This window comes from Sphingomonas sp. Leaf339 (assembly GCF_001426195.1).
Lineage (GTDB): Bacteria > Pseudomonadota > Alphaproteobacteria > Sphingomonadales > Sphingomonadaceae > Sphingomonas.
Genome location: NZ_LMRS01000061.1, coordinates 1 through 56,808, shown reverse-complemented (window position 1 = coordinate 56,808; position 56,808 = coordinate 1). Strand labels below are relative to the sequence as shown.

The window sequence follows — 56,808 nt, the reverse complement described above, 5'->3', positions numbered from 1 at the left end:
GCGATGCTACGCGGCGTCCGATCCATCGAGCGGCCAGCCCAGTCTGTGCGAAACTGCCCCGGTGCCAGCGTCGTAACTTTTATACCGAACGCAGCCACCTCCTTGCCGAGCGCCTCAGAAATGCCCTCCAGCGCGAACTTGCTGCCGCAATAGAAGCTGATCCCTGGCATGGTGATGAACCCGCCCATAGAGGTTACGTTGACGATATGCCCGCGGCGGCGCTTACGCATACCGGGCAACACGGCCTGCATCATCGCAACCGGACCGAACACATTCGCGGCGAACTGCCGCTGGAGATCATCCATCGACGATTCCTCGAGCACACCTTCATGGCCGTAACCAGCGTTGTTCACCAAGACATCGATAGGACCGTCATCGCGCTCGGCTGCGGTTATCGCCAGAGGAATGGAAGCGAAGTCAGTCACGTCGAGCAGCATCGGGCTCGCGCGGTCCGGTGCGAGTGAAGCGAATGCGTCCGCATCTTCCTGGCGCCGCACCGTCCCGATGACCCGGTGACCGGCCTTCAAGGCGCCCTCAGCAAATGCTCGGCCAAGCCCAGAGCTGACGCCGCTGATCAGAAAAACTTTTTGGCGATCGTCTGTCACGCGTACACTCCTGCAGGACAAGCTGTCTATATCATGATATAGATGTGCAATGAGTGAACACAAGATGGAAGCAGGTATGAAGCGTCGGGGGGAACCGGTGCGCCAGCGTGTGCTCGATGCGGCAGAGCGTCTCCTGCGTGATGGCAAGGCAGAGTTCTCGATGCGTGATCTTGCCTCGGAAGCCGGGGTCAGCTTCGCGACACCCTTCAATCAGTTCGGCAGCAAGCCGGCGATCATGCACGCGCTGTCGGCGCGCCGCATAGACGCGATGCTGACGCGCTTAAGTGAAACGCCGCAGCCGCAGCACGCCGCCGACCGTGTAGCGCTGGCTATCGACATCGCAGTCGCGGTCATGCTCGACGAGCCGATCGTGAACCGCGCGGTCATGGCCTGGATAGGGACCGGGAGCGCGGCGTCGGGCGAAGTGAGATCAAATTCCACCGCCTTATGGGCACACGCCCTCGGCGACGGAATCGGACTATCTTCGCCCCGCCGGGATGAGGCATGCCGCATTCTGCCTTCGCAACTCGCGCTCGCTTTCCGGGGCGCGCTGTCCTTCTGGACCGCCGGCGAGCTTGCCGATGAGGAACTCGGCCAGGCTGCGCGGCAGATCGCCGGCACGCTTCTTCGAGCATATTCTTTCGACTAGGGGGCGGGAGCTGGAGCTCTTGAAGCCAGCGTTCAACAACGAAGTCTGTTTCTTGTGCGGAGCCGCCGTTCGCGCGGCGCATGCCGATCGAGCGGCCCAGCCAGCTGCCCACAAAGCTGAACGGAGAGAGTTCAATCCTGTAAGTTTACGATCATTGTTGATCGGTCCAGATGCGTGCCGATGGCACATGCAACTTTAATCGTGATGTGCAGCGGCGGCACCTATTTCGATCGCGACCATTACGTCGACGCTCACCTACCCTTGGCGCTTGCCTGCTGGCAGCGGCACGGGCTGAAGAGCGCCTCCGCCTTCTTCCCACGTGACGCCAACGCTGCGGATGTTTCCGTGGGTATCTACCGGTTCCGCGACGAGGACGCGCTGCACGCCGCACTCGCATCAGCCGAAGCGGATGCCGTGATGGCCGACGTTCCCCGCTTCACGGATGCAACCGTGTCCCGGATCGTGGGCACGCCGTTCTAATCGTACCGAGCCTCGCTTGGGCGGAGCTGACGGCGAAGGGCACTGACCGACCCACTTCCTTTCAAAAATACAGGGCAAGCGCGATGACGTTTTCTGATCTCAAGGTATTCGTCGTCGGCGGCAGCCGCGGCATCGGCGCCGCGATCGTGCGGCGTTTCGCCGCCGCCGGCGCAACGGTGATGTTCACCTATGCCGCTTCGGCCGCGGCGGCGGACCAGCTCGCCGCCGAGACCGGTGCGCAAGCGCTCCAGGCGGATGCGGGGACGCGCGACGAGCTGATCACGGCGATACGTGACGCCGGCCCGATCGACATCTTCGTCTATAATGCCGGTCTGCTGGTGTTCGGCGATCCGCTGACGCTCGATGCCGACGAGGTTGACCGCATGATCGACGTCAATGTGCGGGGAGCCTATTTTGGCAGCGTCGAGGCGTCCCGCCTGATGCCCGACGGTGGGCGCATCCTCGTCATCGGATCCGACACTGCCGACAGCATGCCGTTCCCGGGCCTCGCGGCGTACGTGCTGACCAAGGCGGCGGTGCAGGGCATGGCGCGCGGTCTGGCCCGCGACCTGGGTCCACGCGACATCACGATCAACGTGATTCAGCCAGGCCCTACCGATACCGACATGAACCCGGCCGACGGTCCGCGCGCGGCCGGCATGCTCGAGCCGATGGCCATCAAGCGCTACGGCACCGCCGACGAGGTCGCGAGCCTGACGCTCTATCTCGCCGGACCGCAGGCACGCGGGATAACGGGTGCAATGCACACGATTGACGGCGGCTTCGCCGCCTGATTTCCGGCATTCACCCAGCCAGCCAAGCAGAAAATGGCGACATGGACGATCCGGTCGAAATCGTCAGCGTCGATGCCATCTGTCAGGTCACGACCGAAACTCGCTTCGAAAAAAGTTCGACATCGAGTGACCGACAACGCTTAGCGCGCGAATAAGAGATCATGCGCTCGGACTTCCTCTCGAGATTGATCTCAAGGCCCTCGCCGAGCACGGCGCCGGTCAGCCGTGAGCGTCCGTCCCGAACCGCGCCGGACGCCTGGAGCAGCCTGATGGTGGCGGCGCAGAACGGACACGGCGGCGCCTATCGGCGGCTCCTTGGCGAGATGTCGGAGTGGCTCACGCGCTACTTTCAGCGGCGCCTGCCACCAGGCGACGTGGACGACGCCGTCCAGGAGACGCTGTTCGCAGTCCATCGGCGACGCCACACCTATGATCCTCAGTACCCCCTGGGGCCCTGGCTGGCGGCCATCGCCAAGAACAAATGGGTCGACCAGCTGCGCAGTCTGGCGCGTCGCCCAAGGGACGAGCTGCCCGACGAGATCGCCGTCAGCGACCACGAGGCCTCGGTGGTCAGCAGCTCGGTTCTGGCCAGCCTGCTCGACGAGCTCCGCCCCGCGCAGGCCCAGGCGATCCTGCTGGTCAAGGTGCGGGGCTACAGCGTGGAGGAGGCGTCAGGCGAGATCGGCCTTTCCGTCTCCGCCGTGAAGATGAACATCCACCGCGGGCTGGCGCGCCTGACGGCCATCATTGAGAAGACTCCCGATGTCGAGTGAATCCCTGATCGTTGATCTATCATCCGACCTCGTGCCCGTGCAGCGCCGCAGCATGGTGCGTGAAGGCGGGCTCGTCCTCGCGCTCGGCGCGGTGGAACTCGCGCTGTTCCTGGGCCTGGGCGCGATGCGGCCGGACATGAGCCACATGGCCGGTTCGCCCTATCTGCTGTGGCGGGTGGGAAGCCTCGGCCTGCTCGCCGTGGTCGCCTGCGTGCTGGCGATCCGCTCCTTTTCCCCGACGGCGCGGCCGCGCCAGGGGCTGATGCTCGCCTGCGTCCTGGCGATCGCAGCCATCGTGGTAGGCGCCTTCGTCACGCCCGACGGCGCGGGCGAGCGGGGGCTGCTGGATCGCATCGATCCGGCCAGTGGCATGCTGTGCGCCGCGTCTATTTTCGTGCTCTCGCTGCCGATTGTGGCGCTGCTAGGCGCTCTGATGCGGAGGGCCGCGCCGACCCAGCCCCGGCTCAGCGCGCTCGCCTCCGGCATCGCCGCCGGCGCCTGCGGAGCCTTCGTGTTCGCCTTCTGCTGCCCCTTCAACGACCCGCTCTACGTGGTAGTTTGGTATTCCGTCGGGTGCGCCGCCGTGGCGGCCGCTGCCCGATGGCGCCTGCCGCGACGCTTCCGACTTTGAACTGATCCGACGCGGCAGATCACGAGCCGCACAATCCCTAACCAGCGATCACCAACCCACCCGGATTTCGGGACGGGAGACGTGTGCCTGCATCACAGAAAGGAACCATGCCATGAAGACCATCACCGCCGCTAAGTCCCCGGATCGCGACTGGCTCAAGACCTACTACTATCTGCGCTTCGCGGTCTCCGCGATCTGGGTCGCGCTCGCCTTCACGGTCGCGAAGGCCATGCCGCCGCTGGCTGCGGTGATGCTCGTCGCCTATCCCGCATGGGACGCGCTGGCGAACTATCTCGACGCCAGCCGGAGCGGCGGCCTGACGCGCAACAAGAGCCAGATGCTCAACTTCGTCGTCAGCGTCGTGACCGCCGTCGCCGTCGCCGCGACCTTGCCGCACGGCATGCATCCCGTCCTCCAGATCTTCGGCGTGTGGGCCGTACTCTCCGGCCTCTTTCAACTCCTCACCGGAGTAAGCCGCTGGAAGTCCTATGGCGCGCAGTGGGCGATGATCCTGAGCGGCGCCCAGTCGGGTCTCGCCGGAGCGCACATGCTCAGCAAGGCCGCCGGCGCGGCGCCGGTCAGCATCGCCGACATCGCGCCCTACGCCGCCTTCGGCGCCTTCTACTTCCTCATCTCGGCGGTCTTGCTGACCATCAGCGACGCGCGCCGACGCTCGAACGCGGTCGCGGCCTGACGCGCACGCCAACACCTTTGGCGCCGGACCTGTCTGCGCCGCTCCACGAAAGGATTGAACCATGTCCATCGACGTCAAATACCGCACCGCCGCCACCGCGAACGGGGGCCGCGATGGACGCACCCGCACCGAGGACGGGAAGCTCGACCTCCAGCTGTCCACGCCGAAGGCGCTCGGCGGCGCCGGTGGCGAGGGGACCAACCCGGAACAGCTGTTCGCGTCGGGTTACGCCGCGTGCTTCCTCAGCGCGATGAAGTTCGCCGCGCACGAGCTGAACCTCCAGGTCCCGACGGGTGCGGCGGTGACGGCGACCGTCGGGATCGGCATGCGCAGCGAAGGCGGCTTCGGTCTGGATGTCGAGCTTGCCGTGGCGCTGCCGGGCGTAGAACGCAACGACGCCCAACGTCTGGTTGAGGCTGCTCACCAGACCTGCCCCTACTCCAATGCGACGCGAGGCAAAATCGACGTTCGCCTCAGCATCGTCTGACCTTGATGGGTCTGGCCATGTCCGAACCCGTCCCCTTTCCGAGCGGCGCTTCGCGCCTTGGCAAACATCGAAAGGTAGCCTTCGCATGCGCAGCTTCGACGCAATCATCATCGGCGCCGGCCAGGCGGGTCCGGCGCTCGCCGGCCGGCTGAACGATGCCGGCCTGTCGGTCGCCATCATCGAGCGCCATCATGTTGGCGGCACATGCGTCAACACCGGGTGCAGGCCTACCAAGACGCTCGTGGCGAGCGCCTATGCCATCCACACCGCGCGGCGTGGCGCAGACTACGGCTTCAGTGTCGCAGGGCCAGTTGACGTCGACATGAAGGCAGTCGCAGACCGGGCGGACAGGATCATCCGGGATGGACGGGCGGGTAACGAAAGCTGGCTGTTCGGCATGGCCAACGTCGAGCTCATCCGGGGGCATGCGCGCTTTGAGAGTTCCGGCGTCGTCACCGTTGATGGGGAACGACTGACCGCACCGCGCATCTTCATCAACGTCGGCGGCAGGGCTGTGGTGCCGGAAATGCCGGGCGCGGACCAGGTGCCGCTCCTCACCAATACCGACATCGTCGCGCTCGACGCGCTTCCCCGGCATCTCGTGGTGATCGGCGGAAGCTACATCGGGCTGGAGTTCGCCCAGATGTATCGGCGCTTCGGCGCCGAGATCACAATTGTGGAGCGGATGGACCGGCTCATCGCGCGGGAGGACCCCGACGTGTCGGACGCCGTCCGACAAATCCTAGAGGCCGAGGGCATCACGATCCGGACGGGTGCGGACTGCATCGCCTTCGCGCGCAGCGGCGCGGACGTCGAGGTGCGTGTGGACTGCGCTGAGGACGCGCAGCCGGTCGTCGCCAGCCACGTCCTGATGGCGGTCGGGCGGCGGCCGAACACCGACGACCTCGGGCTGGAGGTCGCCGGCGTGGCAGTGGATGCACGCGGCTATATCACCGTGGACGACAGGCTGGAGACCAGCGTCCCGGGCATCTGGGCGCTGGGCGACTGCAACGGTCGCGGCGCCTTCACGCACACTGCCTATAACGATTTCGAGATCGTCGCCGCGAACCTCTTGGACGGGGAGGACCGCCGGGTCAGCCAGCGTCTGCCTGGCTACGCGCTCTACATCGATCCTCCGCTCGCACGGGTGGGCATGACCGATGCCGAGGCGGCCAGGACCGGACGACGGCTGCTCCATTCCAAGCGGCCGATGTCCCGCGTCGGTCGCGCAGTGGAGAAGGGCGAGACGCAGGGGTTCATGAAGGTCGTGGCCGACGCCGAGACCCGCCGCATTCTCGGCGCAGCGATACTGGGAACGAGCGGCGACGAGGCGATCCACGGCGTCCTCGACATGATGAATGCCGACCAACCGATCGAGCAGCTTCGCTGGGCGGTGCCCATCCATCCCACAGTGTCAGAACTGATCCCGACATTGCTGCTCGATCTTCAACCTGGGAATGGAGAGGCGTGATGCGAATGATCGGTCTGATTGGAGGCATGAGCTGGGAAAGCTCGGCGGAATATTATCGCCTCCTCAACGAAGGCGTTCGCATCCGTTTGGGTGCAACCGCTTCGGCCCGTTGCCTTTTATGGTCGTTCGATTTTGCGGAAATCGAGGCGCTGCAACATGCCGGCGACTGGAGCCGCCTCACCGAGCGGATGGTGGACGCCGCACGGCGGCTGGAGGCAGCCGGAGCGGACCTGCTTCTGATCTGCACGAACACCATGCACAGGATGGCGCACGACGTGCAAAGCTCCGTTAGCATTCCGCTGATCCACATCGCCGATCCCACCGCGGAGCGGATCGTGGCCGCCGGGCTCCAGAAGGTCGGGCTGCTCGGCACGGCATTCACCATGGAGCAGGATTTCTACAAAGGGCGCCTGACCGAACGCTACGGTTTGGAGGTGATAGTTCCCGAGGAGCAGGACCGCGCGACCGTGCACCGGATCATCTATGATGAATTGGTCACAGGACGGATAGAGTCCTCGTCGCGAGAGGCCTACCGGGCGGTGATCAGGCGTCTTGTCGGTGCCGGTGCCCAGGCGGTGATCCTTGGCTGTACCGAAATCATGCTGCTTATCGGCCAAGAAGACAGCCCCGTGCCGATATTCGACACCACGGACATTCATGCGGCAGCGGCGCTCGATCATGCGCTGGGCACCGTCAAGGGCATCGATAAAGCGCGGCGGACTGCGGAGTGAGCAACGAAGCGATCATCGAGACTGAACCGCGCCGGGAAGCATCGTCGAAGGCGACCCGCTTCATCTTAGCATCGGGACTGGCGTCGCTCCTCATCGGCGCTGCGGAGCCCGAAACGCGGGTCGCCGTGACGCTGCAGCCCGACCTCGCCGAGGACGCGAGCGGCCGGCTGCTGGTGTTCGCCGCACGGGCGACGAGCGAGAATATGACAAGCGACGCTGTCGACCTTGAGCGTGGAGAGGACGTATCGGTCGCGGCGCGCGACGTGGCGAGTTTTGGAACCAGTCGCTCCGCGACGATCAATACACGGACAGCGGCCTTCCCCGCCAGCTTCGCAACGCTGGCGCCGGGCACCTACCGCGTGCAGGCGGTGCTCGATCGCAACGGCGACTACAACTTTACCGGTCGGGGACCTGGGGACCTCGCATCCAAGGTCGTCACAGTACACTTCCCGCTATCATCGATGCCGACCCTCCAACTCGAGCATGCGGTGCCGCCGGAGACCGACCAGTTCGACACGACCGGGCTGCCTCTCGTCGCGGCGGAGCAGATCGCCGCATCCCGACCGCATCTTCACGATGAGCGAATGCCATCCAAAGTGCTGACGCGCTTTCACGGCGCGAACCAGGCGGTGGCCGCATGGGTGCTGACCCCGCCGGGCTATAACGCCATGTCGCGCACGACCTATCCCACCGTCTACACGGCCACTGCGTTCGGCACGGGACACAAGCTGGCCGGCCAGCAGCTTTCGCGCATGTGGCACCTGATGAAAACCGGCGTCATGCCGCCGATGATCTGGGTCGCCCTTGATCACTCGTCTCGGAACGGCACGACTGAATTCGCCGACGGCGTGAACAACGGCCCTTTGGGCGAGGCGCTGGTCGAGGAGGTTATTCCCGCCCTCGAAGCCAAATACAGAATGGATGCCAAACCGTCCGGCCGTTTTCTGACGGGGCACAGCTCGGGCGGCTGGTTCGCGCTCTGGGCTATCGTCCGCTACCCGCAACTCTTCGGCGGCAGCTGGGCGACGGCGCCCGACCCGGTCGATTTCCACGACTTTCTCGGCGTCGATCTCTATGCAGCCGGCGCGAACATGTATCGTGCCCCTGACGGCAAGCCGCGCCCGCTCGAACGCGATCACGACAAGGTGCTCGGCACTATCGAGGAAGCTGCCCGGCTGGAAGGCGTTCTCGGTCACAGCGGCGGGCAGCTCCGCTCGTTCGAATGGGTCTTTTCTCCTCGCCAGCGCGACGGCGAGCCCGCCTTCCTGTTCGACCGGGAAACTGGCGCTGTCGATCCTGCCGTCGCGGCCTATTGGCGTGAGCGCTACGACATCGGGCACCGGATCGAAGCCGACTGGCCGCGGCTGGGCAGGTATGTCGATGGCAAGGTCCATGTCGTGGTTGGAACCGCCGATTCCTACTACCTCGACGGTCCGGTGCGTCAGCTCGATGCCGCGTTTCGCAAAGTCGGCGGTCACGCCGACTTTCGCTACGTGCCAGGCGCGACGCACAGCATGCCGATGCTCTACACGACAGACGGCGACCGCAACGCATTGTGGAAGGAGATGTCGCACGCGATATATGCGATGGCCAGACCCGGCCAAATGTGGGGTGCACCTTCTCGCGCCGTTTTTACCCCGCCACCGCCCGCGCGAGCGCGCCAGCACTGATCTTGCAGTTTATCCGGAAGCCTTGAGTCACTGCTGGGCCGCACATCATGCGGTCGCGTTTACGAGATGGTCCGTTACCGTCGAGATGAATGCGCGAAGACGCTGAAGACGCCGTAGGTCCCGGTGGTATCCCATCCAGATGTCTCGCGCTGGAGGTTGCGTCGGCACTTCCAGTGTGCGGATCCCCGGGATCTGATTGCCGACTACGCGGGGCAGGACAGCGATGCCAATGCCTTGCCGGCACATGCGCCCCTGGACGTTGCGGTTGTTCGATCGCACGACCGGTCTTGCGTTCGGGAAGCTCTCGATGAGCCACGCGATGTCGGGAAAATGACCCGTGGATGTGTCGTGGGTGATCAGCCGGGATCCGGTCCCGTCGCCATATTTGGGATCAGCTGCTTCCTCGGCGATGTAGGCGCCATATTCGAGCCTGAAGAGCCGCCGCTGAACGACATCGGCAGTGTCGAACGGAACAATACGAAAGGCGACGTCGGCCTCCCGTTGGGCAAGGTTGAACAGGCGCGTGCCGGTCAGTATCTCGACGTCGACATTGGGATAGGCCTTTGAGAAGTCCGCCAGGATGGGGGGCAGGACATAGGCCCCGAACCAGTCCGCCGACGAAATGCGCAGACTGCCCTTGAGATCCTGCTCCTGCCCTGCAAGCCGACGCTCCATGGCCAGCGCGCCTTCTTCCATCTGCTCGGCCAGCGCGATGACACCCTGGCCCTCATCGGTCAGGACAAGACCGTCCGCTGTACGCTGAAAGAGCGTGTGACCGATTGCCTGCTCCAGTGCGCGGAGGCGCCTGCCGACGGTCGGATGGCTTGTCTGAAGAGTGCGCGCGGCGCCACCGAGCGTACCAGCTCGCGCGACAGCGAGAAAAACCCTGACGTCACTCCAATCCATCGCCGCCACCCGCACAAAACTGAACGCGTAGAATACAGCTACGTCAGTTCAAGAACAAATCTAAACACCTAGATCTTCTCCATCATCTGGAGGTTCATAGTCATGAAAACCTGGCTCATCACAGGCTGCTCGAGCGGCTTCGGCCAACGGCTTGCGCTCGCGACGGCACGCCGGGGCGATCGGGTCGTCGCGACGGCCCGCAACGTCAAGGCGATCGAGGAGATGGCGGAGCCATTCGACGATCGCATGATCACCTTGCAACTCGACGTAACTGATGCGGGGGCGGCCAGGGCGGCGGTCGCAAAGGCTGTCGATGCCTTTGGCGGGATCGACGTCCTCGTGAACAGTGCCGGCTACGCACTGTTCGGTGCGATCGAGGAAGGCAGGCCCGAGGAATATCGGCCGATGTTCGAGGTGAACGTCTTCGGTCTGATTGAAACCACCAGAGCCGCGCTTCCGGCTTTGCGACGTTCGGGCGGAACGATCGTCAACATGTCGTCCGGTGCCGGCATCGAGGGCCGCGGCGGCGGAGGTTATTATCACGCCGCCAAGTTCGCCGTGGAAGGGATTTCCGAAGCGCTCGCCGGCGAGCTAAAGCCGTTCGGCATTCGCGTGCTGATCGTCGAGCCTGGGCCGTTCCGGACCGATTTCCTGGGCCGTTCGATCACGATGGCGGCTAACGAAATGCCGGAATACGCGGCAACCTCGCGCAGGAACTATCGCGACACCAACGACGGCAATCAGGCGGGCGATCCCGACAAAGCGGTGGCGGTGATCCTCGAGGCAGTCGACGCCGAAGACGCCCCACTTCATCTCCCGCTCGGCCCGGCGGCGCACACAATCGCCGAGCGCAAGCTGGCAGCGTTCCGCAGCGACATCGACGCCTGGCGCGATATCACGATCGCCACCGATTTCGACCGGGGCTGAGCGCTGGCCGCCAGTTTTGATGAACGTCAGTAACGAACGGGAGAGCAATCATGATCGCGACTTTGCACGGGTTTACCCAGCAACTGGTGCAGGTGAACGGCATCAAGATCAACGCCGTCACAGGCGGCGCAGGGCCGCCAATCCTGCTGCTTCACGGCTGGCCTGAAACGTGGTGGGAATGGCACAAGGTGATGCCGCTGCTGGCCGAGCATTTCAGCGTGGTCGCCATCGATCTGCGCGGCGCGGGTTTCTCCGACTGCCCGCAGGGCGGCTATGACAAGGCGACAATGGCGCGCGACGCGCATGATGTGATGGTTGCCCTCGGCCACTTCCGCTACGCCGTGTGTGGACATGACATCGGCGGAATGGTCGCCTTGCCACAGGCCGCCCTTCATCGCGAGGCGGTCACCCACCTTACTGTCCTCGACGTCCCACTACCGGGCTGGAGCGAGTGGGAGGCGACCACCGCAAGGCTCTGGCACTTTGGCTTTCACGCAAGCCGGGATTTGCCCGAGCGCCTGATCCACGGCCGCGAATATGACTATTTATCGACCTTCATGGCCGAGCGTTTCTACGACCACAGCACTTTCAATCCAGCGGACATCGATATCTACGCCAAGGCGATGGCGCTTCCTGGCCGCACGCGTGGCGGCATGGAATGGTACCGCACCCTCGCCGCCGATCATGCGGCTGCGCTCGAGTACAAGAAGCAGTCGCTTGAAATACCGGTGCTTGGCCTGGGTGGAGACCAGCGGTTCGGTGCGCAGATGGTGCCGATGCTTAAGGAATTCGCGACCAATGTGACCGGCGGCTCGATCGCGCGGTGCAGCCATTATGTCGCGGATGAGCGGCCGGATGAAGTAGCAGCCGCCCTGATCGACTTCCTCTCGGCCCGGTGAAATCTGGCAACCGTTTCGTCATTAGAAAGGAGAATGGACATGACCGCACCCGTCATTCGCGGTGTCAATCATATCGGCATCACGGTGCCCGACATCGAAGCCGCTAAATCGTTCCTGGTAGACGCCTTTGGTGGGCAGGTGATCTATCAATCTTTCGGACCACAGGATCCGCCTCGGCAAGGACCCGGCTTCGAGCAGGCCGTTGGCGCCTTTCCTGGAACGGTCGTGCGTGCGCAAGCAATGGTCAAGATCGGAACCGGACCAGATATCGAGCTCTTCGAAATGTACGGCCCCGAGCAGGCCCAGCCAATCCGAGCGAGCGACTTCGGCATTACACACTTCGCTCTCTACACCGACGACATCGACGCATCAGTCGAGCGTTTCGAGAAGGCAGGAGGCACACCCCTCACCGCGCCACGCGCTATCCCGTATGCAACCGAGAAAGGTCCTGGGAACAAGGTCTGCTACTGCCGCATGCCGTGGGGCACGACCATGGAATTCATCACCACGCCGGCTCGCATGGACTATCATGACCAGACGGATCTGCGCAGGTGGCAGGACGACGACTGAACAGCCCGCAAAGAAGCGGGCTCTTTTGAACGCCGGATACTCACCCTCAGGCTGGATGAGAGACCGGGCGACCCTCTCAATCAAACGATTTTGATACAGCGCACCGGCGGCTTTCGACCCTTACGATACTTAAAGCTGTCTGCAGAGAAATCCCAAGGTCAGTCGCCCCGGCCCCGCAGTGGCTAGAAGAACGAACGGCCGGTATCGGGAGAGCGCTGCGTCAAGCTTAACGTCGGGAATTGGGTCGGAAGCCGTCCGGCAGCTTCCGATCGAGAGGACCCACTTCCAGACGTTCAGGCCGGCCTTCCCGTTTCCCAACTCCAGACACTCGTTCATACCCTTGGGTCTTCGAAGGTTGACGGTTACGTCCCCCACCAAAGCGAGCCGTGGTCCTGATCATCAACTGCCCTCAATCTTTTCAAAGCATGCTTGCGATCAGACGCGCATCGCCGTCACGAAGGCCTGGAAGGCGGCAGTGGGTTGGCGGCGGCTGGGATAGTAGAGGTGGTTCGGGGGCAGCGTCGGTGCCCAGCCGGCCAGCACTTCGACCAGCGTACCGTCGGCCAATTGCAGCGCGGCATGTGGTAGCGGCAGGCAAGTCAGCCCCAACCCTGCCACTGCGGCGTTGCGCATCACGTCGATATCGTTGGTGATGAAGTCGCCACGGACCGACCGTTCCACCGTCCGGCCATCCCGCTCGAACTCCCACCGGTGGACGACACCAGAGGACGTGTATCGGTAACACAGGCACCGATGCGCGACGATATCGTCGGGCCCGATGGGAGCGGGATGATCGGCGAGGTAGGCCGGGGCGGCGACGAAGACGAGCGGCACCGGGGCGCTGATCCGCACCGATATCATGTCGGCCTGCAGCGTCTGGGCATGCCGGACCCCGCAATCGAAACGGTCCGCGACGATGTCGACGAACCCGTCGTCGACCACCAATTCGACAGCGATGTCGGGATAGGCGCGCGCAAAGTCGGCCAGCCGCGGCAGGATGGCGTAGATCGCCGCGACCCGGTGCGCGCTGACCCGGATCCGCCCCGCCGGGCGTTCGCGGGCATTGTCGAGATCGGCCAGCGCGCCGGCGACCGAAGCGATCGCCGGTCTCAACCGCGCGAGCAGTTCCTCGCCTGCCGGCGTCGGCGCCAGCGACCGGGTGGTACGGTCGAGCAGTCGAACGCCCAATTTCGTCTCCAGCGATCGCATCGCATGGCTGAGCGCAGAGGCGGACAATCCAAGCCGCGTTGCCGCTCGCGCAAAGCTGCCAGCCTCGACGATCGTTTCGAACACCGCGAGACCGGACCAGAGATCACGATCCATTCCTGAACATCCTTCAGCAACCCATGCGCCGCAGATGATCTAATCCTCGGGCGGTCGGGCGTCCATCTGGAGACGACACACTGCAGGATGCCATCATGAACCTCGACACCTATCGCCCGCTCGGCCGCTCCGGCCTTCTCGTCAGCCCGCTGGCGCTCGGCACGATGACCTTCGGTACGCCGCGATGGGGGGTGGACGAGAGCGGCAGTCGCGCGGTGTTCGATCGCTACACCGATCTGGGCGGCAATTTTATCGACACCGCTGACGTCTATGCAGGCGGGCGATCGGAAGAGATGGTCGGCAGTTTCGTCGCCGCGCAATCGTCGCGCGATCGGATCGTCATTGCGACGAAATCGGGGTTTGCGACCGGCCGCGGCTATCACGCAGGCGGCAATGGCACGCGCCACATCCTAGCGTCCGTCGAAGGATCGCTCCGCCGCCTCCGGACGGACTTTATCGACCTGTACTGGGTGCATGTCTGGGACGGCGTCACGCCGCCCGAGGAACTGCTGCGGACGATGACCGCGCTCGTCGCAGCGGGCAAGATCCGCTACTGGGGCATATCCAACACACCCGCCTGGTATGTCGCCGAACTCGCGACGCTGGCGCGGGTCCAGGGCGATCCGGCGCCGATCGGCCTGCAATATTTCTATTCGCTGGTCGAACGCGGGGTCGAAGCCGAGCACCTGCCGCTCGCGCGATCGGCGGGCATGGGTCTCGTGCCCTGGAGTCCCCTCGCCTATGGCCTGCTCACCGGCAAATACGACCGCGCGACCGTCGAGGCGGGCCCGAAGCGCGCGGGTGGCGTCCCCAACCAGGCCGGGCACGACGACACGGCGCGGCCCGTCGACGACAAGCGGCTCGATGGCGACAATCCGTTCGGCGACACGCTGTTCACCGAGCGCAACTGGAAAATCCTCGACGAACTGAAGCGCGTCGCAGCGGAGATTAACGAGACGTCGGCGCGCGTCGCGCTGTCCTGGGTGGTCGGGCAGCCCGGCGTCGCATCGACGCTGATGGGCGTGAGCCGGGCGGAGCAGGTAACCGACAATGTCGCCGCGCTCGGCCTCACCCTGCCACCCGAGCACTTTGCTTCGCTCGATGCGGTGAGCGGTGGCAACCTGCCGTTTCTCTACGGACTGTTCGCCCCTATCGTGCGCAATCAGGTCGTCTTCGGCGGCGGCGACGTTCGAAGCTGAACCATCATCCCGGAGCCGGCGGCCTGAAACGAGAATCTAAGTGTTGTCGGCTCCAATCGACAAACTCCGCGTTTGAAGATGTCCGGTCGGCCACAAGTTCGTTTGCTGCCCGCCGACACGGGGGTAGTCATGCGGATCGGAATCATCGGCGCGGGAATGGCGGGCCTGTCCTGCGCGCAGGCGCTTCGCCACCAGGGTCACGGTGTCATCGTGTTCGACAAGGGGCGCGGGCCGGGTGGCCGCATGTCGACCCGCCGTATCGACACCCCGCTGGGTGAAGCCGGGTTTGATCACGGCGCGCAATATCTGACGGCACGCGACCCCGCGTTCGTCGCGCAGGTCGAGCATTGGGCGCAAGACGGCCACGTCGCGCGCTGGTCTCCGGCTGGCCCAGATGCGTGGGTCGGGACGCCGGCGATGAACGCGCCGATCCGCGCGATGGCGAGCGACGGCGACGTCCGCTGGAACACGGCCATCGACACCCTGACTTATGACGGCGGATGGCGGTTCGGTAACGAGTGGTTCGACGCGGCGATCGTCGCGGTGCCCGCCGAACAGGTCGCCTCCTTGGTTGCCGCCCACGATGTCGCGCTGGCCGATGCAGCCCGTTCCGCGGTGTCTGATCCGTGCTGGACCGTCATGGCAGCATTCGACGGCCCCGTACCGATCGATCGCGATCGGCTCACGGATCTCGGCATCATCGGATCCGCCGTCCGCAACTCGGCCAAGCCAGCGCGGACCGGACCGGAGGCCTGGGTGCTTCAGGCCAGCGCCGATTGGTCGTGCGCGCATCTCGAAGACGCTCCGGACACGGTCCAACGCGCACTTCTCGCGGCGTTCGCGGACCACATCGGCGCCGGGTCGCATGCCGTCATCGCGACCAGCGTCCATCGCTGGCGGTATGCGAAAGTCGACGCGTCGAACTACGGTGCGATCTGGAACGCGAATATCCGCCTAGGCGCCTGCGGCGACTGGCTTCTAGGACCACGGATCGAGGCAGCTTGGCTCTCGGGGAAGGAACTCGCAGCGCTAGTAGGATCGCCAAATTGGACTGTCTCCGAACAGAATTTCTGATCCTGAGATCCAGAAGCGGACGCTCAGCCTACTAAAAGTGCTATTCGAAACGGGCGTCCATTCAGGTGTTATTGCGGAGCAGTGTTACGCTCCGCAGCATCGTTCGACCTCATCGAACCGGAGCGTGAGTCCTCTGCTGGGCAAATGGATAGTTAGTCTCTGCCGTTCGTCTTCGTTGAAACGTGCCGCCTTATTTAACAGGTCACGGATGGCCGCGCGACCGACGACCCTGTCGCCGCCAAGCCAGCCACTGCCAAGCGCAATCTCAGGTGCTAGGATAAGGAGGCCATAAGCGTCAGGTGCGAGATGATCGACTATGACGACGGTGTCCTTTTTTCCGTGATCGCGGCTTGCCTTTATACCGAGGGTCTATGCTTGGCGACCGCCGGGCCGCTTGACCCAGAACCCGACGCTAAGCCGGCTCAAACGCCTTCCAGGCTTCGGTCGTTCGTTCAGGTTGCCAGCGCTCCCTTTTGCCGCTCGATGGTGCTACTACTGAGGAAGCTGGCGGGGGCGTCTTATGCGAAAGTGGATCTGGGGCGGCATCGTAATAGTCATCGTCGGGCTCGGCATCGCGTCGTGGCCGTACGCCCGCTTCGCTTATCTTTGGCACTTCTACGGTCCGTCCGCGCTTGAGCGCATGGCGGTGAGCGCTCCGACCGAGACTCTCCGCTACGGCCCCGCACCGAAGCAATATGCCGATCTGCGCGTGCCGCCCGGTAAAGGGCCCTTCCCGATCGCCGTGATCATCCACGGTGGTTGCTGGGACGTCAGCTTCGGCAGTAGCGGGACGATCGCACCCATTGCCGATTCACTGACCAGGCGAGGCATCGCCACCCTGAACGTGCAGTACCGCGTCGTCGGCGATGCCGGTGGTGGATGGCCCGGAACGATGCGCGACGTGGGCACCGCGATCGATGCGCTGAGGCAGCTTGCTCGGCGTTACCCGCTCGACCTGAACCGACTGGTGGTCGCCGGGCACTCGGCAGGTGCGCAACTCGCACTCTGGAGCGCGACGCGCGATCGGCTATCGCCTGGTAGCCAGGTAGCGTTGCCCGATCCGTTGCTGCCAAAGGCGGTAGTGGCGATCGACGGGCCGGGTGCGCTGGCCGAATTCATTGGCCATGATGCGGACGCCTGCGGCAAACCCGTGATCGTGCCCTTTATGGGCGGAACACCGGCTCAGGTGCCGCAACGCTACCGTGACGCTTCTCCTCAGGATCACCTGCCGCTGCACGTCCCCCAGTACCTCGCACAGGCGGCGTTCGCCGATCTCATGCAGCCTTATATCGACAAGGCGCGTCGATCAGGCGATCCGGTCACTGCTTACCGGCCGGCTAAAACCGGTCACTTCAGCATCATCAATCCAACTTTGCCGCAGGGCCAGGGAACGGTAGCGCTGATAACGGACGCGGTCCGGAAGCTACCAGAATAGGTTGGCCAGCGCGTGCCGGATAGAGGGTTGACCCGCCTGAGCCGACCATTCGGCAAGTAAGTTGCGTCAGCTAATGCAGTGTGACAGCCTCCGTTTGCCATTGAAGGGGCAACGCCGTTGGCTACCTTGCGCGATGCAGATGCACTGCCAAACTCCAGGCTTAACGCCGGGTGGGTCGATAAGGCTTTGCGCTGGTCTGCCAGAAGCCTAGTCGCCATCGTCTGGATCAGCTCGGGCATCTTCGCAGCGTTTATTTTGGCGCTGTACGTCGGTGGCGCGGTGGCCGGGACGTATCAGGATTGGAATGACGGCTTTCCGGGTCTGTACGCTCAAGGTTCGCTGTCTGCGAACGTCGGCATTGGCCTACACTTCGGCTTTGGCGCCGTGCTGCTTCTATTGGGACCGATTCAACTGATGGCTGGGGTTCGACAGCGCCACCCCGTCCTGCACCGCTGGACTGGCAGAGTATACGCGACGGCGGCCTTCGTGACAGGCATCGGAGGCCTGGTTTACATCGTGTTCCGCGGGACCGTTGGCGGACCGGTAATGAGTACCGGCTTTGCACTATACGGCGCGTTGATGGCGGTCGCCGCCGAAGAGACTGTCCGGCATGCTATGGCACGACGTCTCGTTCAGCATCGGGCTTGGGCCATCCGGCTGTTCGCGCTAGCAATCGGCTCCTGGCTTTACCGGATGGACTATGGCTTCTGGCGCCTGCTAGCCGGCGGCGTTGGACATACGAAGACATTCGATGGCTGGTTCGACATGATCATGGTCTTCTGGTTCTACCTGCCAAACTTGGCTGTAGCAGAGTTCTTCATCCAGGGGCGGCAACGCAACGCCTCCGCGTCGACCAAAATCGTAGCGACTTTGGTGTTAAGCACAGTGGCGGCCTGCCTTCTGCTCGCGACGACAATGATCACCTTTCTCGGATGGGGTCCTGCTATCCTTTGGCGCCTTGGCATACTGGAAGGTTAAATACGCGCGCTCGTAAGCTAACGATCAAGCTTCGTGCTGGTAGACCCACAAGCAGACGTTCCCGGTGACCCTTCGCCTTTCCGACTTCAAACGTTCGTTCAGGTTGCTGCAAATAGCGCAACAGGGGAGTGGAACCCGCATTCTCGCCGACTGAGGGGACGTCGAGTTTGAAACTGCCTTTCGGCTGAGCATTTTCTATGTATCGAGCACCGTCCAAGACGTACGATCAATTTACCTTGCCTACGAAGCTGGCGACATCCTCGAGCACCGGTGCCCTGCTCCTAAATGGGCGCGCTAGCGCCAGGAGCAGGCTAACATGGCCCATCTTCGGATAGGACCGGAGGTCCACCGAAACGCCACCCGCACGCAATCTTGCGCCGAGCGCTTCACTGTTACGCGGGCGGACAATGGTGTCGTCCGCTCCAACGAGCAGCAACGCTGGTGGATCTCCGGTCCCGGCCCACGTGACGGGCTGCGTGTCCTTGGGCCGGGGCCATCCACCGAACGCGGCACGGCTGGCGTCGACATCGAAAGGAGCAAAGTCATAGGGGCCAGCCATTCCTATGAAGCCTCTGACCGCCTGCCGATCGTCCTTCAGCCAACGATCGTCTACCGCTAGCATGGCGGCGATATAGGCGCCCGCCGAATGACCCATCAGTATGAGCCGAGCCGGGTCCCCGCCGAACTCTGCAGCATGTGCCTCGGTCCAGCGTACGGCTGCTGCGCCATCCTCCACGAAGGATGGATAGCGAACCGTAGGCACGAGCCTATAGTCGGGGATAACGACAACGAACCCCTTTGCCGCCAACGCTCTGCCGACGAAGGCATAACCTGAGCGCGATCCGCTGTTCCAGCTTCCGCCATAGAAGAACACCACCACCGGTCGCCGGCCGATTGGTTGCGGCCGCGGTGCATAAACGTCCAGCCTCTGACGTGGATCGTTACCGTATGCTACGGCGGTTGCGACCCTTCCCGCACCTCGATCTTTAGGCACCAGCGTGTCGAACACGCCTAACGGCGAGCAGCCAGCGGCGAAGAGGCTAGCCAGGACCGTGAGGCGAGCGCGAAGGGTCGTGGTCATGCTGTTCAACGTCCTCTTTCCGTCTCTGCAATGATGCGATCGATCATCAACATGGGTGGACGCATGTTCGACCTTGTGGATCGCTCTTGTCTCCACTCCGGGGCGCCGGCGCGGACGGTACATCGCCATGGTCCACGGCATGACCAGCGAACCCGCAGACTTTGCATCGAAACCGCTGCACCCGCCGTATCTCGATCATGAACCCTGAGCCCGACCTCTCCTCAGATACTGCAGCTTCGGTCGAAGCGGGCTCGGAAGGTCGCTACCGGCGCATCCTTGATATGACGGCTGCACTCAGGGCAATGTTCGGTGATGCAGCTTTAGCTATTGCCGATGGTCAACCCGGCGCCTTCGACGTCGGCGGGAGGAGTGGTATCCGGTGGCAGGACCTGGCGAACGAATTACGCGCCGCCAAGCTGCCTCACACAATAGCCATCCCGCCGACGCCGTGACGCGTCACCGGGCGAGCGGTTACATGGGCGGCGTGATCCCGTCCTTGCCAATCGCGACGAACTTGGCTCCCGGCGCGCTCGCGTCGGTGACGACGAAAACCTTCTGACCTTTCGCCAGCACTGACCGCTGCGTCGGCTCGAAGCGGACCACCGGCGTGCCGGCCGGCACGAGAACCTTGGTCTTTCCGCCCTTGTAGGAGACGGTCAGCGTCGTCTCGCCGGACTTGCCGGCACCCTCTGTCACCGTGCCGTTAGTCATGGCACTCTGTTGCTCCACGGTGCCGTTGGTCATGGCGCTTTGCTGCTCAACCGTGCCATTGGTCATGGCGCTTGATCCGCTCGCATCGCCACCAGCCGCGGCGACGACGCCGGGAACGTCCCAGTCATAATGACCCTCGCCTGTCCCGCGCATCGATTCCGGGAAGATGACCAGTTCGACTGCGCGCACTGTGTCTCCGGCCCCTGTCGTTGCCGTGCCGATGAAATCGCCGTCCTTCAGCGTGGCCAGACTGGAACCGACCACCCATGCGAAGCCGGTCTTGGTGTCGAGCGGCACGGACACAGCACGACCATCATAGGTCTGCACCGCAAGAGCATTTGGACCAACGGATTGCACGACGCCGCGGACGCGGGTCGCGGTCGTTGCCGGACCCGACGCCGCTGTCCCATTTGCCTCGTTCGAGCTTGGGCCACTGCATCCACCCAAGGCGACGATTGCGCTACCGAGCAGCGCGAAGCTCTTCATGGTCATTGTGTCGCATCCCTGGATTGCGCGAAGCAGGATATCCGCGCCAAGATGTCCTGCACCGTCGTGCGCCATTTGTCTTCAGGCAACGCCGAAGCTTGGTTACTATTGCTTCGCCCGCCTGGCCGCACGCCTTTCTGCTACCCTCAGGCGACGTCGATGACGAACGAGGCGTGACTGCACGTCTGTCTCGGCTATGGGACACTTACAGGCGCCTTGCATCAGGCAGCCTTCTGTCAGGAGAGAGACCATGCTGTTTCATACGATGGTGGGTTCCAACGATATCGAGCGCTCCAAGCGCTTCTACGACGAAGTGCTGAGCGTCCTCGGGGTGAGCGAGGCCACCCTCAATATCGCAGGCAGCGGCCATACGCGCCTGTTCTACCGCAACGAGAACGGCACCAACTTCATCGTCACCGAGCCTATCAACGATGAGCCCGCGACCGTGGCGAACGGCAGCACCGTTGCATTCTCCTGCAATTCGCCCGAGCAGGTGAAGGAGTTCCATGACGTCGCCATCGCAAACGGCGGCACGTCCGTTGAAGCGCCACCGGGACCGCGAATGAGCCCATCCATGGGGGCCATTGAACTAGCCTATTTCCGCGATCCCGATGGCAACAAACTCTGTGGGATTCATTTTCCCGCATGAGCGGCTCTGGGTCGAACTCGCTATTATCGTGGCTGGCGAGCTCAACCCAGACATTCGCGGTCCGTTTCGAACTTCTCCGCTTAGGTCGGACTTTGCTCGCGCTCGGAGCCGCCGCGGAGCGGTGTTACGTTCCGAAGTATCGTTCGATCTCATCCAACCGGAGCGTGATCGCTCTGCTGGGCAAATGGATAGTTAGTCTCTGCCGTTCATCGTTCGTGAAACGAGCGGCTTTGATCAACAGGTCACGGATAGCTGCCCGACCGACGACCCTGTCGCCTCCCAGCCAGCCACTGCCAAGCGCGACCTCAGGTGCCAGGATGAGGAGGCCATAAGCGTCGGATGCCAAATGCTCGGTTATGACGATGGTGCCCTTCTGCCGTGATTGCGGCTTGGCTTTAAACTGAGGATCTCGGCTTCGCGATTGGCAGGCATTTGGACCCATTTCTAGTCATTCGGCGAGCCCTTCCCGCTTCCCAACTTCGGCCATTCCTTCATCTGGTCGGGGCCGCGTTCAAGACCCTGATTGGCTACCGGGCACCTAAATGGGGAGGACTGCGGACGGTCAGCTTTAGGCGGGCCAGCGTCGGTACCCGAGATTGCTTTGGGCTTAGCCTGAACCCGCTTCGCCAGGTAATTCACGGCCGTGGAATGCCACGCGCAGCCTTTCGGAGCAGGGTCGATGAGCGCCGCATTCGTGGGAAACGTCGCGCCGCCTTTTACCGGCGGCGCGACAGGATCATTGGGGCAGTCGCCAGTTGAACTCGTCGCCCGCTGCCTCGGCGGTCTTCACCAGGTGGCTGACGTAATCCTGGAAAAGCGGCACCGTGAACGTGACGATGACCGGATCAACGTCAGGTTCCTTGAAGGTCAGCACGACGAAACGCATGCCGGTTTCGTCGATCATCAGTCCGGCTTCCATCGCACCCGGACCGCTCGGGCTGATAACTACTTCTGCCATGTCGGATCAGCTGGGGTGCGCGGCGCTATCGGCGGCGTCCTCGGTATCTTCTGTAGGCGTGATCTCGTCGGCGCTGGTGGCAGCGGTCACACCGCCGTCTTCCTCGGCAAGCCGCATCTGCTCGTAAGCGACTTCGAGATCGGCGACGCCCGAACCGGTTGGCTGGATCGGCAGATCGCCGAAGTTGTCAGGTTCGTGGGCCGTATCGTTCGTATCGGGCATGTCGCTCTCCTGGCGCGATTGGCGGGGACCGGAATAACGCCCGGCAGCCTCTTTCGCCTCTCGGTTTCAACGCATGTTCTCAGATCGGAAAATTCCTGTGAGCATCAGCCGGAAGATCATCACCGCCACCGAGCCCTGGCATAACTGGGGACCGATCTGCGTCGAGCGCATGGATTAGATCGATCTTGGCCATGCCGGCGAAGGCGAGGTGTGGTTCTTTGAACTTCAATGGCTCGTGTTGCATCTCGGCTTTCAGATCGGCCGCACGCACAAGCGCAATCTCGCTTCTGGAGAGACCGCATGATGGGCCTGTTCGACACTGACTGGCTTCGGTCCTATCCGCTCGATCGCATCAAGCGGGTACCCCCGCCTACCCTTCCCTGATTATCAGCCAGTGCATTAGCTTTGACAAAACCCCTGGCTACGTTTTGCCAAGTATAGAGATGCCAGCTTAAAACGCTGCTTTACGCTTTTCACAACATTTGAACATCGTTGCTCGACCAAGTCCAACGGCAAGCCAAATCCTGACCAACGTGGTTAATGTGCCGTCACCGTACAGCGGCGTTCTGTCTTATCCGCTACAGCTGCTCTTTCTCGGATTGAGACACGATTAACCGCTTCCGGATCGAACCGGCCCGCTTGTTGTTCGTTATGAAAGCAAGAACCACGATGCAAGATGGCGCAGCCGACATTTCAGGCTGACGTCCAGGGTATGGTGAGCCGGACGGTCGTAAACGCCGTCTTTAGCCAGGGAGGATGGGATGCTTCCAGAAGGTGAAAAAGGCGGGGCGCTATCGACAGGGGCCGTCCCGCATACCCGGCGGCGACTGGCGATGGCAGCGGCCGCGGCATTGCTTACACTGCCCGCGCTGATGCTGGCGGTGCACGGTACCGCTCTAGAAAGTGCAGTGGCGGTCGCGATTGCCGATCCGGCATCGATCCTTGCCGCTCGCTCGCCGGGCGCGCGCGCCTCCGGAGCGCTGACCCAAACGAAGCAGCGCTACGTGAAGGTGGGGGTTAAGCGTACCCCCGGCCCGACCGAACGGGTGCTGGGGCAAGCGCGTACCCGACCGCCCGGGGAGCTGCCACTGGGCGATGCCGCCGGACCGCCGGTCTTTGCGCTGCTCGATATCCCCCAGGGCGCTTTTGGCAACGTCGGTGACGGGTTGCTGCCGGGCGGGCCGGGCTTGGTAGCGTTCGGGGGCCCTCCGGTCACGGGCATCGGTGTGATTGGCGGAGGTGGTGGCGGCAACGGCGGTGTTGGTACGACGCCGATCACGCCAGTTGTGCCCCCGGTTAGTGCTGTACCAGAGCCATCCACCTGGCTGATGACGATCATGGGCTTTTTTACCATGGGCACCGGCCTTCGCCGTCGCCGTCTGACGGGCGCGACAGCGGCGGGCCGGCACCCGGTAGCTTGAGCCATGGCGTTGCGTGGCAGAACTTTGCAAGGTGTGGCGATCGCGATCGCTGGCGTCTCCGCGATCACGGTAGGCGCGGCAGTAAGCGGCGGCGGCGACCGAGGTACGCGTGATCAGCATGCATCGATATCCCAACCCGCGATCGTGGCAGACGGGACGCGAATCCGCTTCCCCACTCGGCCGCTCGCCATGCCTGATGGCGGCACGCGACCGGTCCGCAGCCTGCTCAACACGCGCGGGCCAATGCGGTTCGGCGATTTCCGCTGGAACGAGGATGGCGTGCCTATTGGCACGACCTGGATCCGCGTCGACCTGTCGAAGCAGCTAATCTCGGTGTTCCGCGGTGAACATGAGATTGGCACAGCGATTGTTCTTTACGGCACCGACGGCAAGCCGACGCCGACCGGCACCTTCCCAATCCTCGCTCGCGCAACTCATCACCGCTCGTCCCTCTATGATGCTGAAATGCCCTACATGCTGCGACTGACCCGTGACGGCGTGGCGATCCATGCCAGCGCTGTCCGCGCCGGTGCCGCTACACATGGCTGCATTGGCGTCCCGCAGGCGTTCGCCCGCCATCTCTATGCATCAGTCCGGCGTGGCGATCCGGTGTCCATTCTGCCCGCGGCTTAACCAGCCGGTTTAATCCGGTTTTTACCTGCGCGGTGCCATGCCGTTTCCCGAACGGCGGGAGCGCGGGCGGTGGCGGGCAGGCGATCGGTGTCAAGGTTAGCGATATCGTGGCTGGAGCGGGTTGCTGTTCTGGCACTGGCGCCCCTCATCGTGGGGTCGACTGGCCTTACCTCTAACGCCGACGCCCGGCTGCTCGCAATCCACAACCGCGAACGCGCAACACTTGGCATTCCGCCTCTACGCTGGGACCCGGAATTGGCGGCTGGCGCACGGCAGTGGGCGGATCGACTGGCAACGACCGGCACATTTCAGCACGCGGCCGAAAACATCGCCCAGCCAGAGGGCGAGAACCTGTGGGCGGGCACCCGCGGTGCTTTCGCAATCGAAGCGATGATCGATGCCTGGTTGCGCGAGGGGCGCTATTTCAAGCCCGGCATATTTCCTAATAATAGCTCCACCGGACGTGTAGCCGACGTCGATCATTACACCCAGATTATGTGGCGCGACACCCGTGCAGTTGGCTGTGCGATCGCGCGTGGCGCGCGGGAGGACGTACTGGTGTGCCGGTACAGCCAAGCCGGCAATTATATTGGCGAAAAGCCCTTTTAAAGATGTCGCTTTTGCTGATTCCAGAAAGTGTTTTGACGGATGTCGTAAGTGTTACGCGAACCCCTCGCCACAGGTAGACCATCTCGCCGCTCAGCTTCACGTATATTTCGTCCAATGCCAGCGCCAGTGGCGGAAGCCACGCATCCGACTCACCCGTTTGCGGCGCACCTCGCCGGCGAACATCGGCCCGAATCTGTTCCACCACGTCCGCACCGTCTCACGGCAGATATCGATCCCCCGCTTGAACAAGAGGTCCTCTACATTCCGTAGGGGCCGGGGAAAGCGGACGTCTATCAGAACCACCGGCCGGATCACCTCAGGCGACGAGTTGAAGTACCGAAACGGGCTGGCTGGCTTTCGCGGACCGGGCAGCTGCCCTGCCTACCTGGCTTTATTACAATTCCGTGCATTAAGCCTGACAGAGTCACCAAACGAATTGATCCAGATTGAGATGATCACGAAGGCTGGAACATTGCCAACTCGGGCCGGTTCGACTTTTAGCTGTGGGCAGTACACGCCGCAGCGTTCTCAGGAGAATGTCATGATCAAGCGTCTTTCGTTCGCAGTCATGATCGCTCTACCCGCCGTCGCAGCAGTTGCGCAGGCCCCGATGCCCGCGCCGACCTATGTGATGAAGGCGGGTGCCGGCGATCAGTATGAAATCCAGTCCAGCCGTCTGCTGCTCACATCGACAAAGAACACAAAGCTGCGGTCATTTGCCACTATGATGGTCGCTGACCACACCAAATCGACTGCTGATGTAAAGGCGGCAGCGATACGCGCTGGCCTGCACCCTGCGCCGCCTAAGCTCGACGTGATGGGTGCCAAGAACGTCGCGGCCCTGCGCATGACCACCGGGACGGCGCGTGACAGGTTGTACGTCGAACAACAGAAGGCGGCGCATCAGCGCGCGCTGGTGCTGCACCAAGCCTATGCGCAATCCGGAACGGTGACGCCGCTCAAAACGACCGCAGCCTCGATCGCGCCGGTCGTGGAGACACACATCAGCGAACTTTCCACGATGTAACCGACGCGCAACGGACGGCGACGGCACATGCGCGCCGGCCTGCGTTACGACCGAGGCTTTGGCGCCGTACGTAACCGGCAGGAGATCCCACATGACCGATGATACCAAGACACATGGCGACGATGCACCGCCAAGCACATGGAAACACGGCGATCCGCTTGCCGCGAGTGATATCCCCGAGCGCGAGGGCGATTCAATCGTTGGGCGTGCGGTCACCATTAACAGGCCCCTTGCCGAGGTTTTCTCGTATTTTCGTGACTTCACGAACCTGCCGACGTTCATGGAGAATGTCGTCAGGATCGATGTGATCGACGCCACGCGGTCGCATTGGGTGGTGAGCGCCCCGGCGGGAAAGACCGTGGAATGGGATGCCGTCATCACCGACGAAGAGGCGGATCGCGTGATCGCATGGAGATCCGAACCCGGCGCCGATGTCGTCAACAGCGGCCGCGTGGAGTTCCGGGACGCCGGCGCGCGTGGTACCGTCGTTACGGCGACGATCGCCTACGATCCGCCTGCCGGCATGGTCGGCAAGCTGATCGCCAAGATGTTCCAGCGCGAACCTGCGATCCAGGCACGTCGCGACTTACGTCGCTTCAAGCAGCTGATGGAAACCGGCGAGATCGCGACTGCTGCGATGAACCGCAAGCAACGCGAAGAGGAGATGGCTTGATGCGCGCTTTGGCATGGCATGGTAAGCACGACGTTCGCGTCGATACCGTCGACGATCCCGAAATCGTCAATCCGCGCGACTGCATCATCAAGGTCACAGCGACCGCAATCTGCGGCTCCGACCTGCATCTATACGACGGCTACATCCCGACGATGCAGGCGGGCGACATCCTCGGCCATGAATTCATGGGCGAAGTAGTCGAGGTCGGTGCCAAGTCGACGTTGCAAAAGGGCCAGAAGGTCGTCGTGCCGTTCACGATCGCGTGCGGCAGCTGCTATCATTGCGGCAAGCATCAATATTCGGCGTGCGACAACGGCTTGCCCGCCGACAACCAAGATATCGCGCAGGAGCTCTACGGCCAGCCCATGTCGGGCTTGTTCGGCTATAGCCACATGACCGGCGGTTATGCGGGCGGCCAGGCCGAATATGTCCGTGTGCCGTTCAGCGACGTCGGGCCGATCGTCATTCCCGACGGCGTCGACGACGAGAAGGTGCTGTTCCTCTCGGATATCCTGCCTACCGGTTGGATGGCGGCGGAGAACGCGCAGATCGAGCCTGGCGACACGGTCGCGGTTTGGGGTTGCGGCCCGGTTGGGCTGTTCGCGGTGCAATCGGCGTTCCTGATGGGTGCCGAACGGGTCATCGCGATAGACCATTTCCCGCACCGTCTCGAACTGGCGAAGAAATTCGGCGCGGAGACGATCAATTACGAGGAGAGCGCGGTCTACGAGGCGTTGATGGTGATGACCGGCGGGATCGGTCCCGATGCGGTGATCGACAGCGTCGGGCTGGAGGCACACGGCTTCTTCGTCGACAACGTGCTCGACCAGATCAAGGCGTCGACCTTCCTGGGCACCGACCGCGCGCATTCGATCCGACAGGCGATCATCGCTTGTCGCAAGGGCGGGCGCGTATCGATGCCGGCGGTCTATGGCGGGTTCATCGACAAGTTCCCCCTCGGTGCGCTGATGGAAAAGGGGCTGACGCTCAAGACCGGCCAGACGCACGTCCAGCATTACATGCCCGCGCTGCTCAACGCGATCATGGAGGGCAAAATCGATACGACTTTCCTGATCTCGCACCGCATGGACCTGGAGGACGCCCCCAAGGGCTACGACATGTTCAAGAACAACCAGAACGAAGTGACGAAGGTCGTGCTCAAGCCCGGCTTTAATTGAGAGGATCTGAAACAATGGCCAATAAATTCGCAATCATCACCGGTGCCTCGACGGGCATCGGCTTCGAACTTTCCACGCTGGCCGCGAAGGACGGCTACGATATTCTCGTCGTTGCCAACGAACCGCTGATCCAGGCTGCCGCCGCTGACTTCAAGCAGTTCGGCACCGACGTCGCCGCGGTCGAGGCGGACCTGTCGACGATCGAGGGCGTCGATGCGCTGCTTGCCGCGACCAGCGGGCGGAAAGTGGACGTGCTGTGCGCCAATGCCGGCCACGGTCTCGGCCATGGCTTTCTCGATCAGGCAGTCGACGACTGGCGCAACGTGATCGACACCAACATCACGGGCACACTGTACCTTCTTCAGAAGGTTATGCCGGCGATGGTCGCACGTAACGACGGCAAGGTGCTCGTGACCGGGTCGGTCGCCGGTTATATCCCCGGTGCATTCCAGGCGGTCTACAACGGCTCGAAGGCGTTTATCGACAGCTTTACCGAGGCGCTTCGCAACGAAATCAAGGACGCCGACGGTGTCACGTTGACGACGTTGATGCCGGGGCCGGTCGACACCGAATTCTTCGATCGCGCAGACATGAACGACACGTCGGTCGGCACCGATCCGAACAAGCGCGACCCGGCGGACGTCGCCAAGGACGGCTGGAATGCGCTCATGAGCGGCAAGGCCTCGGTTTTCTCCGGGTTCATGACAAAGGTCCAGGGCGTGCTGGCCAACGTTATTCCCGGTTCGGTGCTCGCCGAACAGCATCGCAAGATGGCCGAACCAGGCAGCGCCAAGGACTAATCAGCCCAATTTTGTCGGTATCGCGCAATCAGAACGTGTCTCGCCTTCTAGGCCGGCACGTTCTTTACGCGATCATCCCATGGTCGTAGGCGATCGTTATGCTGCTCCGGCGGAATTGACCCATTTCCGGTCATTCGCGACGTTTTTACCGCGCGCCAACTGCGGCCATTCGTACATCTCGATCTTGATTAATCGTCCAAGCTTAGTTGTGAAGGCAAGTCGGCGAAGATAGGGGCTGTCTAGCCAACGACTGGAGTCACCCGGGTGCGGTAGTATGTCGATCCGATGGGATCAGAGGCCGAGTAGGCGTCGATACTCCGCCTCGGCGAACCCGTAGGTGTCGCCAGCGAGCAGCAGCAGCCGCTCCCTATCACGCACGATCACGCGCCCGCGTACGGAGCGGACAGCCTCATCCTCTTCGAGCTTATGAAGAGCATCGGTCACGCTGCTGCGACGGACGCCGAGCATGAGCCTGAACTCCTCGTGCGTCATGCAGATGTCGTCCTCCCGCACACGATCGTGGTAGAGCAGGATCCAGCGCGCCATCCGCCGCTCGATCGAATGCGCGAGCGACGAGACGATCGTCCTGGACATCTGGGTCATGACCACGTCGACGAAACGGAGCAGAACGGTTCGGATCGTCGGACGGTCGGCCAGTATCTCGTCTAACGCCGCAGCCGACAGCCTCATCGCCATGCCGTGTTCAGCCCTCATCACCACGTCATGCGACCAGCGCTCGTTGCCGAGCAGCAACTGCCACCCGATGAACCCCTCACTCCCGACCAGCGCGACCGCGTAGCGGCGATCGCCCTCGAGCGAGTCGAGTATCGCAGCGATTCCGGTCAACGGGAAGCAGATGCTGTCTGCCGCATCACCGGCGCGCGCGATCATGTCGCCGTTGCGGAACGGCACCAGTTCGAGATGCGGCGCAAGGGCGGCGCGGTCAGCGTCGTTCAAAAGACGTAGCAGCGCATTCGCCTCACACGGCAGCCCATTTGACCTGCGCGCCCCATCCGCCGTCAAAGCCTCATCATCCATGCCGCCGCTCATACTCCCGAACCTCGTTGCTCAAACGCTTGCGTCTACTTTCGTACCGAAACGCTGAAGGTCATCCAATGGTTGGGCAACGGATAGTTACAGGAGGGATTTTTGCGCAGAACCATTTCAATGCTAATCGCCGCGTCGACCGCGATCGCAGGCGTTCCAGCTTTGGCCCAGTCAGCCCGCTCGATCACGGCACCTGCTCCGCCACCGCCTCCCGCGACATCCGTGCAGCCCCCGAAAGCCGCGCCCGACATGCAGTCGGTCCTCGACGCCCTCGCGTCGCTCGGCGGAAAGCCGATCGAGACGCTCACGCCTGCGGAAGCTCGCATGCAGCCCTCGGCCGCAGACGGCGCCAAGGCAGCGATGCAGAAGAAGGGCATGTCGACCGCGCCTGATCCTGCGGTCACGACACAGGACCTGCCGTACGGCAGCGACCCCAAGCAGTTTGCGCGAATCTACAAGCCGGCGAACGCGCCCGCCGGTGGTAAGCCGATGCCGGTCATTGTCTACTACCATGGCGGCGGCTGGGTCATCGCCGACGTCGACACCTACGACGCCGCCCCGCGGGCCATGGCCAAGGCGCTCAACGCGATCGTCGTCTCCGTCGAGTACCGCCACGCGCCCGAATTCAAGTTTCCGGCGCAGCATGACGATGCGGCCGCGGCCTATCGCTGGACGCTGCAGAATGCGGCGAACTGGGGTGGCGACGCCGCACGGATCGCCACGGTCGGCGAGAGCGCTGGCGGCAATCTCGCGGTCGCGACCGCGATCTACGCGCGTGACAACGGCCTGACGATGCCGCGCCACATCGTCTCGGTCTATCCGATCGCAAATAGCAACATGACGCTGCCCTCGCGTAGGGATTCGGCGAACGCGAAGCCGCTGAATGCCGCGATGCTGCCGTGGTTCGGCTATTATTATCAGACGAGCAAGGCCGATGCGCAGGATACGCGCCTGAACTTGGTCGCGGCCAACCTGCGTGGGCTGCCGCCGACGACGATCATCAACGCGCAGATCGATCCTCTGCGCTCGGATGGCGAGACGTTGGCGGCCGCGATGCGAGCGGGCGGTGACAAGGTCGAGCAGAAAACCTTCCCGGGCGTGACCCATGAGTTCTTCGGCATGGCCAAGGTCGTGAACGGCGCCAAGCAGGCGAATGATCTTGCAGTCGCAAGGCTGAAGACGGCGTTCGAAGCACCTGCAGCCCGCCGCTGAGCGTGACGGCGGCGGCGTTGAGTCGCCGCCTCCTTACCGGAGAGGACCAACGACCATGACCCAGACCCCTGTCCGCTATTCTCCCGACGTCGAGGATGTGAAATTTGACGAAGCCGAGACAATCACAAAGCTCAACCAGACGTTCGACAAGATCCTCAAGAAGACAGCGGAGGATTACGGTCATGCCGTGCGCTCGGTCCACGCCAAGGCGCACGGCTTTCTCGAGGGAACGCTGACCGTCCATGACGGCCTTCCTCCCGAGTTGGCCCAAGGCCTTTTCGCCACCCCGGGCGAGCACAAGGCCGTCATGCGCTTCTCGACCAACGCGGGCGACATCCTGCCGGACACCATTAGCCTGCCGCGCGGTCTGGCGCTGAAGGTCATGGACGTCGAAGGCGAACGCCTGCTTGGTGCCGACGGACGGACGCAGGACTTCGTCTTGGTCAACGGTCCGGTGTTCCAGAACAAGACTGCTGACCAGTTCCTGGGCAACCTCAAGCTCTTGGCAGGCACCACCGACAAGCTCGAGGGCACCAAGGAGGCGATGTCGAAGGTGCTTCGCGGCGTGAACACCGTGCTGAGCGCGGTCGGGATTGAAAGCCCGAAGGTGCAGACGCTCGGCGGCGCACCCAACTCCGATCCGCTGGGCGAGGCCTACTTCAGCGTCACACCGTTCCGCTATGGCGACTACATCGCCAAGTTCGCTGTGTTCCCTGTGTCCGAGGATCTGACCGATCAGACCGGCACCACGATCGATGCCAGCATCCGCCCTGATGCGCTGCGTGACGTGATTCGGTCGGAGGCACAGGTGCTTGAGATGGAGTGGGAGGTGCGGGTGCAACTGTGTCGCGACCTCAAGGAGCAACCGGTCGAGGACCCGACCGTCGAGTGGAAGCAGGACGATGCGCCCTTCCAGACCGTCGCGACCATTCGGGCGGCCAAGCAGGACAGCCTGACCGAGGACAAGTTTCAGAAGATCAACGAGGAGATGCGCTTCTCGATCTGGACCGGTCTTGCCGCACATCAGCCGCTCGGCAACATCAATCGGGCACGCAACGGGACCTACCGCCACTCCGCCGACTTCCGCGCCCGCGTAAACGGCTGCCCCTACCATGAGCCAGTTGGCGGTCGCGGCTGACCGGCGAAGGTGGCGTTCGGTCCCTTGACGCTGAACCTGATCAGGTCGGCGCGGAGACTAATTGTGTGCTTGGCCGTTCTGAAATCCGTTGCGTCGATGTTTCCACAGCAGCGGTGAAACGGCAGAGCCGAGGACACGTCCGCAAAAGTTTGAACCGCCGGGAGGCTGACGAATGCCGATAATTACCGCTGGCGACCTCAACATGGATGTGTCGCTTCACGGCGCTGAGGGGGGACAGCCGTTACTTCTCATTCATGGCTGGCCGGATGACGCGACGACCTGGGATCAGGTGGCACCCGCTCTGGCCGCCGAAGGGTTTCGCGTCATTGTCCCGACGTTGCGTGGGTTCGGCGCCACGCGCTTCCTCAACGACGATGCCCCGCGGACTGGCAACAGCGCCAAACTTGCGATCGACATGATCGCGCTGCTCGACGCGCTTGGCATCGACCGCTTCATGGTCGCCGGACACGACTGGGGGTCGAACACCGCCGAGGCCCTGGCCGTTGGTTGGGCTGACCGGGTGGAGCGGATGGCCATGCTGTCGACCCCGCCCCGGCTCGGCGGCATGCCGACCCCGCCGTTCGAGCAGACCCAGCGGCAGTGGTATCACTGGTTCATGGCGACCGCGCGCGGGGCGGAGGCGGTACGGGCCGACCGCCGCGGCTTCGCGCATCTGCACTGGGTCAACTGGTCGCCGCCGGGATGGTTCGACGAGGCCACTTTCGACCGTGTCGCGCGGTCGTTCGACAATCCCGACTGGTTCGACGTGACGCTCCACAGCTATCGCGCGCGCTGGGGCGAGGCGGAACCCGATCCACGAAGCGATTGGCTGGAGAGCAAGGTCAAAGCGACCAAGACGTTGTCGCTGCCGACGCTCTACATCCACGGCGATGCCGACGGCGTGAACCCGCCCTCGACTGCGAACGACGTGCACACAAAATTTGTCGGGCCGTTCGCGCGCATCACCATGACCGAGGTCGGCCACTTTCCGCAGCGGGAGAACCCGCAAGCGGCGGTGCGCCACCTCCTTACCCTCTTCGCCGGCAATCCCGCCGTGCTCACCGATGTCACCGATAGGAACCTGTCCATGAAGAAAGCCGCCCCCTATGCCGTCGGGATTGCCGCCATCGGCTTGGTCGCCGCTGCCGCAGCCGGTGTTGCCCATGCCCAGGGACGTAGCGCACAGCTGACGCAGGTGGCGCAGTTCGATCATCAGGCGACCGGCGTGGCGGTGACCGAGGATGACCGGCGCTTCGTCAACTTCCCCCGCTGGACCGACGACGCGCCTATCTCCGTCGCCGAGGTGATGAAGGACGGATCCTTACGCCCCTATCCCGACGCGAAGTGGAACAGCTGGCGCAACGCCCGCGCCAACGAGCTGCCGGTCGGCGACTATTTCGTCTGCGTGCAGTCGATCGTCCCCGATGGCCACGGCAATCTCTGGGTGCTCGATCCCGGCGCGCCCGGAAACGAGAAGATCCTCGAGGGCGCGCCCAAGCTGGTTCGCATCGATCTGTCGTCGAACACGGTGACGAAGACGATTCCGGTTCCCGGCGATGTGGCATTGCAGGGCACCTACCTCAATGACATCCGCTTCTCGCCCGACGGCAAGACAGGCTACATCACCGACAGCGGCACGCGCGGCGCGATCATCGTCGTCGACCTAGAGAGCGGCAAGAGCCACCGCGCGCTCGATGGGCATCCCTCCACCCAGATCGACAAGACGGTGAAGGTCACGCTCGACGGCAAGCCACTCGTCCGCCCCGACGGTCGCCAGCCCGCCTTCGCTGCCGATGGCATCGCGATCTCCAAGGATGGCAAGACGCTCTACTATCAGGCGCTGACCGGCAAGACGCTCTACTCGATCGACACCGCCAAGCTGCGGTCGGATGTCAGCGAGGCCGACAGGGCGGCAGCCGTGAAGACGGTCGCGCAAACCCACGTCGCTGATGGCCTGTGGATGAGCAAGACGGGTGTGCTCTACCTGACGTCACCGACCGACTATGCCATCAAGCGGCTGAACGGAGCGACCGTCGAGACTGTGCTGACCGACCGCCGGCTGCGCTGGCCCGACACCTTCTCCGAAGGACGCGACGGGACGATGTACGTCACCGCCAGCCACATCCAGGACACTAACTGGTTCACGCCCGGCGCACCGCCGTCAATCAAGACGCAGCTGTTCTCCTTCGCTCCCGCCAAGTGATCGGACGTCCCATGACCTACCTGCGCTATTCGCCCGACATCGAAACACCTGAGCACGACGAACAGGAGAGCATTGACGGCATCATCCAAGGCATGACCCAGGAAAGCCAGACGGTCGAGAAACGCGACGGGCACGCGGTGCGGGCGAGCCATGCCAAGAGCACGGCGTGCGTGATCGGCAAGCTCATCGTCGCGCCTGGGTTGCCGTCCGAGCTCGCCCAAGGCCTGTTCGCGGAGCCGGGCACGTTCGATGTCGCCGTCCGCTTCGCGCAAGGGCCGGGAGAGAAGCTTGGAGATCGCGTCTCGACCCACCGCGGCATGTCGATCAAGGTGTTCGGCGTCGAGGGCGCTAAACTGCCCGGCCATGACGCGCCGACGCAGGACTTCGTCCTCGCTAGCGGAACAACCTTCCCAGCGGGCACCGCTGCGAGTTTCCTCTCTCAGGCCAAGAAAATCGGCCTGACGGTTCCCATGCCCGAGGGGGTGAAGAGTGCGGCCGCTTCTATTGCCCGCAACATCAACAAGGTGCTGAACGCCGTTGGCGCCGGTCCAAGCCCGACGCTGGACTTCTATGGCCACCCCTTCAGCCACCCACTGGTCGAGGAATATTTCAGTCAGTGCCCGGTGCGCTTTGGCGATCACGTTGCCAAGATCGGGGCCTTTCCCGTTGCATCCGAGCAACAGGCGCTCGCCGATTGGCAGCTCGACCCGCATCAAGATGAGGATGGCTTCCGCCATGCCGCGGTCGATTACTTCGAGGGCAACGATGCGGTGTTTGAGCTTCGGGCACAGCTGTGGACCGATACTGAGACGCAGCCCATCGAGGACACCTCCGTCGATTGGCCGACGAGCGAAAGCCCGTATCGCACCGTCGCCACGATCCGACTGCCGCGGCAGTCAGCCTATGAGCCGGACCGCGTCCGCTACTTCGACGAGGTGATGACGTTCCGCCCGGCCCATAGCCTGGAGGTCCATCGCCCGCTGGGCGGCGTGATGCGCGCGCGCATGCAGGTTTACCAAGCGCTCAGCGACTTTCGCCACCGAGAGAACGGCATTGCCGCCGCGAACACCGCCGACATCCGGGACATTCCAGCCTGACCTGAACGCCAGTGCTGACGATAATGAAAGGACAATCATGAAGCTTGAAGGCAAGCACGACGTTCAGGCGGAGAACGCATAATGGCGCGCTTTTCCAACAAGGTCATCGTCATCACCGGTGCCGCCTCAGGGATCGGTGAGGGCGCTGCGCGCCGCTTCGCTGAGGAAGGCGCAACGCTGGTGTTAGGCGACATCGACAAGGCTGCGCTCGAAAGGCTCGGGGGCGAACTGAGCGGCATAGTCGAGGTTCAAGAGACCGACGTGTCCGACCGCGCCGCATGTGAGGCTCTCGTCCAGGCTGCGGTTGATCGGTTCGGTAGGATCGATGTGCTGGTCAACGACGCTGGCGTCGACCATCTCGGCAAGGTCGACGAGGGCGATTTCTCCGCATTCACCAAGGTGATCGAGACGGACCTGTACGGCGTCGTCCATATGAGCCGCGCGGCGATCGCACATCTGCGGGCATCTAAGGGCTGCATCATCAACGTGTCGTCGGTGTCGGGGCTCGGCGGCGACTGGAACCACAGCTTCTATTGCGCGGCCAAGGGTGCGGTGAGCAACTTCACGCGCGCGCTGGCGATGGACGAGGCTAGGAACGGCGTACGCGTCAACGCGGTCAACCCGTCGCTGACCTATACCGCGCTGATTGCGGGGATGAAGGAACAGCCTGAGCTGATCGCCAAATTCGAAGAGCGCATCCCGTTAGGCCGCGGCGCCGAGCCCGCCGACATCTCGGGGGCCATCGCGTTCCTGGCGAGCGAAGATGCGCATTTTGTGACGGGCGTGAACCTGCCGGTCGATGGCGGCCTTACCGCGTCGAACGGGCAACCGCCGCTATCGTGATGGATGTGAGGCGGGCGCTTGCGCCCGCCCATTACTTTAGAACTGACCATGGTGCAGATGCCAAATTCATGACGGGTAAAGTTTCCCAAGCCGATGGGAGTAGGTCGCAGTAATGACCCAATCCCGGACATTCAGTTGTCATCTTCCAAAGCTCCAACTTCGGACACCCATTAATGTCGGAAGCGGGGACTGCGTCATAGGCGCTTTCCCCGCCGAACCGCACGGCAGCTTCCCGAGGAAAAATTTAGAGAAGCAGCGCCAATGGCAGCACTGTCGGCGCGGCGGCTGGACTTGCGATCGCCCCTGCGCCGACGGTGGCCACAACCCCAACCTCGCTCACCGACACCCGGAGGCCTCATCGCGATTAACCTGCGGTATGAGCTCGATCCTACGGCTGGCTCTGATGTGAGGGGCTGGGTCAGCTGCGATCCGGATTCCCGCGCATCGTCGGCCAGTCGGAATAGCCGACCGACCCGCCGCCATACCAATACTCTTTTGGCGCCTCTGCAAGCGGCGCACCTGTGCGCAGGCGATCAACGAGATCGGGGTTGGCAATGAACGGCCGCCCCATGCTGAACAGGTCGGCATCGCCACGCTCAAGAACCTCTTCGGCCAGCTTGAGCGTGTACTGGTTGTTCGCGATATAAGCCCCTTTGAAGCGCTTGCGCAGCGCAGCAAAGTCGACGCCATCTGCGTCACGTGTCTGCTGCGTCACGCCCTCGATGTCGTGGACATAGAGCAGGCCGCGCTGAGACAGCGCATCAACATAAATGCCGAAGGTTTCCATCACGGTGCGGTCGAGCGGCGTCTCGCCGGGCATTGTCGTTGCTGGCGACAACCGGATGCCGACACGCCCTGCGCCCCAAACGCCGACGACCGCGTCGACGACCTCGAGGGGGAAGCGCAGACGGTTTTCGATTGACCCGCCATAGGGGTCGGTTCGCCGGTTGGTGCTGTCGCGTACGAACTGTTCAAGCAGATAGTTGTTCGCCGAATGGACTTCGACCCCATCGAACCCTGCCGCCTTGGCGTTGGTGGCGGCGCGACGATAATCCTCGACGATGCCAGGGATCTCGTCCGTTTCCAGGGCTCGCGGCGTTACGTGGTCCTTCATCCCATCCTTGGTGAATGCCTGTCCAACCGGCTTGATGGCCGACGGCGCAACCGGCGGTTTTCCGCCCTGTAGGTCCGGATGCGAGATACGCCCAGTATGCCACAACTGAAGAAATATGACGCCGCCACGATCATGGACAGCCTGCACGATCGGGCGCCACGCCTCGATTTGCTGTTCGTTCCAGATACCCGGTGTTAATGCATAGCCGACCGCCTGGGGAGATACGTTGGTCGCTTCGCTTATGATGATCCCGGCGTCAGCGCGCTGTGAGTAATAGTCTGCGGCGAAAGCGGGCGGGATCCCGTCGTCGTTCGAACGGCTGCGCGTCAACGGCGCCATGACGATGCGGTTGCGCAGCGACAGGTCGCCGATCTGGACGGGCTGCAATATGGGCGATGCGGAATGGTCGGGCATGGTCGGCGATATCCATCAAGCAGTGCAAGATCAGGAACGCTGAACGGACAAGCTGCCGTTACGGTCCGGCGTTCGGCCACATTCATGGTCGGTTGAACCGATCTGGAAGAGATGCTGGTGGCGCGTTGACGGCCGCAATGGCCTCCTATGCGATCATGACCGAACCCCAGTCGTTTCGATCCCCTCCTGGCTAACTGATCTCAGCGCTCGTCAATGTGTATGAACTCGTCGTTTGGGCGTCCCCGCTTCGGCACCGGCACGCCCAAGCATTTACATGTCCGCTGCGGTCGGGCGAACGATCACCTCATTGATGTCGACACCCTCCGGCTGCTCGATGGCATAGCGAACGGCTCGCGCGATCGCGTCCGGCGTCAGCGACTTCTTTCGCCATCCGGTCAGGGCCGCAGCAACCTCAGGATCGGTGATGTCATGGCCCAGCTCGGTGGCGACCACGCCCGGCGAGATCAACGTCGAACGGACCTCGTCATGCTCCTGCCGCAGCCCTTCAGTGATGGCGCGTACGGCATGTTTGGTGGCGCAATAAACCGCGGCGGTCGGCATCACCATGTGTGCGGCGACCGAGGCGACATTGACGACATGCCCCCTTCGCTGAGCCACGAACCGCGGCAGGACCGCGGCGATGCCGTTGAGGACGCCGTGGATGTTGACGTCGACCATCCGCTTCCACTCGTCGCGCTTGAGCGCAGCGAGCGGTGAGAGGGGCATCACCCCCGCATTGTTGACCAGCACGTCGACACGTCCGAAGCGCGCTTCAGCGGCCTCCACGAACGCATCGAAATCGGCGCCGTAGGTGACGTCGAGTTCGCGCCAGGCGACGGTCTCGCCCAGTTCCTCCGCCAGTGCCTTCAGGCGCTCTCCGCGACGCGCGCCGATGAACAGCCGGGTGCCGGTCGCAGCCATTTCTCGCGCAGTTGCCTCGCCGATCCCACTCGACGCGCCTGTGATGAGGACGACCTTGTCAATATTTCCTGCCATGATGCAGTCCTTCCGTTGTGGTGACGGGACGCAGATGGGCCATCGTCCATGTCGCACGGTAGAGTGATTGCCCTAATGGCTTGCACGATCCTCTAGAATTAACGCCAGATGTTTGCCCACAGCTCGCAATTGGAGAAGGATCGTCGGCATGGACCGGATCGCCGAACTCTCTGCCCTCATCCATCGACACGTCGTGGGTACAGGCATTTGCAGCACGGCGATGCCGCATGTTTCGCTGATCCGGGCCGACGCACCGAGCACCCCCACTGCTGCCGTCTACGAGGCCTCCCTTTGCATAATAGCCCAGGGGTCTAAGCGGGTGTCGATCGGCGAGCACAGCGTGGTCTATGATGCGGCCCATTACCTCTTGGTCTCGGTCGACTTGCCGCTGGTCGGTCATGTGCTCGATGCGAGCCCCGAGCGACCCTATCTCTGCTGCAAGATCGATCTCGATGCCTCGATCCTGGCCGATCTCATGGCGATCGAAGGCGGCGGGCTGGTCCGAACAGACTTGCCGGTGCTTGGCGTCTACCCCGGCGATCCCGACCTGATCGACGCGGCATGCCGGCTGGTCGGCCTGCTCGACCGACCCGACACGATCCGCGCGCTGGCGCCGCTGATCGAGCGCGAGATCCTCTATCGTCTGCTCACCGGACCGCATGGTCCGATGCTTCGTCACGTCGCAACCGCTGGCAGCCATCTCAATCAGGTCAGCCGCGCCATCGCCGCCATCCGCCGGCGTTTCGACGCGCCGATCCGCATCGACGATGTCGCAGCCGAGGCCGGCATGAGCTCCTCCTCGCTCCACGTACACTTCAAGGCGATTACCCGCATGACGCCGCTGGAGTATCAAAAACAGCTGCGGTTGCAGGAGGCTAGACGCCTGATGCTGACGGAGGGCGCCACGGCGAGCACCGCAGGCTTTGCCGTCGGCTATGAGAGCCCATCGCAATTCAGCCGCGAATACAGGCGACTGTTCGGCGCGCCTCCACGTGCCGACATCGAACGACTCCACGCTGCGCCAGCAGCCGCCATGGCGCTGTGACAATGGCTCGGGTCGCGACCGGTGCTTCAAAATGCTGTGATCAGCTGATGCTGGGACGCAGACCCACATCCGGTCATTCTTAGCTTATTTTCCGCTTTCCAACTTCAGTCGCTTGTTCATGTCGCTAGCCTGTGCGGCCTCGGGGCCTCACCGTGTCCGGCTTTCCACCGCCGCACCTTCGAGCTTGTCCTGCGTCCGGGTATCGAAGTCACCCGCATAATGGCGTTCGTGGAGCTGGCTGGCGGGATCGCCCATGATCCGGTTCACCATCCGGCCACGCCGGACCGCCGGCCGCGCGCCGACCAGGTCGGTCCAGCGCAGCACGTTCTTATATGCGTCCACCTGCAGGAACTCGGCGGCATCATATACTTGGCCGGTCACGAGTGCGCCGTACCAGGGCCACACCGCCATATCGGCGATCGAATACGCATCGCCCCCGACATATTCGCTCTCGCCCAAGCGCCGGTCTAGGACGTCGAGTTGGCGCTTCACTTCCATCGCGAAACGGTCGATCGCATATTCGATCTTCACGGGGGCATAGGCGTAGAAATGCCCAAAGCCGCCACCCAGCATCGGCCCGGCACCCATCTGCCAGAATAGCCACGACAGGACCTCGGCGCGCTTTGCGGGATCGGTCGGAAGGAACGCGCCGAACTTCTCAGCGAGATAGACAAGGATCGATCCCGATTCGAACACGCGCACGGGTTCCGCGCCGCTGCGATCGACCAAGGCGGGAATCTTTGAGTTGGGATTGGCATCGACAAAGCCACTGCCGAACTGGTCTCCCTCCATGATCCTGATCAGCCAGGCATCATATTCGGCCCCTATATGACCGGCGGCAAGCAACTCCTCGAGCATCACGGTCACCTTGACGCCGTTGGGCGTCGCGAGCGAATAGAGCTGTAGCGGGTGCTTGCCGACCGGTAGCTCCTTGTCGTGCGTGGCACCGGCGATCGGGCGGTTGATGCTGGAAAAGCGGCCTCCGCTCGACTTGTCCCAGGCCCAGACCTTGGGTGGTATGTATTCGACGATCTCGTTCATCAGGCCTCTCCGTAATCTTTACTCTGCTCCACCGACACGACCCGCATCAGCCGTTTGATGATAGGCCGGCTAGGAATGCGGCGACATTGTCCCCGAGTTCGGCTGCGGCGTATCCGCCTTCCATGACGGTGACGGTCGGCAGGCCCGCTGCCGCGATATGTCTACCCAGTGCCGCGAAGTCGTCGCGCTCCAGGGCGAAGTGCGAGATTGGGTCGCCGGCATAGGTATCCGCGCCGAAGGACAGGACGAGGAACCGCGTGCCGAAGTCCGCGATCGCCGCCAGGGCACGATCGAGTGCGAGGCGATAAGCCCCCCAGTCCGTTCCCCGCGGCAGCGGCAAGTTGAGCGTGGCACCACGCCCCGCCCCTTCCCCGTCCTCGTCGGAATGTCCCCAGTAGAAGGGGTAATCGGCGACCGGATCAGCGTGGATCGAGACGAACAGGATCGAGGGATCAGCCAGGAAAATATCCTGCGTACCGTTGCCGTGATGATAGTCGACGTCGAGGATCGCGACCGGACCTAGTCCCCGCCGGTGCGCCTCGGCTGCGACGATGGCGGCGCTGTTGAGGAAGCAATAGCCTCCGCAGTAATCGCGGCCAGCGTGATGGCCTGGCGGACGGCACAAGGCGAAGGCGCCGGAAGCGCCCTCGGCGACCGCATCGAGCGCGGTCAGCGCAGACTGCGCCGACCAATAGGCCGCATCCCAGGTGCCGGCGGCGATTGGCGTTACCGCGTCGTAGCCGTAACGGCCGAGCCGCGCGTCGATCCGGGTCAGGTTGACTGGACGGCGCCCGACGATCGGCCAGGCATAGCCGATTGCATCGCCCGTGCGCCCGGCGGCCCGCCAGTCGGCATGGGCGATTTTCAGGAAATCGAGATAGGCGGCATCGTGCACCGCTAGCAACGGCTCCATGCCGAAATCCCGCGCGGGTTCAGCCGGACCGATCGCCGCCAGGATCGCCTCGGCACGCGCGGGCGTTTCCTGAAAGGCGGTCCAGTCGCCGTTGTGCATTTCGCGGGCCGGGGCGTGCGCAAGCTGGCGTGCATCGAACACGATCTTCATCATCACCGCCCAACGCGCCAATCCGGTTCGAGGCACCATGGCACGTCACCCACGGGTCCGCCGTCTGCGCGTTACCGGCCCTCATTAGGCGCGGCATGCCGACCCAATAGTCGACATTCGTGACCTCTTTGGGCCTTCCCAACTTTGGCCGTTCGTTCATGTCGCGAGGGCGCAGATTAAAGGAAGCAGGGAGCCGCATTCTTCGCGAAACGCAGCGCATTGCTGAGTTTGAGATCGACGAAGGGCTGGCCCTTTCTCTTGGACTTCACTTGGACACTGGCCGCCATTTCGACGGGTTGCAGATCGGCGGGAATGCCTGCCACCGCGATGGCGGGAAACTCGACAAAATAGTCCCAGCCGGTTCGATCCTGCCGCGACTTGTTGCGGGTTATGCCCGCGCGGGCACAGCGAGCTGAAAAGTCATCCTCGGCCCATTCCGCGAGATCGATGATCGGCGAGTGTTGCATCTTATGAATAGATAGTCGCGCGGCAGCGCCAAGCCAACGCCGCGGCCGGCCTTGATGACTGAACGAGGTAGTGCGGGCGAACGGCGGAGTTTAGAACCATCAGATGAACCTTGCTGAATATGAAAATGGCGGACACGCCCTCTACGCGGATTTTGCCGAGGCGGTGGCGGCAATCCTTCAAGCCGCGATTGCCGAGCAAGACGACCTGCGCCTGCAAAACATACAGCGTCGCGCCAAATCCGCCGTGTCGCTGCGTGCCAAGCTGGCGAAAGCCGCGGCGGCGGCGGATGCGGCGATTGGCGACTTTGCCAAGGACGTTTCCGGGTGCCGGCTGATATTTTACACGAATGGAGACGTTAGCCGCTTTGGGCATAGCCGTATCCTGCGCGAAAACTTCGCCGTCGATTACGAACGCTCGAAAATCCATTATCCCGACAGCAAAGAAGACGGCGCGGAGTTCTTCATCTCGGAGAATTGGGTCGTGACGCTCAGCGATGCTCGCTGCGCGCTGCCCGAGTACCGCCGGTTCGCCGGCTTGCGCTGCGAGATTCAAGTGCAGACCATTCTCGACCACGCGTGGGCAGAGATGGCGCATGACACCATCTACAAGCCGATGACCGATGTCGGCTTTGGCGGCGCCAAGGTCGAAGCGATGCGCAAGCGGCTTCGCAAGGTTATGCAGGAATTTCTGCAACCAGCGGGCTACGCGTTCGACAAGATAGCAAGCGATTACGCTCTGCTGCGCGACGGCAAGGCGATCTTCGACGCCGACGCGCTGGGTGCGATCCGCGCCTGTGCCGATCGAACTGCCTCGACGACGCCGTCGAGAAGTTCTCGAACTACGTTCTGCCCAATTACGACGACTATATCGCGGCCGCTCCTGAAATCATCGACACCCTATCGGACGCGATCACCCGCGCACCCGCGATGCCCGATGTCCCGAACATGGCGTTCGGTCGCGAGTATCCTGGGACCAAAAGCCAGGCAGTGATCGCCAAGATAAGCCGCATCCTCGAAAGCGGCTACCTTCTCTATGTCACTCCCGAACAGATGTTCGACGCGCTGGTCAAAATGCGCCAAGCCATGACTACCGAGGACGAACGCAAGCCAATCGACGATCTCACCCGGCGTTTCGCGCAGCATGACCGCCGTGCTTGGAAACAGGTCGGCCCGGGCCTCCAACGTCTCTTGGTCGACCGCATCGCGGACCTTGGCGATGCCGCGCTCGTTGCCGCAACCCCGACTGTCACCACCACGTTGCGCGAGGCCCTTTCGAGCACCGTGACGGGTACGACTTGGCAGGCCGAATCGATGACTCTGCATACTGGGTCGGTTGCCGTAACCGACGATCTTAAGGCAGTGCGGCGCGACGCGCTTCAACAGCTCGAACGCTTGCACCGCCTTCTAGTCGAAGGGCGCGAGCGCAGAGAGGTCCGCTATGCAATGCTCGCAGCGGGCAGCACACCGAACAACGCCGGCTATTCCGACCTGCTCGGCGAGGTCATCATGGACGACCTTGCGCGCGTGATCGGGTTTTTCACCTCGGTCCTGCCCGACCTTGGTTTGGAAGCGAAGCGCCGGGTCGAAGTCGATCTTCACCATCGGTATCATGCCTATCACTGCTTGCCGCCGACAATGGCAGACAACCCCGCATTGGTGGCAGCGCAACGCCGCCTCCTCAATGCCATCGCCGCGTGTCGCGCGGTGCTCGACGGGGACGCCGACCTCGATCGATATCGGGCGCTCGTTGGGCACGACAGCATAACGCCGATCATGTGGGCGAAGCCCGGGTTTGACTATCAGGCGGCGGCGAAAGAGCGTTCCGCCAAGATCGACGTTCTTGTCGCGAGCGTGAGTGTGGAGACTGCTGGCGAGTGGCTCTCGCGGCTCGAACGGTTCGTCGAGACCCGTAGCGACGACATGGCGACGTTCCTGGGCTTGCAGGAATTCATCAAGAAGCTCGCGGCGGCGCAGCCGGAGATTTTGCTCGCTTGGTTGCCGCTGCTGAGCGACCGGCTCGCCGATTGGCTTCCGGGCATGCTGCATGGGCTGTCGGACGCGGGACATAGCGCCGCAGTTGTACCGTTGATCGAGGCATGGGTCGCAGAGGACAGACATCTTTCGTCAATCGCGTGGTATCTTCAGTTTGCCGAGGCGTTTCGGTTTGATTTGCTCGCGACGATTACAGCAAAGGCTCTTGCTGCGGAGGACGATCAGGTTCTTCACAACGTCACGGTCGCTGCCGCGCGCCAGTCGGCGAACCATCCGGACGGGTTGTTCGATCACATTTTCCTCCCGGCCGCCCAATCGCTTTCGAGTCGTCGCTTGTTTGGTTGGGTGGGCGGCCTGTTCAACTGGGATCAGCTCGGGTTGCTGAAAGGTCTGTCGACACAACAAGTCGGGCCGCTGTTGAAACTGCTGGTCAAATTGCCGCGACTTGGGACGAACGGCGAAGCGCTCTTGGCGGTGGTCGCGCGTGAGCACCTTCAGGCCGTAATCGATCTCATTGGTGAGCGGTTCGTTCGTGAGCGGGATAGCGATGATTTTCGGTACGAAGATCTACCCTACGGCTTGCACTACCTGCGGGAGCCGTTTGCTTCTGCACCGGCTGAAATCGTAGCGGGGGCGCGACGCTGGTTCGATGCCGATCCGAGCTTGGCTGAGTTCCGGGGTGGCCGTCTCATCGCTGAGATATTCCCCAATCTCGAGCATCCGCTCTATCTGCTGCTCCTCACTCAAATCGAAGACAGCCGCGAGGGGATTGAGTTCGTCCTGTCCGTGCTGCGCGCGTTCAAGGGTGAAGAGTTCCTGCACCCACTATTGCGCGCGATCGTCGGGCGTTTGCCCGCCGACGACGAGCTCCTCCACATCGTCGATATCGTCATCAATTCAAGCGGCGTTCTGACGGGCGAGTATGGCAGCGTTGAAGCGCAGGAAGCGCGCAAGACGCTGGTCGCCGAATGGACCACCGATGAAAATGAGGCAGTCCGTGCGTTCGCGGCTCGCTTTATCAAGTCGGCAGACAACCAGCTCGCGATGGAACGACGCCGAGCAGACCGCTCCGTCGCGTTGCGCAAAATCACCTATGATGAATAAGGCTTCCGCTACTCCATGATCTTGCGCGAACACGATATCGACAACACCCCTGCGCGTCGTTTGCCGTCTCCGGGGACGTGCATCTATTGCGGCGCCACTGGCGAGGCGCTGAACGAAGAGCACGTCATCCCTTACGCGATCGGCAAGAATGCCACGATCCTCGAAGGCGCATGTTGCGACGAATGCCAGAAGGTCATTCAGCGTTACGAACAGGAAGTCTTGAAGAAGCAGCTCGGGGTGTTTCGGGCGATGGTGGAAGCGCCGACCCGGAATAAGCGCGACCGCGCAAAATTCATCATTCTACCGCTCGTGGAGCACGATGATGCCGGGCGGGTCGTTCGCGACCTCGGCGATCGGGAAATCCCCATCGATAATGGACCGTTGATCCTGAATTTATGGCAGTCGCCACCACCTCGCATTCTCGGCGAACGGATCGAGCTTGCCGATGCCGAGGGCCGACCGTGGCGCTACGTCGAGGCCAGCCGAGCCGATCCGATCTTGAAGGCAGCTGCGGCGGAGTTTGGCGTCGACCAGGTCGGGTTCAAATTGCCCGAGGTTAATCGACTTCACTATTTGCGCGTTCTTGCCAAAACAGCACATGCGTTCGTCGCGGCCGAGCTTGGGCCGGATGCGTTTCGGCCGTTCCTCACCGACCTCATTCTCAACCGGTCCGATGACGTGGGAGAATTTGTCGGTGACATGGCGGGCGTTGCGAGCCTTGAGGGTGCGACCGGACATTCGTTCAAGATCACGATGGGGGAGACACCAGCATCCTTGGGACCGGCGGGGGGCTTGATCGTTGTATTCATGCAATTCTGGGCTGACCTAGGGTCGCCTCCTCACCTTGTGGTCGTGGGGAGGCCCCTCATAGACATGCAGGCTCATTTTCAAGACCGCACGTAGCTGCCGCACTCAAGCGACGGCGCCCAAAGGAACTGACCGCAGCTTTCCGGCTTCGTGAAATCCGCAATCATTGGCCAGGTTTGGGGCGCTCAGCTGGCACTGCGAGCTTCATGAACAAACGTCTGCTTACGCCATTTTAGCGTCCGAAATCAAACAGGCCGGTTTCCACCAGATTTACGCCAGCCGTTTGATCGCGATGCCTGAAACGTTGACACTTCCTTCAACTGCGGTGAGCTGCAGCTTGGTGGCTGTCAAAGGTGCGGTAATTAGCTCCGACATGGTTGCCTCTCCCCCGCCGAGGAACAACTCCAGCGACCCGGAGTCGATGAACAGGCTTGCCGTTGCTACCCCGTTGGAGAAGTCTAAGGTAACGCTGCGCTGCTCGCGCCATGCACCTACATTCGGAGCATCTGGTCCGCTGTTATCGCGCTCGAGGGACACACTATTATTTGGCAGGTCAAAAGAGATCCGGGTGTACATCCCGTCGCCCTTTCTCACTGACAGGAAAACCCGACTCGGCCACGCCGCGCCAACGCGGGTTAGCTTCAGATCTATGCGACAGGAGCTCGCTTGCGCCCCTGGTGGCCAGGCGTAATCCCGCCCGTCACCGATTATCTGGTCCTGCCCGCTCAAGGTCTGGTCGAAGACCCGGTTCTGCTCCGGTAGTGGCGTGCTGCACAGGCGTGGCACGCCGCGGACGAGCTCAAGACGCAGCCGCCGAACGACGCTGAGCTGGCCTTGATAGCCGCGACGAACAGGGATCTCGTTCACGTAGTCCCAGTTGCTCATCCAAGCTATCGAGTAAGCCGATGCCAATGGATCTTCCGCCTCGGGATCGGTCCAGACGACAGCTGCGTAGAAGTCAGCACCGCCATCGAGCCACCGCCCCTCGGAAACGTCGGCGGTGAACTTGGCTCCGTCGAAATCCCCAACCCAGTAATAGGTGCCGACCGTAAAGCCGCGCTTGGTCCCGTTGCCGCCTACCAGCAGGATCCACTTGTCGACTGAGGTGCGCCCGTCCGCGTCGAAAAGATGCAGCTTGAACAGGTGCGAGCATTCCATGATCCGACCGACCAGCTCGGAGGCGAACCCGCTGGTATATGTCCACTGCTTTAGATCGGCCGACGTATAGATGCCGATCTTGCCCTCCTGCGACAGGGTCATCACCCAACGCCGGGTCGGTACGTGCCAGAAGACCGTGGGATCCCTGAAGTCTCTGCTTCCCGGGTTTGGGAGGACTATCTCATGGAAGGTGAAGCTGGCTCCTCCATCACGTGAATACCACAACGCACAGGATTGGCCTGATCCCGGCACTGGCATCGTGACCAGCGTGATGAAGGAGCCGGCACCAAATCCTGCCGTGTCGTCGGCGTCGATAACAGTACTACCACTCCAGACATCGCCGTCCGGAGTCGTGTTGCGGGGTATGGCAATGCCCTGATCCTGCCAGGTGACGAGATCCTTTGACGTCCAGCGCCGCCAGTTCGTACCGCCTTTGGGATAGGTAGGATTGTAAAGCGCCCAGAGGTTCCAAGTGTCGCCCACTTTCAGCGGGCGCTGCGGATCGTTGATCCAACCTCCTGCCGGTGCTGCAATGTGGAAGCGGGGGCGGGCACTCCCTGCGTCGACCTCGGCGATTGGCGCCGGAAGCGGATGGGAAAGCGCGTGCTCCGACAGCGAACCGCTGATGCCGCCTCGAGCGAACGTGCGGCCGGAGACACCTAACACTGGGAGGGCTGCCACCATCCCGAGTGTCATGCGTCGCGTGTACGATGTCGCGCTCGTCATTGATCCGGCTCCAGTTTCGGGCGCTTATTGCCCGGTGATACGATGAGCAACGGTGGCTTGTGGACGGTGAGCGCCGATCCGAGTGGACGTCGGATTGTCCGTTCCTGCGGGCTCGCCACGGTCCTTTTTGGCACGTCGCCAGCAACGGGTGAGCCCCATGAGAAGATGTCCTATCGCACGGGGCCTTCCACCTACATCTTGAAACGGAGGCCTAAGCTGAAGTACCGACCTTCGACGCGCAGATCGCGGCCAAAGTACTGAGTTTCATTATAGTAGCGGTAGTTCTTGAACGGCTGGCCCAAGATATTGCTCACGTTCGCAACAAGAGAAACATTGCTGAAGGGCTCGTAGCTGAAGGAAAGGTCAAGCCGTGCTACCGGACGGACCAGCTCGCCGGCATACTGTTCTTCGTTGATGGTCCGGTTATAGCTCGTCGTGTACCCCGATCGCCAGTTGTACGAGAGGCGCGTGGAAATCTTACCCTTCTCGTAGAAGCCCGTAAGATTATACGCCCATTTCGACAGGCCGGTGATCTTCACCTGTCGGCCGCCCTCTCCAAGGGCGAGCGGCAGCTGATTGGTGCCATCAAGGTAGGTCCCGTTGGCCTGCACGCCGAAACCTGAGAGAAGACCGGGTAGGAAGTCAAAGAAGGTCTGCGCTGATGCTTCCAAGCCCTTGATGCGGCCGTCGCCAGCGTTCTCCGGACGGTTCAGCTGAACGCGGCCGTAGATCGGATCGTTCACGACCTGCGTATAGTTGCCGATGAAACCATTGAGGTCACGATAGAACGCCGCCACGGAAGCCGAGCCGTTTTTTGAAAAGTACCATTCCAGCGTGGCATCATAGTTCTTCGAGGTGAGCGGGCGCAGGTTGGGGTTTCCGCCTGAGCCCGTCGCGTCGAACTGTGGAGGGGAGCCATCGGGACCCGGACTGTTGGCCGTGATGTTGAGCGACGGGTTGAGCTGACCGAAACCTGGCCGGGTCCGTGTCTGCGTGTAGCCGAGGCGCACCTGCCACTCGCGAGAGAAGCGGATGCGCGCGATCGCGGACGGGAGAACGTCGACGTAGTTCTGCTTCGTCGTCGTGGGTACAATGCCGACGCTGCCGTTACTGGCCTGCACCCGACTAAAACCGCGATAGTCACCGTCGGTGTTCACGATGCGGGCGCCGGCGGTGCCGTCGACCTCGACACCGCCTAGGTCGAACGCGAACTTGCCCTGACCATAGAAGGCATAGCTTGCCTCGCTCGCGGTAAAGCCACCTAGCGGATCTACCGGAATTTCCGCTGTCGCGTACTTCGTCACAGCTTCGCGGATGCCGCCATCGTTCGGGAACAGTACGGTTGCTCGCTGGACAGACTGATAGGCAAGCTGCCGCAGCGCCTCGCTATTCGCGATAATCGCGTCCCGATTGGGCGCCAACCAGTTTTGGAAGCGTTGAGGATCGTTGCGGAACCCGTCCGTGATCACCTCAAGCGTGCCGGTCGGAAGGCTACCGAGAGGAATGTTGAGCCCAGCTGTGTATGCGTACCGTGAGTTGTTCTGGGAGGACGCATTGCGGTCGCTAGCGCGGACGCCAAACTGCAGATGCGGCAGGAACCCCCAGTCGGTCTCAAGGTCCAGATCCAGGCGCCCCTGAATGCCATCGCCCTTCGCGACGAACTCTCGCTGGTTGAAGCCGCGCCAGCGTGCCGTGTCAGGGTTAGTGATGGCATAGCCGCCCAGGTCGAATACCGCCGATCCGCGCGCGTCCCAATCGATGTTGATCGTCGGGGCGCTGGCGAGCTGGGAGTCAACCGCGATCTCCAGGGCCTTGTAGCGGCTGTTGGTGTACGCGAAGTCGCCCGACAGCGTCGCTCGGCCAGTCGTCCACTTGAAGCCCAGAGCGCCCTGGTAGGTATCGGTACGATCATCCTGCGCGACGCGGGAGAACTCGGGAACGAAGCCACCAGTCTTGGTGAAGCTCGCCGCCTTGCCTGCCTCGCCCGGCACGAGGACGACGTTGCTGAGCGTGGGTGCTACGCCGTTGGCGTCACGGCGCTCGAAGTTGACGTTAAAGGAGTCGCGCAGGACATTGCCGCGATAGGCCTGCCAGAGCCCTTCCGCATAGACCTCAAGATTGGACGATGGGCGCCACTGGATTGTGCCGTTGACGGCCGGCCGATGGCGAACGCCCTTCTCATAGAAGTTGCCGGCATTTGCCGGAAAGTTGAAGTTTCCGACGCCGGGCGTGGTCACAGTCAGATCATCTGCGGGATCGTCGACGCCGAAGCCGCGCGGCGTGATCACGGCGGAATCGGCGTAGCGATCCGCATTCCGATAGGTCGTCCGGACGTAGCTGAGGTTCACCAGCGCGCCGATCTCGCCGATCGGCGTGTCCCATCGCTTGGTCAGCAGGAGGTTGCCAGAAGGGTCGAACGCCTTGGACTGATCGTTGTACGATCCACGAATTTCACCGGCGATCTCGGTGTCCTTGACGTCGAACGGCCGACGCGAACGCAGATTAACTAGGCCAGCCAGGCCCGGCTCGATGAGGTTGGGCGTTCCCGACTTATATACCTCGATCCCCGCCGCAACACCGGCGGGGAAGTCCTGAAGGTGCAGGACGCGATCTTCGGCCGAGAAGAACTCACGACCATTGAAGGTCGTCGCCACGTCAGGAAGGCCCCGGACGAGAATGACGCCTGCCTCGTCATTGTAGCGCAGAACCGTCACGCCCACCACGCGGGAGATCGCCTCGGCCGCGTTGTTGTCCGGCAGTTTGCCGATGTCCTCGGACACGACCGCATCGACGATCGAGTCCGAATTGCGCTTGAGCTCCTGAGCGGAGCCAAGTGCCGCGCGGTAGCCGGTCACGACGATGTCCTGCTCGGCACCGGCTTGGTTTTCCGGAGCGGCATCGGCCTGGGCCTGCGCTGCACTCAAAGGAGCATCGACAGGCGCAGGATCGTTGGATGTTTGCGTCTGCGCCGCCCCGGTCTGGTTGGTGGCTGGAGAAACGTCGGATTGCGCCCAGGCGGACGATGCTGCGATCATCGGAAGCAGTGCAGCGGACGTCAACAGGACGTGGCAAGACCTCGTCATAAAATCCCCTCTTTTATTACGGTTATTAGAGTTACTGTCTGGAATTTGCCCGCAGGCGGGGCAGCTAGCCTGGCGCTGGCATGGCAAACTTCGTTTGGATCACCGCAAGCATCACTTCGCCGCAACCTGAGGTGCGCTCGTGTTCATCGTCCAGGCCGTGAGCTTCAGCTGCGCCTTGCCGCGTGAAGACGCACTCCAGCGAAGCGGGCCACCGCCACGGAAAAAGCGGTCGGTGATCGTTCGCTCGCCGTCATTGATGAAGACCTCAAGGATAGACTCATCGGCCAGGATTCGAAGTTTGACGCGACGGGACTTCAGATCGACTGGCGCGACATGACGGTTGGCGAAGCCGTCGTGAAAGTGCGGACCCGAGCGCGTGCGATCAACGAAGACCTCGTTCACGGTCGGGTTGACGCCGACGACGGTCTGGTAGCCCTCACCGTCGGTCAGCGTGATGGCGACCTGCTCGGATGATCCGGCATCGATGGTAAACTCCAGATCCGCCGCTCCGCCCTCGACTGGGAGCGAGGTAGCCGCTTCGCTCAGCGTGGCAGCGAAGTCCTGTCGGCTGCCATGAAGCGACGCGACCTCGGTCACGGGCTTCTGCACGATCCGATACCCGTCAGAATATTTCTTCAGCGTGACCTGCCGCGGCACCGTCATCAGCCCGCGTGAAGGCCATGTCGGAATGGCTTCGGCGTAACGCCAGTCGTTCGCCCAGCCGATCCAGACACGCCGTGGGTCATTCTTGGGCAGGTCATTCCAGGACACAGCGGCGTAGAAGTCCGCGCCATAGTCCATCCACTGCGCCTCGCTTGGCCAGCCCTGGACGGTAGTGAACTTCGTGCCGTCGAAATCTCCGATGAAATACTGCCCGCCCGAGCCACCGCCGACGGCGTTGTCACCAAGATTGATGCCCAGCACCCAGCGCTTTTCACCGGCCGCGCCCCCTTCAACGGGTATCTCGAAGAGATCCGGGCATTCCCAGTTCTTGCCGCGGCCCCCTGCAGGCCCGAAGCTGCTCGCGAACGTCCACTGCCTGAGATTGGGCGAGGTGAAGATGACCGCGCGGTTCTCCAGCGCCATCACTGCTACCATAACCCAGCGCTTCGTGGCGGTGTGCCAGAAGACTTTCGGGTCGCGAAACTCAGGTGACCCAACACTCAGCACTTCGCCGTGGACCGTCCAGGTCCGGCCGTGATCGTTGCTGTAGGCGAGATACTGCGATTGCAGCTTCGCCTTCGGGTTATGGCCTGTGTAGATCGCGATCATCGGCGGCTTGCCGTTCCGGCCGAAGCCAGTGGTGTTGTTCCAGTCGACGACGGCGCTACCGGAAAAAGCCATGACATCGGCAGTCTCGGGTATAGCGATCGGCAGCTCCTGCCAGCGAACTAGGTCGCGGCTCACCGCGTGGCCCCAATTCATATGCCCCCACCGGTCGCCGTGAGGATTATACTGATAGAACAGGTGATACTCGCCGTCATAATAGACGAGGCCGTTAGGATCGTTCATCCAGTTCTTCGCGGGTGCGAAGTGGTAGGTCGGTCGTGGATCGGCGTGCTGCGCCGCGGCGGAGGTTGCCAGAGCCACACCGGCCATGAGAAATCCCACAATCTTCTTCATGCTGTCGCTCCACGCAGATCCATGTCTTCCAGTGCGACGCCATTCGTCTCCGGCATCACCTTCCAGGCCCAAATGAATTGGAGCAGCATCATTCCACCGAAGAAGGCGAACACCCACCCGCCAACCGCGCCGGCTACCACCGGGAACAGCCATGTGATGATCGCGGCCATCACCCAGTGCGTGGTCGAGCCCAACGCCTGACCCTTGCCTCGCACGGAGCTTGGAAAGACTTCGGAGATGAACACCCAGATCACCGCACCCTGGCTGACCGCGAAGGCGGCGATGAATGCCACAAGCCCCGCGAGGATCAGTGTGCCGTCCGGTGCCGCACGCTCGAGCTGCCAGCCGACCAGAACAAGTGCAGCGGCACAGATGATCGAGCCAATGAACAACAGCGGTTTTCGACCGAACCGGTCGATCAGAAGCAGCGCGAGCGCGGTGAACAGCAGGTTGGTACCGCCCACGGCAACCGACTGCAGCAAGGCGCTGTCAGCACCGGCACCCGCCAACTCGAAAATGCGCGGCGCGTAGTATAGAAGCGCATTGATGCCCGAGAGCTGATTGAACATCGCGATTGCGATGGCACACGCAACGGGAATGCTATGGGCCGCTTGGAACAGGCGCGGAGCGCCCTTGGCTGCCTCGCGCGTATCCGCGGCCTCGATGCGCAACAGCTCGGCATGAGGATCAGCAAATCCCAAGCGGGTCATGGCAGCAACAGCACGTTCGCGGTGGCCGCGAACGGCCAGCCATCTTGGGCTTTCCGGCAGAACCAGCGTCACCACGAGAAAGATAACTGATGGCACTGCGACGATGCCGAACATCCAACGCCAGGCCGTCTCGGGTGGCAGCGCCTGCGCTATAATGTAATTAGAGAGGAAAGCCATTAGGATGCCCAGCACGATGTTGAGCTGGTTCATCGCCACCAGACGTCCTCGGAAGCGAGCGGGCGAAACTTCCGCGATGTAGATCGGTGTCACGACAGATGCGGCTCCGATCGCCACGCCGCCCAGGAAGCGAAAGGCGATCAGCACATACCAGTCGTGCGCAAGCCCGGTTCCGAGCGACGAGAGCACGTAAGCGATCGCCACCGACAGCATGATAGCCTTGCGACCATAGCGGTCGGCCGGGACGCCTGCGACCAGCGAACCCAGGACGGTTCCGATCAGGGCGGAAGCCACTGTGAACCCGAGCGAGGCCTCCGTTAAGGCAAATTGTGTCTGGAGGGCATTGGTCGCCCCGGAGATCACGGCGGTATCGAACCCGAACAGTAGACCGCCAAGAGCAGCCCCTGCAGCGCTCATGATGATCGCCGGTGTCGCTCGCGCATCGTCGACTGCGCCCGCGTGGCTAGAACCTACGACACTATGCATTGATTGCTTCCGCTCTGATGGAGGTGGGCTCGCTCATTGCCCAGTGCATCGGCCACTGACGTGTGGCCGTTCGATACGCGAGCGCCAGCGCCCCGGTCAGACCCGCGGACGAGCCTGCGGTCGGAGCGACCACATAGTCGGTCATATCGATCGAGCGCATACTTGCGTCGTATCCCGCGAGCTTCTGAGCAAGCACACGGCGGACTCGGTCATACATCGGCGGCTGCATGACGCCCCCACCGATGATGATGCGGTCAGGGCGCACGGTATAGGTAAGCGTCGCACAAAGGCCGGCGAGATAATCGGCTTCGATATCCCAGGCCTCATGACTGCTCGCCAGCGACTCTGCCGGAACACCCCATCGAGCGTGCATGGCAGGTCCGCAAGCCAATCCCTCAAGGCAGTCGCCATGGTAGGGGCAGATACCAGCGAACTGATCGTCACCTGGTGCGCGGGGGAGCTTGATGTGACCTGCCTCCGGGTGGTTCGCACCACCGTGCGGAGCGCCGTTGATCAGCAGGCCAACGCCGATGCCGGTGCCGACGGTCACGTAGCAGAACGTATCGAGACCTTGGCCGCTGCCGAACAGCCGCTCGCCGACTGCGGCGCAGTTCACATCGGTGTCGAGCGCCATCGGTGCGTCGATCGTCTGGCGGAAGTGCGCGAGCAGGCCGATATCCTGCCAGCCATGCTTTGGCGTCGACGTGATGCAGCCGTAATCGTTGGCGATCGAATTCAGCGAAAGGGGCCCGAAGCTGCCGATGGAAAAGGCGTCGAGATCGCCATACTGCTCAACCGCATCGGCAAAAAAAGCGCTTGCCTCACCCAGCGTTGCTTCGGGTGTCGTGGTCGGGATGCGGGTCTGCATCAGAGGCGTGCCGTCACGATCAGAAACGGCGCAGAGGAACTTCGTGCCGCCCGCCTCAATGGCACCGAGAAGCAACGGCTCAACCATGTGCAACGGTCGCAACGCAGATCGACGAACGTGACAGACTGAAAACGGTGAACACCGATACCTCTTCCTGATTGCTGCCACGCCTTCGCGGTCAGCTACTAAATCTACTAATGTGACTTAGTCTGTCAAGCACAGTTATTCAGCCGCTCGGCACAGCCTTCGGACGCGACCGACGTTCGAACAGGATCATTCCTTCTTGAAGAGGCTCGCCAAGTCAGGGGTGAAGCTGGCATGCAGGGGGAGCAGCCCTGCTCCTACAGCTGCAGCGACTTTGCCCAGTTGCCCCGTGCGGATCTCCGGCGTGAAGAAGTCGGGGGGCGCGTTGGTGGAAAAGTGCGATCGCAGACCGTCTGCGATCATGTTCAGTCCCTCTGGGACAAGTGCACCGTCAATGATGACGGCTTCGAGGTCCAGCAGGCTGTTGGCGCTCGTTACGGCAAAGGCGAGTGCATCCACACATCGCTGCGTCCAGGCGGCACGCTCCTCAGCGACGATATTCTGATCTAGGGCGTACAGGGAGGCGTGGTGGATGAGATAGTCAGATTGGCCAGCGGCACATACGGGCATCGATGCAAGTGCCCCAGCGTTTCCGTGCCGACCTTGATGGACACGCCCCCCCAGGACTATCCCGCCACCGATGAATGTACCGATATTGATGGCCAGAAAGTCTTGGAGATCGACGCCTGCGCCGCACAGCAACTGCGCCAGCGCGGCAGCATTACCATCGTTCTCGAAAAAGATGGGCCAACTTAGCCCGGCCTGCAGTCGATCGGCTACGTCGGCCCGACGCCACTCGTCTGCTTGATCCACCGATATACCGAGCTCATCACGCCATTCGCCGAGGAACCATGGCATGGCGATGCCGATGCCCATAAAGCCTTCGCTAATTAGCAAGTCCGTTGTCGCGAGGTGCTCGTCGATGAACGTGCTGACGTGTCCTAGAACGGTTTCGATCGAGGGAAAGCTGCCAGCATGACGGCTGATCGCCTTGCGCTCGCCGTCGAAATCTAGGAGCACTATGGTGGTATCGCCACGTCCAACCTCGACACCTACAGTGTAGCCGCGCTTGCCGTTGATGCGGTAGATCGTCGCAGGCTGTCCCATCCCGCCAGTTCGCCTGCCGGCCTGATACAGCAGGCCTTCTTCATCCAGTTCGTCGACGATTCGAACTACGGCTTGAGGCGATAACGCTGTCATGCGAGCAAGCTCCGCCTTCGAAGCGCCGTTCATCCGGCGCACAGCGGACAGGATCAGTCGCTCATTGTACCGCCGCATGCCACCAGCGTTGGTGCCCCTCCGCATTGTATGCATGCTTATCCTGCCTGTCGTTTGAGGTACTAACACCTACTTTTGGCGCTAGGGGTGTTTGGCATCCGCTGGCCTGATGCGCCATAGTCGATGCTTCCCTGCCCCGCCTCATGAACGAACAACTGCTTACCGAGTAGGGCGCCCAGAGGCGGACGTTCCGCTTTCCATCTGTGGACGCCCCTTCGGTTGCAAGCGGTTTATTGAGGGTCTGACACTTAGTCGGATGCTGCCATCTGTCCGGCCTGTGATGCGACC

54 protein-coding genes (1 of these 54 only partly in view) are annotated in these 56,808 nt (G+C 62.6%); 35 read left to right on the top strand and 19 right to left on the bottom strand.

Annotated elements, in window-relative coordinates:
- Positions 1–605, bottom strand: partial view of an oxidoreductase gene (locus ASG67_RS17975; protein WP_056533132.1) — the 5' portion only. 244 nt of this gene lie to the left of the window's left edge; the window shows 605 of its 849 coding nt (coding positions 1–605); the start codon lies at positions 603–605; its stop codon lies off the left edge, out of view.
- Positions 606–654: 49 nt separating this feature from the next.
- Between ASG67_RS17975 and ASG67_RS17970 the strand changes: the two genes are divergently transcribed.
- From ASG67_RS17970 to ASG67_RS17925, 10 genes are all read left to right on the top strand, one after another.
- On the top strand, positions 655–1,254 hold the full coding sequence (locus ASG67_RS17970; RefSeq protein WP_082543654.1) for a TetR/AcrR family transcriptional regulator: 600 nt from the start codon (positions 655–657) through the stop codon (positions 1,252–1,254).
- A gap of 180 nt (positions 1,255–1,434) precedes the next feature.
- Entirely contained in the window at positions 1,435–1,734 is a 300-nt protein-coding gene (locus ASG67_RS17965; protein WP_056533129.1) for a hypothetical protein, read from the top strand.
- A gap of 83 nt (positions 1,735–1,817) precedes the next feature.
- Positions 1,818–2,528 (top strand): SDR family oxidoreductase, encoded by a 711-nt coding sequence (bdcA, locus tag ASG67_RS17960; RefSeq protein WP_056533127.1) that lies wholly within the window; start codon positions 1,818–1,820, stop codon positions 2,526–2,528.
- Positions 2,529–2,797: 269 nt separating this feature from the next.
- The gene (locus ASG67_RS17955; protein ID WP_056533124.1) at positions 2,798–3,301 is read left to right on the top strand and encodes a sigma-70 family RNA polymerase sigma factor; all 504 of its coding nucleotides are present in this window, start codon (positions 2,798–2,800) and stop codon (positions 3,299–3,301) included.
- The gene (locus tag ASG67_RS17950) at positions 3,291–3,932 is read left to right on the top strand and encodes an NrsF family protein (RefSeq protein ID WP_056533121.1); all 642 of its coding nucleotides are present in this window, start codon (positions 3,291–3,293) and stop codon (positions 3,930–3,932) included. Before ASG67_RS17955 ends, ASG67_RS17950 begins: the two co-directional genes overlap by 11 nt.
- Before the next feature lie 112 nt (positions 3,933–4,044).
- A complete protein-coding gene (locus ASG67_RS17945; protein ID WP_056533118.1) occupies positions 4,045–4,626 on the top strand; it encodes a DUF308 domain-containing protein in 582 nt (193 codons plus the stop codon).
- A 61-nt stretch (positions 4,627–4,687) separates the two neighbouring features.
- The gene (locus ASG67_RS17940) at positions 4,688–5,113 is read left to right on the top strand and encodes an organic hydroperoxide resistance protein (RefSeq protein WP_056533115.1); all 426 of its coding nucleotides are present in this window, start codon (positions 4,688–4,690) and stop codon (positions 5,111–5,113) included.
- Positions 5,114–5,198: 85 nt separating this feature from the next.
- A complete protein-coding gene (locus ASG67_RS17935) occupies positions 5,199–6,584 on the top strand; it encodes an FAD-containing oxidoreductase (RefSeq protein ID WP_056533112.1) in 1,386 nt (461 codons plus the stop codon).
- On the top strand, positions 6,584–7,315 hold the full coding sequence (locus tag ASG67_RS17930) for an aspartate/glutamate racemase family protein (RefSeq protein WP_056533109.1): 732 nt from the start codon (positions 6,584–6,586) through the stop codon (positions 7,313–7,315). The genes ASG67_RS17935 and ASG67_RS17930 overlap by 1 nt, the downstream gene beginning before the upstream one ends.
- On the top strand, positions 7,312–8,985 hold the full coding sequence (locus tag ASG67_RS17925; RefSeq protein ID WP_321163554.1) for an alpha/beta hydrolase: 1,674 nt from the start codon (positions 7,312–7,314) through the stop codon (positions 8,983–8,985). The genes ASG67_RS17930 and ASG67_RS17925 overlap by 4 nt, the downstream gene beginning before the upstream one ends.
- Before the next feature lie 45 nt (positions 8,986–9,030).
- Here the strand turns inward: ASG67_RS17925 and ASG67_RS17920 are convergent, their stop codons facing one another.
- Positions 9,031–9,891, bottom strand: a complete 861-nt coding sequence (locus tag ASG67_RS17920) for a LysR family transcriptional regulator (RefSeq protein WP_056533106.1) — start codon at positions 9,889–9,891, stop codon at positions 9,031–9,033.
- A gap of 102 nt (positions 9,892–9,993) precedes the next feature.
- Between ASG67_RS17920 and ASG67_RS17915 the strand changes: the two genes are divergently transcribed.
- The 3 genes from ASG67_RS17915 to ASG67_RS17905 are packed head-to-tail and all read left to right on the top strand — an operon-like array spanning position 9,994 to position 12,287.
- On the top strand, positions 9,994–10,818 hold the full coding sequence (locus tag ASG67_RS17915; RefSeq protein WP_056533103.1) for an oxidoreductase: 825 nt from the start codon (positions 9,994–9,996) through the stop codon (positions 10,816–10,818).
- Between the two features lie 50 nt (positions 10,819–10,868).
- The gene (locus tag ASG67_RS17910) at positions 10,869–11,717 is read left to right on the top strand and encodes an alpha/beta fold hydrolase (RefSeq protein WP_056533100.1); all 849 of its coding nucleotides are present in this window, start codon (positions 10,869–10,871) and stop codon (positions 11,715–11,717) included.
- A gap of 39 nt (positions 11,718–11,756) precedes the next feature.
- Positions 11,757–12,287, top strand: coding sequence for a VOC family protein (locus ASG67_RS17905; RefSeq protein ID WP_056533222.1), 531 nt, complete (start codon positions 11,757–11,759; stop codon positions 12,285–12,287).
- A gap of 435 nt (positions 12,288–12,722) precedes the next feature.
- Here ASG67_RS17905 and ASG67_RS17900 read toward each other — a convergent pair whose 3' ends face one another.
- Positions 12,723–13,610, bottom strand: a complete 888-nt coding sequence (locus tag ASG67_RS17900) for a LysR family transcriptional regulator (protein ID WP_056533097.1) — start codon at positions 13,608–13,610, stop codon at positions 12,723–12,725.
- Between the two features lie 95 nt (positions 13,611–13,705).
- Between ASG67_RS17900 and ASG67_RS17895 the strand changes: the two genes are divergently transcribed.
- From ASG67_RS17895 to ASG67_RS17880, 4 genes are all read left to right on the top strand, one after another.
- Positions 13,706–14,809 (top strand): aldo/keto reductase, encoded by a 1,104-nt coding sequence (locus tag ASG67_RS17895; protein WP_056533094.1) that lies wholly within the window; start codon positions 13,706–13,708, stop codon positions 14,807–14,809.
- Between the two features lie 129 nt (positions 14,810–14,938).
- A complete protein-coding gene (locus tag ASG67_RS17890) occupies positions 14,939–15,883 on the top strand; it encodes an NAD(P)/FAD-dependent oxidoreductase (RefSeq protein ID WP_056533219.1) in 945 nt (314 codons plus the stop codon).
- A gap of 520 nt (positions 15,884–16,403) precedes the next feature.
- The gene (locus ASG67_RS17885; protein ID WP_056533091.1) at positions 16,404–17,318 is read left to right on the top strand and encodes an alpha/beta hydrolase; all 915 of its coding nucleotides are present in this window, start codon (positions 16,404–16,406) and stop codon (positions 17,316–17,318) included.
- Between the two features lie 117 nt (positions 17,319–17,435).
- Positions 17,436–18,296 carry a DUF2306 domain-containing protein gene (locus tag ASG67_RS17880; RefSeq protein ID WP_200940840.1) on the top strand — a complete coding sequence of 287 codons (861 nt, stop codon included), beginning with the start codon at positions 17,436–17,438 and terminating at the stop codon, positions 18,294–18,296.
- A gap of 226 nt (positions 18,297–18,522) precedes the next feature.
- On the opposite strand, the gene ASG67_RS17875 is transcribed toward ASG67_RS17880, so the two are convergent.
- Complete coding sequence (locus ASG67_RS17875; RefSeq protein ID WP_056533088.1) at positions 18,523–19,377, bottom strand: alpha/beta hydrolase; 855 nt, start codon at positions 19,375–19,377, stop codon at positions 18,523–18,525.
- A 197-nt stretch (positions 19,378–19,574) separates the two neighbouring features.
- Here ASG67_RS17875 and ASG67_RS17870 point away from each other — a divergent pair, with 197 nt between their 5' ends.
- On the top strand, positions 19,575–19,829 hold the full coding sequence (locus ASG67_RS17870; protein ID WP_056533085.1) for a hypothetical protein: 255 nt from the start codon (positions 19,575–19,577) through the stop codon (positions 19,827–19,829).
- Between the two features lie 19 nt (positions 19,830–19,848).
- Here the strand turns inward: ASG67_RS17870 and ASG67_RS17865 are convergent, their stop codons facing one another.
- Entirely contained in the window at positions 19,849–20,580 is a 732-nt protein-coding gene (locus ASG67_RS17865) for a hypothetical protein (RefSeq protein ID WP_056533213.1), read from the bottom strand.
- A gap of 244 nt (positions 20,581–20,824) precedes the next feature.
- Here ASG67_RS17865 and ASG67_RS17860 point away from each other — a divergent pair, with 244 nt between their 5' ends.
- Positions 20,825–21,223, top strand: a complete 399-nt coding sequence (locus ASG67_RS17860; RefSeq protein WP_056533082.1) for a VOC family protein — start codon at positions 20,825–20,827, stop codon at positions 21,221–21,223.
- Between the two features lie 736 nt (positions 21,224–21,959).
- Here the strand turns inward: ASG67_RS17860 and ASG67_RS17850 are convergent.
- A complete protein-coding gene (locus ASG67_RS17850; RefSeq protein ID WP_156460915.1) occupies positions 21,960–22,127 on the bottom strand; it encodes a hypothetical protein in 168 nt (55 codons plus the stop codon).
- Positions 22,128–22,187: 60 nt separating this feature from the next.
- On the bottom strand, positions 22,188–22,403 hold the full coding sequence (locus ASG67_RS17845; protein ID WP_056533072.1) for a hypothetical protein: 216 nt from the start codon (positions 22,401–22,403) through the stop codon (positions 22,188–22,190).
- A gap of 761 nt (positions 22,404–23,164) precedes the next feature.
- On the opposite strand from ASG67_RS17845, the gene ASG67_RS17835 reads away from it, so the two are divergent.
- The 7 genes from ASG67_RS17835 (at position 23,165) to ASG67_RS17800 (ending at position 28,744) form a co-directional block, all read left to right on the top strand.
- A complete protein-coding gene (locus ASG67_RS17835) occupies positions 23,165–23,824 on the top strand; it encodes a PEP-CTERM sorting domain-containing protein (protein ID WP_082543652.1) in 660 nt (219 codons plus the stop codon).
- A gap of 144 nt (positions 23,825–23,968) precedes the next feature.
- Positions 23,969–24,457 (top strand): L,D-transpeptidase family protein, encoded by a 489-nt coding sequence (locus ASG67_RS17830; protein WP_235535293.1) that lies wholly within the window; start codon positions 23,969–23,971, stop codon positions 24,455–24,457.
- An 87-nt stretch (positions 24,458–24,544) separates the two neighbouring features.
- Entirely contained in the window at positions 24,545–25,066 is a 522-nt protein-coding gene (locus tag ASG67_RS17825; protein WP_082543650.1) for a CAP domain-containing protein, read from the top strand.
- A gap of 541 nt (positions 25,067–25,607) precedes the next feature.
- Positions 25,608–26,093 carry a DUF4142 domain-containing protein gene (locus ASG67_RS17815; protein WP_235535292.1) on the top strand — a complete coding sequence of 162 codons (486 nt, stop codon included), beginning with the start codon at positions 25,608–25,610 and terminating at the stop codon, positions 26,091–26,093.
- Positions 26,094–26,184: 91 nt separating this feature from the next.
- The gene (locus tag ASG67_RS17810) at positions 26,185–26,766 is read left to right on the top strand and encodes an SRPBCC family protein (protein WP_056533059.1); all 582 of its coding nucleotides are present in this window, start codon (positions 26,185–26,187) and stop codon (positions 26,764–26,766) included.
- Complete coding sequence (locus ASG67_RS17805) at positions 26,766–27,944, top strand: zinc-dependent alcohol dehydrogenase (protein ID WP_056533056.1); 1,179 nt, start codon at positions 26,766–26,768, stop codon at positions 27,942–27,944. The genes ASG67_RS17810 and ASG67_RS17805 overlap by 1 nt, the downstream gene beginning before the upstream one ends.
- Before the next feature lie 14 nt (positions 27,945–27,958).
- Positions 27,959–28,744: an SDR family NAD(P)-dependent oxidoreductase gene (locus tag ASG67_RS17800; protein ID WP_056533053.1), complete on the top strand. Its 786-nt coding sequence runs from the start codon at positions 27,959–27,961 to the stop codon at positions 28,742–28,744.
- A gap of 291 nt (positions 28,745–29,035) precedes the next feature.
- Here the strand turns inward: ASG67_RS17800 and ASG67_RS17795 are convergent, their stop codons facing one another.
- Complete coding sequence (locus ASG67_RS17795) at positions 29,036–29,794, bottom strand: Crp/Fnr family transcriptional regulator (protein WP_056533050.1); 759 nt, start codon at positions 29,792–29,794, stop codon at positions 29,036–29,038.
- 219 nt (positions 29,795–30,013) lie between these two features.
- Here ASG67_RS17795 and ASG67_RS17790 point away from each other — a divergent pair, with 219 nt between their 5' ends.
- From ASG67_RS17790 to ASG67_RS17770, 5 genes are all read left to right on the top strand, one after another.
- Entirely contained in the window at positions 30,014–31,003 is a 990-nt protein-coding gene (locus ASG67_RS17790; protein WP_235535291.1) for an alpha/beta hydrolase, read from the top strand.
- Between the two features lie 55 nt (positions 31,004–31,058).
- Positions 31,059–32,141 (top strand): catalase family protein, encoded by a 1,083-nt coding sequence (locus ASG67_RS17785; protein ID WP_056533044.1) that lies wholly within the window; start codon positions 31,059–31,061, stop codon positions 32,139–32,141.
- 172 nt (positions 32,142–32,313) lie between these two features.
- Positions 32,314–34,344 (top strand): L-dopachrome tautomerase-related protein, encoded by a 2,031-nt coding sequence (locus tag ASG67_RS17780; RefSeq protein WP_056533041.1) that lies wholly within the window; start codon positions 32,314–32,316, stop codon positions 34,342–34,344.
- Between the two features lie 11 nt (positions 34,345–34,355).
- Positions 34,356–35,441 (top strand): catalase family protein, encoded by a 1,086-nt coding sequence (locus tag ASG67_RS17775; RefSeq protein WP_056533038.1) that lies wholly within the window; start codon positions 34,356–34,358, stop codon positions 35,439–35,441.
- A gap of 81 nt (positions 35,442–35,522) precedes the next feature.
- Positions 35,523–36,284 (top strand): SDR family NAD(P)-dependent oxidoreductase, encoded by a 762-nt coding sequence (locus ASG67_RS17770; RefSeq protein WP_056533036.1) that lies wholly within the window; start codon positions 35,523–35,525, stop codon positions 36,282–36,284.
- A gap of 418 nt (positions 36,285–36,702) precedes the next feature.
- Here ASG67_RS17770 and ASG67_RS17765 read toward each other — a convergent pair whose 3' ends face one another.
- Positions 36,703–37,812, bottom strand: a complete 1,110-nt coding sequence (locus ASG67_RS17765; protein ID WP_056533033.1) for an alkene reductase — start codon at positions 37,810–37,812, stop codon at positions 36,703–36,705.
- 270 nt (positions 37,813–38,082) lie between these two features.
- The gene (locus tag ASG67_RS17760) at positions 38,083–38,808 is read right to left on the bottom strand and encodes an SDR family oxidoreductase (RefSeq protein WP_056397236.1); all 726 of its coding nucleotides are present in this window, start codon (positions 38,806–38,808) and stop codon (positions 38,083–38,085) included.
- A 148-nt stretch (positions 38,809–38,956) separates the two neighbouring features.
- Here ASG67_RS17760 and ASG67_RS17755 point away from each other — a divergent pair, with 148 nt between their 5' ends.
- Positions 38,957–39,853 carry an AraC family transcriptional regulator gene (locus ASG67_RS17755; RefSeq protein WP_056533030.1) on the top strand — a complete coding sequence of 299 codons (897 nt, stop codon included), beginning with the start codon at positions 38,957–38,959 and terminating at the stop codon, positions 39,851–39,853.
- 147 nt (positions 39,854–40,000) lie between these two features.
- Here ASG67_RS17755 and yghU read toward each other — a convergent pair whose 3' ends face one another.
- The 3 genes from yghU to ASG67_RS17740 all read right to left on the bottom strand — a co-directional run bounded on the left by yghU (position 40,001) and on the right by ASG67_RS17740 (position 42,424).
- Positions 40,001–40,894 carry a glutathione-dependent disulfide-bond oxidoreductase gene (gene yghU / locus ASG67_RS17750; RefSeq protein ID WP_056533027.1) on the bottom strand — a complete coding sequence of 298 codons (894 nt, stop codon included), beginning with the start codon at positions 40,892–40,894 and terminating at the stop codon, positions 40,001–40,003.
- A gap of 46 nt (positions 40,895–40,940) precedes the next feature.
- Positions 40,941–41,957 carry a histone deacetylase family protein gene (locus ASG67_RS17745; protein WP_056533204.1) on the bottom strand — a complete coding sequence of 339 codons (1,017 nt, stop codon included), beginning with the start codon at positions 41,955–41,957 and terminating at the stop codon, positions 40,941–40,943.
- A gap of 176 nt (positions 41,958–42,133) precedes the next feature.
- Entirely contained in the window at positions 42,134–42,424 is a 291-nt protein-coding gene (locus tag ASG67_RS17740; RefSeq protein WP_056533023.1) for a hypothetical protein, read from the bottom strand.
- Positions 42,425–42,527: 103 nt separating this feature from the next.
- On the opposite strand from ASG67_RS17740, the gene ASG67_RS17735 reads away from it, so the two are divergent.
- The 3 genes from ASG67_RS17735 to ASG67_RS17725 are packed head-to-tail and all read left to right on the top strand — an operon-like array spanning position 42,528 to position 46,423.
- A complete protein-coding gene (locus ASG67_RS17735) occupies positions 42,528–43,415 on the top strand; it encodes a hypothetical protein (RefSeq protein WP_056533020.1) in 888 nt (295 codons plus the stop codon).
- Positions 43,352–45,520, top strand: coding sequence for a hypothetical protein (locus ASG67_RS17730; RefSeq protein WP_235535289.1), 2,169 nt, complete (start codon positions 43,352–43,354; stop codon positions 45,518–45,520). The genes ASG67_RS17735 and ASG67_RS17730 overlap by 64 nt, the downstream gene beginning before the upstream one ends.
- Positions 45,521–45,535: 15 nt before the next feature.
- On the top strand, positions 45,536–46,423 hold the full coding sequence (locus ASG67_RS17725) for an HNH endonuclease (RefSeq protein ID WP_056533014.1): 888 nt from the start codon (positions 45,536–45,538) through the stop codon (positions 46,421–46,423).
- A gap of 174 nt (positions 46,424–46,597) precedes the next feature.
- Here the strand turns inward: ASG67_RS17725 and ASG67_RS18650 are convergent, their stop codons facing one another.
- The 6 genes from ASG67_RS18650 to ASG67_RS17695 form a co-directional block, all read right to left on the bottom strand.
- A complete protein-coding gene (locus ASG67_RS18650; RefSeq protein ID WP_162244381.1) occupies positions 46,598–48,169 on the bottom strand; it encodes a glycoside hydrolase family 32 protein in 1,572 nt (523 codons plus the stop codon).
- A gap of 233 nt (positions 48,170–48,402) precedes the next feature.
- Entirely contained in the window at positions 48,403–51,246 is a 2,844-nt protein-coding gene (locus tag ASG67_RS17715) for a TonB-dependent receptor (RefSeq protein ID WP_082543658.1), read from the bottom strand.
- 159 nt (positions 51,247–51,405) lie between these two features.
- Complete coding sequence (locus ASG67_RS17710; RefSeq protein WP_056533005.1) at positions 51,406–52,917, bottom strand: glycoside hydrolase family 32 protein; 1,512 nt, start codon at positions 52,915–52,917, stop codon at positions 51,406–51,408.
- Positions 52,914–54,221: a sugar porter family MFS transporter gene (locus tag ASG67_RS17705; protein ID WP_056533003.1), complete on the bottom strand. Its 1,308-nt coding sequence runs from the start codon at positions 54,219–54,221 to the stop codon at positions 52,914–52,916. Before ASG67_RS17705 ends, ASG67_RS17710 begins: the two co-directional genes overlap by 4 nt.
- A gap of 61 nt (positions 54,222–54,282) precedes the next feature.
- Positions 54,283–55,245, bottom strand: coding sequence for an ROK family protein (locus ASG67_RS17700; protein WP_056532999.1), 963 nt, complete (start codon positions 55,243–55,245; stop codon positions 54,283–54,285).
- A 186-nt stretch (positions 55,246–55,431) separates the two neighbouring features.
- A complete protein-coding gene (locus ASG67_RS17695) occupies positions 55,432–56,520 on the bottom strand; it encodes an ROK family transcriptional regulator (RefSeq protein ID WP_200940839.1) in 1,089 nt (362 codons plus the stop codon).
- Between the last annotated feature and the right edge of the window lie 288 nt (positions 56,521–56,808).

Excerpts from the sequence above, each read along its gene's own strand:
- ASG67_RS17970 (WP_082543654.1), top strand. The coding sequence starts at position 655 with ATGAGTGAACACAAGATGGAAGCAGGTATGAAGCGTCGGGGGGAACCG.
- ASG67_RS17965 (WP_056533129.1), top strand. The coding sequence starts at position 1,435 with ATGGCACATGCAACTTTAATCGTGATGTGCAGCGGCGGCACCTATTTC.
- bdcA (WP_056533127.1), top strand. The coding sequence starts at position 1,818 with ATGACGTTTTCTGATCTCAAGGTATTCGTCGTCGGCGGCAGCCGCGGC.
- ASG67_RS17955 (WP_056533124.1), top strand. The coding sequence starts at position 2,798 with ATGGTGGCGGCGCAGAACGGACACGGCGGCGCCTATCGGCGGCTCCTT.
- ASG67_RS17950 (WP_056533121.1), top strand. The coding sequence starts at position 3,291 with ATGTCGAGTGAATCCCTGATCGTTGATCTATCATCCGACCTCGTGCCC.
- ASG67_RS17945 (WP_056533118.1), top strand. The coding sequence starts at position 4,045 with ATGAAGACCATCACCGCCGCTAAGTCCCCGGATCGCGACTGGCTCAAG.
- ASG67_RS17940 (WP_056533115.1), top strand. The coding sequence starts at position 4,688 with ATGTCCATCGACGTCAAATACCGCACCGCCGCCACCGCGAACGGGGGC.
- ASG67_RS17935 (WP_056533112.1), top strand. The coding sequence starts at position 5,199 with ATGCGCAGCTTCGACGCAATCATCATCGGCGCCGGCCAGGCGGGTCCG.
- ASG67_RS17930 (WP_056533109.1), top strand. The coding sequence starts at position 6,584 with ATGCGAATGATCGGTCTGATTGGAGGCATGAGCTGGGAAAGCTCGGCG.
- ASG67_RS17920 (WP_056533106.1), bottom strand. The coding sequence starts at position 9,891 with ATGGATTGGAGTGACGTCAGGGTTTTTCTCGCTGTCGCGCGAGCTGGT.
- ASG67_RS17915 (WP_056533103.1), top strand. The coding sequence starts at position 9,994 with ATGAAAACCTGGCTCATCACAGGCTGCTCGAGCGGCTTCGGCCAACGG.
- ASG67_RS17910 (WP_056533100.1), top strand. The coding sequence starts at position 10,869 with ATGATCGCGACTTTGCACGGGTTTACCCAGCAACTGGTGCAGGTGAAC.
- ASG67_RS17905 (WP_056533222.1), top strand. The coding sequence starts at position 11,757 with ATGACCGCACCCGTCATTCGCGGTGTCAATCATATCGGCATCACGGTG.
- ASG67_RS17900 (WP_056533097.1), bottom strand. The coding sequence starts at position 13,610 with ATGGATCGTGATCTCTGGTCCGGTCTCGCGGTGTTCGAAACGATCGTC.
- ASG67_RS17895 (WP_056533094.1), top strand. The coding sequence starts at position 13,706 with ATGAACCTCGACACCTATCGCCCGCTCGGCCGCTCCGGCCTTCTCGTC.
- ASG67_RS17890 (WP_056533219.1), top strand. The coding sequence starts at position 14,939 with ATGCGGATCGGAATCATCGGCGCGGGAATGGCGGGCCTGTCCTGCGCG.
- ASG67_RS17885 (WP_056533091.1), top strand. The coding sequence starts at position 16,404 with ATGCGAAAGTGGATCTGGGGCGGCATCGTAATAGTCATCGTCGGGCTC.
- ASG67_RS17875 (WP_056533088.1), bottom strand. The coding sequence starts at position 19,377 with ATGACCACGACCCTTCGCGCTCGCCTCACGGTCCTGGCTAGCCTCTTC.
- ASG67_RS17870 (WP_056533085.1), top strand. The coding sequence starts at position 19,575 with ATGAACCCTGAGCCCGACCTCTCCTCAGATACTGCAGCTTCGGTCGAA.
- ASG67_RS17865 (WP_056533213.1), bottom strand. The coding sequence starts at position 20,580 with ATGACCATGAAGAGCTTCGCGCTGCTCGGTAGCGCAATCGTCGCCTTG.
- ASG67_RS17860 (WP_056533082.1), top strand. The coding sequence starts at position 20,825 with ATGCTGTTTCATACGATGGTGGGTTCCAACGATATCGAGCGCTCCAAG.
- ASG67_RS17850 (WP_156460915.1), bottom strand. The coding sequence starts at position 22,127 with ATGATCGACGAAACCGGCATGCGTTTCGTCGTGCTGACCTTCAAGGAA.
- ASG67_RS17845 (WP_056533072.1), bottom strand. The coding sequence starts at position 22,403 with ATGCCCGATACGAACGATACGGCCCACGAACCTGACAACTTCGGCGAT.
- ASG67_RS17835 (WP_082543652.1), top strand. The coding sequence starts at position 23,165 with ATGCTTCCAGAAGGTGAAAAAGGCGGGGCGCTATCGACAGGGGCCGTC.
- ASG67_RS17815 (WP_235535292.1), top strand. The coding sequence starts at position 25,608 with ATGATCAAGCGTCTTTCGTTCGCAGTCATGATCGCTCTACCCGCCGTC.
- ASG67_RS17810 (WP_056533059.1), top strand. The coding sequence starts at position 26,185 with ATGACCGATGATACCAAGACACATGGCGACGATGCACCGCCAAGCACA.
- ASG67_RS17805 (WP_056533056.1), top strand. The coding sequence starts at position 26,766 with ATGCGCGCTTTGGCATGGCATGGTAAGCACGACGTTCGCGTCGATACC.
- ASG67_RS17800 (WP_056533053.1), top strand. The coding sequence starts at position 27,959 with ATGGCCAATAAATTCGCAATCATCACCGGTGCCTCGACGGGCATCGGC.
- ASG67_RS17795 (WP_056533050.1), bottom strand. The coding sequence starts at position 29,794 with ATGAGCGGCGGCATGGATGATGAGGCTTTGACGGCGGATGGGGCGCGC.
- ASG67_RS17785 (WP_056533044.1), top strand. The coding sequence starts at position 31,059 with ATGACCCAGACCCCTGTCCGCTATTCTCCCGACGTCGAGGATGTGAAA.
- ASG67_RS17780 (WP_056533041.1), top strand. The coding sequence starts at position 32,314 with ATGCCGATAATTACCGCTGGCGACCTCAACATGGATGTGTCGCTTCAC.
- ASG67_RS17775 (WP_056533038.1), top strand. The coding sequence starts at position 34,356 with ATGACCTACCTGCGCTATTCGCCCGACATCGAAACACCTGAGCACGAC.
- ASG67_RS17770 (WP_056533036.1), top strand. The coding sequence starts at position 35,523 with ATGGCGCGCTTTTCCAACAAGGTCATCGTCATCACCGGTGCCGCCTCA.
- ASG67_RS17765 (WP_056533033.1), bottom strand. The coding sequence starts at position 37,812 with ATGCCCGACCATTCCGCATCGCCCATATTGCAGCCCGTCCAGATCGGC.
- ASG67_RS17760 (WP_056397236.1), bottom strand. The coding sequence starts at position 38,808 with ATGGCAGGAAATATTGACAAGGTCGTCCTCATCACAGGCGCGTCGAGT.
- ASG67_RS17755 (WP_056533030.1), top strand. The coding sequence starts at position 38,957 with ATGGACCGGATCGCCGAACTCTCTGCCCTCATCCATCGACACGTCGTG.
- yghU (WP_056533027.1), bottom strand. The coding sequence starts at position 40,894 with ATGAACGAGATCGTCGAATACATACCACCCAAGGTCTGGGCCTGGGAC.
- ASG67_RS17745 (WP_056533204.1), bottom strand. The coding sequence starts at position 41,957 with ATGAAGATCGTGTTCGATGCACGCCAGCTTGCGCACGCCCCGGCCCGC.
- ASG67_RS17740 (WP_056533023.1), bottom strand. The coding sequence starts at position 42,424 with ATGCAACACTCGCCGATCATCGATCTCGCGGAATGGGCCGAGGATGAC.
- ASG67_RS17735 (WP_056533020.1), top strand. The coding sequence starts at position 42,528 with ATGAACCTTGCTGAATATGAAAATGGCGGACACGCCCTCTACGCGGAT.
- ASG67_RS17730 (WP_235535289.1), top strand. The coding sequence starts at position 43,352 with ATGCCCGATGTCCCGAACATGGCGTTCGGTCGCGAGTATCCTGGGACC.
- ASG67_RS17725 (WP_056533014.1), top strand. The coding sequence starts at position 45,536 with ATGATCTTGCGCGAACACGATATCGACAACACCCCTGCGCGTCGTTTG.
- ASG67_RS18650 (WP_162244381.1), bottom strand. The coding sequence starts at position 48,169 with ATGGTGGCAGCCCTCCCAGTGTTAGGTGTCTCCGGCCGCACGTTCGCT.
- ASG67_RS17715 (WP_082543658.1), bottom strand. The coding sequence starts at position 51,246 with ATGATCGCAGCATCGTCCGCCTGGGCGCAATCCGACGTTTCTCCAGCC.
- ASG67_RS17710 (WP_056533005.1), bottom strand. The coding sequence starts at position 52,917 with ATGAAGAAGATTGTGGGATTTCTCATGGCCGGTGTGGCTCTGGCAACC.
- ASG67_RS17705 (WP_056533003.1), bottom strand. The coding sequence starts at position 54,221 with ATGAGCGCTGCAGGGGCTGCTCTTGGCGGTCTACTGTTCGGGTTCGAT.
- ASG67_RS17700 (WP_056532999.1), bottom strand. The coding sequence starts at position 55,245 with ATGGTTGAGCCGTTGCTTCTCGGTGCCATTGAGGCGGGCGGCACGAAG.
- ASG67_RS17695 (WP_200940839.1), bottom strand. The coding sequence starts at position 56,520 with ATGCGGCGGTACAATGAGCGACTGATCCTGTCCGCTGTGCGCCGGATG.